The following is a 56,249-nucleotide window of genomic DNA, read 5'->3' as shown; positions in this document are numbered from 1 at the left end:
AGACCGCGGTGGTGCTCTCGCTCGGCAAAACCCAGCACAAGAACACCAAAGCCATGAAGAAATACCTGCGGGTGCGCGACGAAACCTGCCGGTTCCCGGGCTGCTCCCGACCCGCGGTGACCAGCGACGTCGACCACACCGACCCCTGGGCCGGCGGCGGCAACACCGACAGTGACAACCTCGCCCACCTCTGCGAACCCCACCACCGACTCAAACACCTCAGCCAGTGGCGGGTCACGCAGGAACCAGGTGGGATCCTGCACTGGACCTCACCGGGCAAACGCAGCTACCGCACCGACCCGGCCAATCCATTCGGACCACCCCGACCCCGACCACCGGTCGTGGGGCCGAAGACCCGGAGGCGGCCCGCCGACGAGACCTACCTGATGCCCCGGCAGCGGCCGACCCTGAAGCCGACCCCACCGGTGCCCGAGAACCCACCGTTCTAAGCGGTCACCGAGTGGCCCAAGGCTGGTATCCCTAGACTCGGATCCATGTCCTTGATCAACGCAGATTACGAGATCCGTCGGTTTGAGCCGGCAGCCCCAGGCGAGCCCGGATACCCCGAAGCGACAGCCTGGGACAGCGCAGTCTCGTTCGGGTTCCATGAGGAGCGCAGCAGCGACGAGCGGGTTCAGGAGTCCATCGCCAGGAGCCGTGTGGACGGCGCCGTCTACACGGGCGCCTACCAAACCGGCCAGCCGGCCCCGCATTCGCTGGGCAGCGACGTGCCGGTGGCCACGTTCGGCACCCAGCCGAGCACGCTCAACATCGGGTTCGGCAGGTTGCTGGATGCGCATCTGATCACCGGCGTGACAGTGCGCACCTCCCACCGTCGTCGCGGGCTGCTCCGCCGCATGATGACCGAAGACCTCACCCTGGCCAAGGGCAACGGCATCGCGATCGCCGCCCTCACCGCGTCTGAGGCGTCGATCTATGGCCGTTTCGGTTTCGGTGTGGCCACTTCGGAGCAGAGCATCACGGTGGATACCAGCGCCAAGTTCCGGCTCGACCACCTGCCAGTGGGCTCTGTGGAGGTCGCCGACCCCAAGGTCCTTCTCGAGCTGGCACCACAGGTCTTCGCCCGACTGCACGGCGAACAACCGGGGTCCATCGGCCGTCAGGAGTTCTACCGCCAGCTGGCCGCCGGGGCGTCGAGCCGCGAGGGCGGCCCCGATGCCAAGGTGAAGGCGGCCCTGCACTACGCGCCCGACAGTTCGGTCGACGGCTATGTCTCGTACAGATTCGGCGGCTGGGACAAGACGCCCGCGACGATGGAGATTGTGGACCTGGTGGCCGCCACCCCGGCGGCCTACCTGGAGCTCTGGCAGTATCTGGCGGCCATCGATCTGGTGGAGCGCGTCACCTGGAACGAGGCGCCGGCGGACAACCCGCTCACTTGGGCCTTGACTGATCCGCGATGTGTGTCCGCGACGAACCCGCGGGACCTGCTCTGGTTGCGCATCCTCGATGTGCGCCAGGCACTCGAAGCGCGCCAATTCGCCACCGACGGCGCCGTGGTGCTGAGAGTCACCGACGGGCTGAGTCTCACGGCGGGCACCTTCTCACTGAAGGTGCAGGGCGGCACGGCGCAGGTCACCGAATCAACCTCGGCGCCCGACCTGGACCTGGACATCGCCGCGCTCTCCTCGATCTACCTGGGCGCGGTGAACCCCGTGTCGCTGGCGGCGGCGAACAAGGTGCGCGAACACACGTCGGGTGCAGCGTTCCTGGCCGCCAGGCTCTTCGCCGTCGAGCGGCCCGCCCACTGCCTGACGCACTTCTAGCGGGTCAAGCCTGCCGGTCAAGCAGCACGTAGGTATAGGCCGCGATGGTCGCCGCATCCACGATGTCGCCCGCGCGGATCATGCGCCGGAAGTCGTCTTCGCTGAACCAGCGGTGCACCATGTCCTGCTCGGTGATCTCCCGCTCCGGCGGGCCGGGCGTCAGCTCGGTGGCCAGATACAGGTCGCAGCCCTGGCTGCTGTGCCCGTAGGCGCTGTAGAAGTGCGCCAGGTGTCGCACCTCGCCGGCGCGCATCCCGGTCTCCTCCTGCAGCTCGGCGCGAGCCAGGTCCTCCTGGCTGCCGTCGTTCTCACCCGGCCAGGAGCCTTGCGGGAACTCCCAGGCCCGCCGCCCGACGGTGTACCGGAACTGCTCGACCAGCCAGAACCCGCCGTCGACATACGGCACCACGATGGCAAAATCGGGCTTGTCGATGACGCCATAAATGCCCTGCGACCCGTCCGGGCGGCGCACGATGTCTTCGCGCACGGTCATCCAGGCGTTGCGGTACACCTCACGGGTTGAAACGGCTTCAGTCATGGGGCCATTCTCGCGGGTTCCCCGCACGACCCACAACGAGGCAGAGGAGGCGCCCCGACGTATCGGGGCACCTCCTCGACGATCTGGCCGCGGGGCGACCGGTGCGGCTCAGGCCCGCTGACGGCGGTGGATGAGCAGAGTGCCGGCTCCGGCAGCCAGGAGCGCGAGTGCGCCGCCGATCATGGGGGCCAGCGAGCTGACCCCGGTGTTGGCCAGGGCCGCGGTGGCGCTCTTGGCCGCCACCACGGTGAAGGCGATCTCGGCGGTCTCTCCGTTTGCGGCCGTCACGACGATGCGGTGCACGCCCGCTTCGGTGTTGGCCGGGATGGTGACAGTTCTGCTGAAGGCGCCCGCAGCATCCGCCGTGACAGCACCGAGTCGCACCGGTGCCGAGTGCAGCACGACGTTGAGCTCGGCGTTCGCGGCGAAGTCGCGACCGGAGACGCCAACGGTGCTGCCCGCGGCCACCCGCAGGTCGGCGTCTGCGAGAGCGACGGATGGCTTGCGTGTGGTGGTGCCGGTCGGAGTCGGGGTCGGTGTCGCCGTCGCCGTCGCCGTCGGAACCGGGGTGGCGGTGGGCGTCGGTGTTGGCGTGACGAGGCCGAAGACCTCGGTCGCGGTTCCGAGGTTGAGGAAGACCGTTTCGCCGGTGGCGTCCTTGAGGCCGTCGTTGTCGGTGACCGCGTATACGTTGCCGTCGGCGCCGATGGTGAGGCCCTCGAGCTTCTCCTGGGTCCAGCCGTTGGTGGCCGCAAGGTCAGGCAGCACGTCGTGGGCGAGCGTTTTGGGCAGAACAGGCAGCGTACCTGCGGCCGGGTCTGCCTCTGGAACGGTCACGGTGTAGATGCGCTTCACCGCGGCGGCAGGGCCGTTGAGCTTGTCTCGCTCGATGACGGCAAGGGTGCTCTCGTCGACCGCGACGATCTCGGACAGGCCCATCCAGTCGCCGCCGCCGGCGGCTGCCTCCAGCTGGTAGCCGAACCAGGTCCAGCTCTGCTCGGTTACGTCGTAACGACCGATCCGGGTGACGCCCTCGCCGTCCACGGTCGTGGTGGGCTCGGCCGGGTCTGCCCAGAGCGGACGCTGCACGGCAACGTAGAGCTGTTCGTTTCCGGCCGCGTCGGTGGTCGCGGTCACGCCCTCGAAGCCCCATTTGGAGATGTGGTCGGAGATCTCCGTGGGCAGCGACACCTTCTCCTGCACCCCACCCGCGGCATCCGTTCGGTACAGCGCATTGCCATCGCCGGTGGCACCCTCGGCGGCGAGCCAGAAACCACCCTGTTCACGCGCGTGCAGGCCCTCGATGTCGAGCACGGCCGGCTTGCCGTTCTCGGTGACCACCAGGCTGTCGTCGATGCGCGCGGGCGCGGCGGTCACGTCGACCGTGAAGATCGTGCTCGGCGAGACGGCGGAGTCACTCGCCGTGTAGATGTGGGCGGTGTCGCCGGGCTTGGCGCTGAGCGCGCCGAGCGCCTGCCAGCCGATCGGCAGGCCGTCGACGTCGTCGGAGACGATGCTCGGCTGGCCCGCCGAAGCGTTACCGAGCGTGCCATCCCCGAGCTGGTACAGGGCCACCGAGGCGCGCACGCCGACGCTGGCGTCGTCGGTCTCGCTCGAGGCGACGAGCAGGTTGCGGCTGGGCACGGCCAGCAGGCCCTCTGGCCCGTTGGTGGCGAACACCATCTGCTGATAGACCGGCTTCACAGGGTCGGAGAGGTCGTAGACAGCCACGAAGTTGCTGCGCTCGGAGGCGACGAAGCCGTACCTGGTGCCGTCGATGGTGGAGACCATCAGTCCCTCGGGCTCGCTGCCCTTCTTGTCGGCGCGGCTGTCGGCGTACACGCCATTGGCCACAGCGAGGTGCTCGAACGAGTTTCCGGCGTCCCAGGAAACGTCGCCCGTGCTGGCGTCGAAGATCGTCCAGCCGCGAGTGCCGCCCTTCCAATCACCCTCGTTGGCGGTGGCCAGGTGGGTGTCGTCGACCCAGGCGATCGAGTCGGGCTCGCGCGGGACATTCGTGATCTGACCGGTGAGGTTGATCACCTTGTCTTTTTTCGTGTCGATGCCGGTGACAGTGGCGGTGCCGGCGCTGAAGACCTTGGTGATCGCCCTGGTCGGCAGGTCGATGAGCGCGATGCCGTTGTTCTCCTGCAGGGTGACCGCCAGCTGGTTGGCGCTGTTGATGGTCACATATTCGGGCTCGGGGTCGGTGGGCGAGTCCAGGCCCGCGGCCACGAACGAGGGCAGGGCGGCGCCGTCGGCGGCAACCAACGGCACCGGGGTGGTCACCCAGCTGGTGGGGTCGGCGTTCAGGTCGATCACCTGAACGAACCCCGCGGGCAGCTGGGGCAGGTCGCCCTTCTTACCGGCTGTGGGAGTGAAATCCTCGTCGCGCTGGTTCTCGATCGCGATGGCCGCGTATTTTTTGTCGGCGCCGATGGCGATGGAGTCGGGCTGGCCGCCCAGGTCGATGCTGGTGACCAGGCTGCGGTCGCTGATGCGGATCACGTCGAGCCGGCCGGAGGGCGAGACGAAGTCTCCGCCGCTCTCGTCGACGACAACGAGCACGTAGTCGCCGTACACGGCAACGGAGGTGGGCTGGTCATCAGCGTGGCCGAGGTCGGCCAGGGAGATGCTGCCGGCGCCGACGGGGTTGTTCACGTCGGTGATGTCGAGGAAGCCGATGCGCTTGCCCGGGGCATCCGTGTAGATCACGGTCTTGCCGTCATCGGTGACGCCGGAGATCTCCGCGGCGGTGGTGTCGGCCGCGTCGGCTCCCGCGGGTGCGTTGAGGTAGACCGGGTAGGTGGCGGTGCGGTGAAACGCCGAGGAAGTCGGGGCCGGCGTCGCGGCGAGCGCCGGGGCGACGACCACGCAGCTGGCCATCAGTGTGGCCCCCACGATCAGGGTGGCGCGGCGGGCGGTTTTCGAGAGTGGCATGGCTTCCCCTGGATCACGAACGTGGTCTGTACGTCTTCACATGTACCCACCGAGCGTGACGGCGGCGGGCGACCTGGGGATGACCCGCGGGAGTCTCGCAGGCGACGGCACGGTGTACGTCAGGCAAACCGGTCGCGGCGCGGCGGTGCGGGTTCGAGCAAGCGGATGAGGACCCGGGCAGCCGCGCCCGGGTCCGCATTCAGCCCGAGGGGGGGCTACCAGGCGACGGGTCCCTGAACGTCAATGAACGTGCCGGTGGGGCCATCCGCATCGATCGTGGCCATGCGCACGGCCGATCGTGCGCCCTCGGCCGGGGTGAGTACGCCGCGGTGGTTGTTCAGGTCGGTCGCGACGAAGCCGGGGCAGACGGCGTTGACCAGGATGCGCTCGGCGACGAGGGCCCGGGCATACATCATGGTTACGGCGGTCAGTGCGGTCTTCGAGGGTACGTAGCCGAGGGCGATCGGGTCGGTGTTCGCGAAGTCGGAGATCGCCGCCAGTGAGCCCGCGCTGCTGGATACGTTTACGATTCGCGGGGCCGCCGACCGGCGCAACATCGGCAGGAACGCACTGGTGACGGTGATTACCCCGAACACGTTCGTCTCGAAGACGTAGCGCACGTGGTCGACATCGGCGGTTTGGGGCATCTGGCCAGCGAAATCAGTGCCGGGCCGGTGGCTGATGCCGGCGTTGTTGATCAGGGCGTCGAGGCGCCCGAACCTGGTCTGGATGGTCTCGGCTGCCGCCTGCACCGATGTCGGGTCGGTGACGTCGAGGCCAACCGCGGTGACATCGCCGCCGGTTGCACGCAGCTGGGCAGCGGTCGCTTCGCCTCGCTCGAGGCTCCGTGCGCCGATGACCACGGTGTGGCCGAGGTGGGCGAGCTGGGCGGCGATTTCGCGCCCGATTCCTTTGTTGCCGCCGGTGACGAGGGTGATCATGGGGTTGGTCATGGGGGTGGTCATAGGTACTCCTTCAGTGCCGAAACGATTTGTGCGGCACAGCTCAGCCTGACGACCGTGGTCGGGATTCGGAATAACGCAATGTCCGTTTTAATTGCCCTATAGTTCGGATATGGCGACCGACCGGCTCTCAGACATCCTCGATCTCATCGAGGTGAGAAGTGTGGTGTCGGGTGGCTCGGCCGTGCGCGGTCGCTGGCAGACCCGCAACAACATCGACGACGACCTCAAGTTCATCGCGGTGGTGCGGGGCCAGGCCCGGATGACGACCAACGGCCTGCTCGAGCCGCTCGAACTGAACGCGGGCGATGTCGTGATCCTGAACGGGCGATCGTGGCTGGCGCTCGAGGGCGGGGTCGGCGACGGCGAACCCATCCAGGTGCGACCGCCGTCGGCGGGCTCCGTGATCTCTGCCGAAGACGCGAATGCGGATGGTGCGGACGTGCTCATCGGTGGGCGGGTGGATCTGAACCCCACCGGCCGGGAGTTGCTCCTGCGCACGTTGCCGCCGGTTGTGCACATCGGTCTGGCGAGCCCGGTCGGCGCTGCGCTGCGCGGCCACATCCAACGATTGTTCGAAGAGATCGTGGCCGACCGCGTCGGGTCTGACTTCGCAATCCGCCAATACGGCCAACTGCTCGTGCTCGATGTCATCCGTGGATACCTGCACGACCCCGATATGCCGGCCGGCTGGTTGAAGGTGCTCACCGACGAACGTCTGCGGCCGGCTCTCGCGCTCATTCACGAGCAACCCGCCAAGGGCTGGAGCCTGGAGGACCTGGCCCGGGCCGCCTCCATGTCTCGCACCACTTTCGCAGGGCGGTTCCGCGACGCTGCGGGCACGCCACCCCTGTCGTACCTGATCAACTGGCGGATGCTGCTCGCTCAGCGTGAACTCCGCACCTCGGACACGCAGATTCGGGCGCTCGCTCTTCAGCTCGGCTATTCATCCGAAAGCGCGTTCAGCACCGCCTTCAAGCGTCGGGTCGGTGAATCCCCGTTGAGTTATCGTTCTCGCGCCCGCATCGAGCACGGCTCCGTGGCAACGTAGTGGGCGTCAGGTTCGGGTCTAGGCGCACTCGCCACCAGGTCCGGGCCGATCTCCTCCGAGGCCGCGCGGGAGGTCACGGCATCCGCCGGTTCAAGCCGGCAGCCCCCGGCGAGCTCGGTTATCCGGAAGCAGCAGCCTGGGACAGGCCAAACCGGCCAGCCGGCCACAGGGCAAGGGCATCACGATCGCCACCCTCAGAGTGTCGGAGGCGTCGATCTACGGTCGATTCGGTTCCAGCACTTAGGTATACGCAGAGGGTCACGGCTTCAGTCATGGCGCCGGCTCGCGCTTGGTGATCGAACGTCGCTCACATCCGCAGCACACGCGGAGGCGCCCCCGCAGCCAGTTGGGGAGCTGGCTGCGGGGGCGCTTCTGTGTCGTCAGATTAGGTGTGCTTGCGACGCACCATGAACATGGCGGCGGCACCGACAAGTATGGTCAACAGGCTGAAGAGTGCAGCCCCGCGCAGAAGGTCGGAGTCCACCCCGGTGTGCGCGAGTGCACCCACCGACTTCAGGGTCACTCTCACGTCGTCACGGTCGGTGATCTCCGGCCCCGTGGGAGGCGTCGCGGTGACGCTCGCCTTGTTGCTCACGAAGCCCGCCGACTTGTCCGCATCCGTAACGGCGTAGGTAGCGGTCGCCGTCACGGACGCACCCGGAGCAAGCTCACCCTGGGCGTTCGGCCACGCACCGTATGTGATCGCCGACAGGCCGCGCAGTTCATCAGCGATCGAGACGGATGTCAGCGACACGTTGCCCGTATTGGTCACGACGAAGGTGAAGGTGATCGTGTCACCGTGAACCACACCGGTCTTCACCAACGAGATCGCCGGGCCGTCGACGAGCGGCAGCTCGAACGTGTCCTTGTCGGAGACCACCGGCCCATGCGGCGGCGTTCCCGTCACAGTGGCCGTGTTGGACACGAGGCCAGCGTCAAGGTCTGCCTGCGTCAGGGTGTAGCTGGCCGTGGCCGTCACCGACTGCCCTGGTGCAAGCACACCGGCGCCAGCCGGCCAGGCGCCGTACGACACATCCGACAGCCCGTCGAGGGCGTCTTCGATGGATACCGAGCTCAGGGTGACGGTGCCCGAGTTCGTCGCGACAAACGTGTAGGCAATCGTGTTTCCACTCAGCACACCAGTCTTGACCAGTGACACCGACGGAGTCCCGCCGAGGGGCTGGTCGAACTCGTCCTCGTCGGTGACGATGCCGCCACCGGGCGGGGTTCCCGTGGTCGTCGCCGTGTTGTGCACGGTGCCGGCATCACGATCCGCCTGAGTCACCGCATACGTCGCCGTTGCGGTAACCGACTGGCCCGGGGCAAGTACGCCCGTCACGGCCGGCCACTCACCGTACTGAAGCTCCGACAGGCCCTTGAGCTCGTCAGCGATCGACACCGCCGTCAGCGTCACGTCGCCCGTGTTCGTCGCAGTGAACGAGTAGGCGATCGTGTTTCCATCCAGCACACCGGTCTTCACCAGATTCAGCGCAGGTGTGCCGTCCAGGGGCTGGTCGAAGTCGTCCTCATCAGAAACCGGCGGGCCGCTCGGCGGTGTTCCCGTCGTCGTCGCGGTGTTGGCCACGGTGCCCGCATCACGGTCAGCCTGGGTGATCGCATACGAAGCAGTTGCGGTCACCGACTGGCCCGGGGCAAGAACGCCCTTCGCGGCCGGCCACGTCCCATACGAGATCTCCGAGAGTCCCTCGAGCTCATCAGCAATTGTCACCGAGGACAGCGTCACGCTGCCGGTGTTCGTCGCAGTGAACGAGTAGGCGATCGTGTTTCCATCCAGCACACCGGTCTTCACCAGATTCAGCGCAGGTGTGCCGTCCAGAGGCTGGTCGAAATCGTCCTCATCAGAAACCGGCGGACCGCTCGGCGGTGTTCCCGTCGTCGTCGCGGTGTTGTCCACGGTGCCCGCATCACGGTCGGCTTGGGTCACCAGGTATGAAGCAGTTGCGGTCACCGACTGGCCCGGGGCAAGAACGCCCGTCGCGGCCGGCCACGTGCCATACGAGATCTCCGAGAGTCCATCGAGCTCATCCGCAATTGTCACCGCCGACAACGTCACATTGCCGGTATTCGTCGCAGTGAACGAGTAGGCGATCGTGTCGCCAGCGAGCACACCGGTCTTCACCAGATTCAGCGCAGGTGCACCAGCCAGAGGCTGGTCGAAGTCGTCCTCGTCAGAAACGGGCGGACCGCTCGGCGGCGTTCCCGTGGTGGTGGCGGTGTTGGCCACGGTGCCCGCATCACGGTCGGCCTGAGTGATCGCATACGAAGCAGTTGCGGTCACCGACTGGCCCGGGGCAAGAACACCCGTCGCGGCCGGCCACGCGCCGTAAGAAATCTCCGACACGCCCTCGAGCTCGTCGGCGATCGACACCGCAGTCAACGTCACGTTGCCGGTGTTCGTCGCAGTGAACGAGTAGGCGATCGTGTCGCCAGCCAGCACACCAGTCTTCTCCAGGGAGATTCCCGGAGTGAGTTCAGGCAAAGTGACGAGGGCCGGAGCCTCATCGGTCACGGCCGTTCCGGCCGGTGGGATGCCCGAGGTCGTCGCAGTATTCGACACTTCTCCGGCCGTGACATCGGCTTCTGTAAGGGTGTAACTCGCGGTCGCGGTCACCGATTGTGTCGGTTCAAGAACGCCCGGAGCGCCGGGCCAGATACCGAACTCGATGGAAGACAGGCCCGGCTTCGGGTCGGCGAGCGTGACGTCGGTGAGGGCAACGGTCCCCGTATTGGTGACGGTGAACTCATAGTCCACGACGTCGCCGGCCGTTCCGGTCGCGCCGTCCGCGAGGGTTCCGGTCTTCTCCAGATCGATCGACGCACAGTTCGTGTTCACGATGCCGATGAGAGTGCTCGCCAGCGCAGCGAATCCGGCAAGGTGGTAGTCGTCGCCCTCGGCCGGTCCGGAGATCTGAGTAATGTGCTCACGGAACATCGCCAGCTGACCGCCCGCGATGTTGTCGTTCACACCGATTGGAACGATCCGGGTGCCCTCGCCCTTGACCACGTTTGCGCTGCTGACAGCAGCGTCGATGGTCGCCTGATTGGTGCTGTTTCCCGGGCCCTGGACAGGGTCGGCATACTGGGTGGGATTGCCGTCGGTGAGGAAGAAGAGCGCGTCGTAGTTCTCGGTCGACCCGGCAATGGCTGCGAGACCGCGGTCCCAGTTCGTGCCGCCCTGGGCGGGAACCGGACGCTGCAGGCCGTTGACGTACGACACGATCGCGTCGACGCCGGCGGCGTCGGCCACCGACGTCAACGGCAGCGGCGCGTTGGCTCCACCGTTGGTGGCCGGCGCGTTCGACGCGAAGTTGCTGACCGCAAAGCGAACCGGGTAGCCCTCGAGCGCGTTCGCGAGCTCGGCGAGCTCTTCTCGTGCCTGCTGAAGCTGCGGGTCGGTTACCGAGTTGGACAGGTCCAGGCTGATGGCGAAATCCACTTCGCACTGTGCCGCCATGGCCGGGTTCGGGGCCGCAGGCACTGCGGACTGTACTGCGAATGCTGCCGAGGCACCGCTGATCGCCAGCACCGAGGCGAGGGTTGCCGCCACCGCCCCGCGCGCGACATGTCGCGTATTTCTGTGTCGTGCGGATGAATCAGGACGTAGTCGTCTCACGTGATCGGGTCTCCATGGTCGATCGGATGGCACAGCACATACGGAGAACGGCCATGCCCGGCAGCTGGGTTACTGCCGCCCAATGCTCGCCTCTCCCACGCCCGCACCAGCTCGGATTCTGCGAATTTCACCCGCCACTTCACCCTTTTCCCGGCAGGCGATCTGTGGCGCGCGTCGCGGCCGGACACCCTCCCCTTGGGGGACAGGAATCTGCAATCTGGCTGATGAGGCGGCAATTATCGCATCCCAGGCCAGAACAGGTGCCGACAGGCGGCAAAGCGGCCATTGCGAACCGGGCGGGGTGGCCTTCATCGACTCGTCGCCCCAGCGGCTGAGCTCGGAATCATGGCGCTGTCGATGCCCAAAACCGAGAGATTCGGCTTGGCTGCGCTTGCCTTCCTCGGCGCGGTTGACGGTTTGTGGTCAGGCGAGCAGGTGAGGTGCCGACGTAGCGACTCGAATGGCACCGTCTCGGTCGTTCACTTCGAGTTTTCGATAGATCGACTTCAATTGGGACTTGATCGTGTTGGGTGACAGGTGCTCCGCGGCAGCGATCGCCGCGACGCTTCGCCGTTGCACAAGGTGGCGGAACACGACTCGTTCGCGTTCGCTGAGTTGCACGGTCGGGGGTGCGGTTACCGCGCTTGTACGAGCGTGGAGTTCGCGGAGCATGCGCGGTTCGAGCGCCGCCCGGTGATTGGAAAGCAGTGTCGCTTGTTCGGAAGCGGTCAGGCGCAGCAGCACGATGCCGAGTTTCTCAGAGGCCACGAGGTCGATTGCCGCCGCGAAGTGCCCCCGTGCCTCCTCGATCTGGCCGAGCTCGAGCTTCGCCGCGGCGACGAGCACCAACAGTTCGACGGTGACGCGAGGACTGATCAGAGTCTGGGACAGTCCCGGAGTTGCGAGCACGAGAGCCCCCCGGGCGTCTCCCCGCCGGAGAGCAGCCCACGCACGAACGAGGCGCACCGGATCGACCGCGGCGGGAAGGGTGACACCGTCGAGTTGCGCGATCGTCTGAGTCGCCGAGCCGACATCGCCAAGCGCCAATTGCAACTCAGCGACCGCCATCGTGGACAGCCACCCGTTCAGGCCGCTCGAACGCAGGCGCTCTGGCTGAGTTGACAGTGTCGCGCCGACGCGGGCGAGCTGCTGCTGAGTTTGACCGGAGGCTCTGGCCAATGCGGATTCGACAAAGAGCCTGAACGCCCAAGACTCCCGGTCGATGTCGGCCGATGGCGCGGCATCCAGTGCCTCTTGCGCATCTTCGAAACGCAGATCATTTACGGCCAGAAGGGCGCGCGCGAGTGCCCCCGCCGTCAATACAGTGTCAACGGCCGACGCTTCCGCTGGACCATCTTGAGTCTCGCGCCCGGCTCCCGGCTGGCGACTCAACCACTGTTCAGCGACACCTCGGTTGCCGGAGAGCGCGTAGTTGAGCGCCAACGAACCCGCCGCCTCCGTGACGATCCGCTCGTTGTCGAAGGTCAACGCTTCATCGAAGGTGCGTTCGTAGGCACGGTTCGCATCGATCAGCTCGCCTCCCAGTTCGAGAGTGATCGCCCATTGCAGCCGAATGTCAGGGAGCACCGGTCGGATGGATGCGATCGCTTCGTCGGAGACGTCGGCGATCATCCCGTGCGCCTCGCGCACCAAAGCCACCGCTTCGGCCATGTTGCCCTGGAACCGTGCGGACACGCTCCGGCTCGTGAGGTCGACGAGGATGTCGAGCAGGCCACGGGGAACGGGTGCTACCCGATGCTGGAACCGAAGCGGGCGGCGATCGCCGCTCACCGGCAGGTAATTCACGTAGGTCTTCGCCGCAACGAGCCGCGGGTTATCGGCAAGAACCTCGGCCGGGAGCGCATTAATCACTTCCAAGAGGAGGGCCTGATTCGTCTGTGTGAGAGCTACCCAGTGCGTCTCGACTGAGTCGATTGCGGCGGACCACGCCTGCTCGCTCAGCGCAGCACGCAGCTCTTCTTCAAACGACGAATCCCCCATAGCGAATCATTGTACGAGGGTTTTTCCTTCGCCTGGGCCCCCAGAAGCCGGGGGCTGCGGCGTCGGTGCCGCGATCTACATCGGCCAAATGCTGGACGAAACAGCCTCAGTCATGCGGAGGAGGTTAGGCCTGCCGGTCGAGCAGTACGTAGGTGTAGGCGGCGAGTGTCGCCGCATCCACGATGTCGCCATCGCGGATCATGCGCCGAAAGTCGTCTTCGCTGAACCACTGGTGCACCATGTCCTGCTCGGTGAGCTCTCGCTCCGGCGGCCCTGGCGTCAGATCGGTAGCCAAATAGAGATCGCAGCCCTGGCTGTTGTGGCCGTACGCGGTGTAAAAGTACGCCAGGTGGCGAACGCCGCCGGCGTGCATCCCGGTCTCCTCCACAAGCTCAGCGCGGGCAAGGTCCTCCTGGCCGCCGCTTTTCTCGGCGCCCCAGGAACCCTGCGGAAACTCCCACGCCCGCCGACCGGCGGGGTAGCGGAACTGTTCAACCAGCCAAAAGCCGCCGTCGGCGTACGGCACGATGATCGCAGAGTCGGGCTGGTCCACCACGCCGTAGAGGCCCGTCGACCCGTCCTCCCGGCGCACCACGTCCTCACGCACGGTCATCCAGGCGTTGCGGTAGACCTCACGGGTCGAGACGGCTTCAATCATCGGCCCATTCTCGTTGATGCGCGACGGCTCGCCTCTCATCGACTCGGCATGCGTACCGCGGAAAAATATCCCTCCTATTGAATTCGCAATGCTCCCGGTAAGCACCCGCATCGCCGGCAACTTGTAGTCGAGTGCGGTCGATATGGTGAGGACATGGCAGACAAACATGTGTTCCTTTCATACCTGCGCGAAGACAAAGAACACGTTGATGCACTACAAGCGGCTCTCGAGTCCGCCGACTTCACAGTGTGGCGAGACACGAAGGATCTCTGGCCGGGAGATAACTGGGAAATTAAGATTCGGGAAGCTATAAACAACGGATCTCTCACGTTTCTTGCATGCTTCTCAACGGCGTTAGGTAAGCGAGAAGTTTCATATCAGTACGCCGAGCTCATGCTCGCCGCCGAGGAGTATCGATTGCGGCCCATGGACACGAGCTGGCTCATGACGGCACGTTTCGACGAGTGTGAAATTCCTCCGGTCGATCTCGGTGGCGGTCGACATCTGAACAAGACAATCCACCGGGTGGACCTATTTGGTGCTCAGTACGTCCCACAACTCACGAGACTAATTACGGCCATTCATCGGGTAAGTGATGCGTCGCCCGGCGTTCCCTCGCCCGCTGTGCTTGAGTCTGTGGCTGGTGCGCGCCGCGCCGAGGGAAACGACGTCGAAGGGCTGAGGGCCCTGATTCGGAACCCTTCGCTCACCATGGACTACGACGAACACATCAGCGTTCTCGGCAGAAACCTGGTTGGACAGATGCAGGATCGGGAGCGGTTTCCGATCGCCGACGCGGGAAACGTCGAGGACGGCAAGCCGCTGATACGCGCGTGGGTTGCAAGGATGACGGAATACGAGGTAGCAGTCGCCCCTGCCCTTGAACAGATCAAGTTACTTGCTATGTACGCCCAAAGATCTCACGCACAGGGATTGGCTCAATTGATGAAGGTAGTAGGACAAGAGGGGATACAAACCTCCGGAATAAACCTCTACCGTCATTCTCACCAGTACCCCGCCCTTATCCTCACCTACGCTGCCGGCCTTGGCGCCCTGGTTAAGAATGACTTCGACAACTTTCGAGCAGCGACGATAGACGCCGTCATCACTATTCAAGGGGTGCGACTTCCGTTCATCGCGCAGAGCGGAGGGTTCGCGGTCGTGGACGAAAACTGGATTGGGAGTCTCTTTGTCCGAGCCTCGGACGGCACCGAGGCATCTGATGACCTAATTGACGGGCTCAAGAGTCGAAGAATTGGCTCGCTCCACACGCCTATATCCGATCGGATCTACACGCTGCTAGCACCGGTATTCCAAAGCAGCTTCGTAAACGACGACGACTATGCTCAAGCGTTCGACCGCGTTGAAGTGCTCTTCGACGCGATCGCTGAAGACGCCCGACTGACAATCGATCGTTTCCACGGAGGCCAACGCGGGTACGGGCGGTACACCTGGCGTCATCAGTACGGAACCACTCCGCCCGAGCAAGTTCTGCTGGCAGAGCTAACAGGTGCCACCAAGGGGTGGACGCCCCTTCTCGCTGGCATGTTCGGAGGGGACCTCGAACGAGCGAAGGCCGCGCTCGAGACCGTGTGCGAGAACGCGAAATACTTACGCAGCAGAAGGTATTAGCTACCGCTGCCACAGAAACGGTCAGCTTGGTGCTCAGGTGGCAGCACCGCCACAGGCCGGTGGCACCACCAGGAAGGCTTTACCCCAAGGACTTGGCACCCGCAAGGCGGGTAGAAGGCGACGTCAGCGACTGTCTCCTTCGTTGAAATCCCTCGACTCCGGCACAGTTGCGGTAGAAACCGCGGGACGATTAAGCTTCACTCATGTCCGCTTGAACGCCGTCACCGTTCTCTGAGCCCGTGCCAACTTCCCACCGGTTTCAATCTACGCGGCCGGTGTGACTACCCGTTGTGCGCCGTCACCCGCCAGTTCCAAGCCAAGTGGGCGAGCGGGTCTCCCTACGTCGTAGACATCAACGTCCGAGACCTGCTCGCCACTTCGACTGCAGTTCTTGAGGTAGGACTTCCTTACGAAACGATCTCGCCGAAAATCGGGGACAGCAGCTTCCTGAGCTCTTCTTCAACTGCGTCTGCGGCCGCGCCGTGCCGTGCACGATACGCCGCCAGCGATGGCGTTTCCGAACAGAACGTCACCGCTCCTCGAACCTTGTCCCCCACGCCATGTTCTCCTCCGTAGTATGACTCCGGTCGCCTCGACGCAAGACGTGCACCTGCTGTGCTCGCAGGCCTTCAAGCACAGTGTCGAGGTGCTTGTCGATGCTGGAATCGCCACTTTGAAGTGCAAGAAGCTTTTCACCCCCGCGCGGCCACTCGAACAATCCGGTCATTCTTTCTTCTACAACGGCTGCAGTTTCCGCACTGGGGCAAGCGCTCCACGCGTTGAAAGCAACTTGCGCGTCCTGCCACAAACCGCGTACGTCGCCTCGGCTCACCACGTCGCGTAGTTTCCTTCCGGGGATGCTCGTAGGCACCAGACGCCGACTTACCTGTGCCATCAGCTCATCACGCTGGGACTTGAGGTTCGCGTCCTCAGACAGATTCTTGAATCCCTCTACAAGAGCATCAAGATCAGCGATGGCATGCACATCAATGTCGAAGTGACCAAAAAAATCTCGGTACCGGCCAATGCTGGTCTTTCCGCCCGTTCGAATAAAGACGATGTTTTGTTCTACGTTGTCCCAAGCGGAATCAAGGAGTTTAGCAAGATGCGGGAACACTACGACATCGCTATCACCCTCAACGAGGACAACAGTGCGTGCAAATAGAGCTGCCTCGTTGTTCTCATGACACACAAGTTGAAACGCGTCCCTGGCGGAAAGTTGGCCTCTGAAATCGACAGGGAATGGTCGCACACTTGCTGGACCGTCCGAGGTGCTTGGCGTCTTCTGCAGCTTTATGAACGTAGAAGTAGACTCGGCACTGAAAAACACGGGTGAGTGAGTGGTTACCATCACGGGGTGGTCCACAGCGAAGAGTGCAAGCGCGTCGAACAGCTGCCTTTGAGCACGCGGGTGAAGATAAAGTTCAGGCTCTTCGAAAAGCAACAAGTAGCATTGGCGGGGCCTGGCTGATTGCTTCCCCGACGTGAGGCCACCTTCGCGAAGCGAGGTATATGCCCGCAATATTGCGAAGGCAACAGTCCTTTTTAGTCCATCGCCCTTGCTTCCGATGGGCCCCAAATGACCATCATCAATCTGCAATTCAGCGCTGCCCAGAATAGTGCGTAGCTCGGGGGCGGGAACATCCATTCTCAGCTTGACTCCCGGAAAGCTCTCTTGGACAAACCGTTCGATGGTCGATTCGATTAACTTCACTTCTTCCAACCGGAGGTCACTGATTTCGCCATCCGGAGTGTGGAATCTACTTAGCTTGCGTTGGACCTCGGCAAACGCCTGTTCAATATCTCCGAACTGGTCAGCCACTTCGTCGAGCAGGATCTTGAGCAGCTTGCCGAAAGTGGCTGAATCCGATGTCTTCATCTCGCTCGCGGCGTCCTTGACTGCTTCAATGTAGATGACCTCCGGCAGGAAGGACCGCATGGCGGCCTCGATCCCAGTTGGTGGTGGCCCCTCGCGGAGTTCCATATCTTCCTCAGGCAGAGCACTTATGAGTCTTTCGCGTTCTTCCCGGATCGAACCCTGAGTCGGCTTCTCGGCGAGCAAAAAATCAAGTTCAGGGATGAGCGCAACGGCCGTCGCGCGCAGGTCGCTGCCCGACTTTCCCTTCATAGCGGCATTCAAATCGACCAGCGACCAGCCCATGGCCTTCGGCACTTGCTGCATAACGTGCATGATCGGTTTGGCCCCCAGTGCAGCTGTCCGGGCGAAGGTCAGCCGCCCGTCCTTCACTACGTTCGCGACACTCGCACGATTGCCTTCGTCGGATATCCGAGCGAGGTCATCGGCACCGATGTCCCGAAGGGTCACCTCGACGCGGATCGGCGTCTTGATGTCATTGAAGTCAGCGACATCAAGCTTGCTTGGCGGAGCTCCTTTGAGCGCAAAATGCAGAGCGTGGAGAACCGATGATTTCCCCGCATTATTTTCTCCGATTAGACAGCCAAAATCCGAAAGTGGCAGTCTTGTGTCTGAGTGTGCGCGAAAGTTTTGGATATGTAGTTGTTCGAATTTCAATTGCCTATCCCCCATTGATGGTCTCAATAATCATCTACGCATCGAGGACCATTGAGGCAGCCCCTCTTCGGGTAAAGCCAGCTCACAACCTGGTTTAGGCCGATATGACATGCAGGAATGCCACGAGGTTGCGACAAGGTCGACCGACGTGACTGCTAACGAACCACGAATGGAGCGATGGTGCGACGCATGAATACTTGACATCCACAAAAACGTTTATGTAAGCTCTCACCCACATCAACAAAAACGTTTTTGGGAATGGGTTCAACGATGAGCAAGCGTGTGGGTATTCGAGAGGTCGCAGCCGCGGCCGGCGTCTCCGTGACGACCGTGTCGCACTCGCTCAGCGGCGGCGGACAACTCAGCGACGCGACCCGGGAACGCGTGAAGTCGGTGGCCGAGGGCCTCAACTACGCACCCAACCGGCTCGCCAGCGGACTCCGCAGCAAGCGCTCGCAGATCATCGGCTTCGTCAACGACGAGATCTCCACCACGCCGTACGCCGGCAACGTTCTGCTCGGCGCTCAGGAGGCCGCCGCCGCCAACGACCAGGTGCTGATGGTCGTCAACTCCAACCGCAACTCCAAGGTCGAAGACCTCGGCATCGAAGCACTGCTGCAGCACCGCGTCGACGGCATCATCTACGCCCGCATGTACCACCAGGCAGTGGAGCTGCCGGCGGCACTGAGCGGGATTCCCACCGTGCTCCTCGACGCATCCAGCGACCGCACCGACCTGTCCTCGGTGGTGCCCGACGAGGAAGGCGCCGCCCGCACCGCCATGGAGCACCTCATCGAGGCCGGGCACCGTCGCATCGGCTACCTGGGCAACGTCGACGACATCCCCGCCACCCGCGGCCGCCTGGCCGGGTACCGGGCCGCCCTGACCGAACACGGCATCGCCTTCGACGAGTCCCTCGTCACCGTGAGCGAGTCGATGACCGCACCGGGCCGCGACGCCGCCAGCCGGATGCTCGCCCATCCCAACCGGCCCACCGCGTTGTTCTGCTTCAACGACCGCATCGCCATGGGCGCGTACCAGGCGGCGCAACTGGCCGGCCTGGCGATCCCAGACGACCTGAGCATCGTGAGCATCGACAACTTCGAGGTCCTGGCCGACGCGCTGCTGCCCGGACTGACCTCCATCGCGCTGCCGCACTACGAGATGGGCCGCTGGGCCATCGAGCGGCTCGCTGCCGAACTGGCCGGCGACGCCGAGTCGGCACCGCAGCAGATTCGCATGCACTGCCCACTGGTTCAGCGGCAGTCAGTCGGCCCGCCCCCGCGATAACGCGGCGACGAGCCGACCTCCTCTACTTCGCGACCGCTGGAACGGCCGCGACGATCGGCGCCTCCGCCGAAACACCCCCAACCCAACCGATAAGAAGGAATGAAGATGCGACACGCAAAGAAGCGCCTGATCGTAGCGAGTTTAGTCGCCACGAGTCTCGTTGCCACGATGGCCGGTTGCGCCAGCGGCGCCGCCGGCGGCGGCTCCGATGGCAACAACGGTGAACTGACCGTCTGGACCCACAACGGCGGCAACGTCGAAGAGCTCGCCGCGGTGCAGGCCATCGTCGACGGCTACAACGAGAGCCAGGACAAGACCACGGTGAAGCTGCAGGCGTTCCCGCAGGCCTCCTACAACGACTCGGTCATCGCGGCCGCGGCATCCGGCAAGCTGCCCTGCATCGTCGACATCGACGGCCCCAACGTGCCCAACTGGGCCTGGGCCAAGTACCTCACACCGCTGGACCTGAGCGTGGATCTGGACGAGAACCTGCCCAGCACCCTGGGCATCTGGAACGGCGAGACCTACTCGGTGGGCTACTACGACGTGGCGCTGGCGATGTTCGCCCGCAAGTCGGTGCTCGCCGAGAACGGCATCCGCCAGGCCACCATCGACCAGCCGTGGACCCAGGCCGAGTTCGGTGACGCTCTGGAGAAGCTCAAGGCCACCGGCACCTGGACCAACCCGCTCGACATCGGCACCGGCGATGTGGGCGAGTGGTACCCCTACGCGTTCTCCCCGCTGCTGCAGTCCTTCGGCGGCGACCTCATCGAACGTGACGAGTACCAGTCGGCCGAGGGCGTGCTCAACGGCCCCGAAGCCCTCGAGTGGGCCGAGTGGATCCAGTCCCTCGCCACCGACGGCTACATCGCTACCAAGAGCGGCGCCGACTCCGCCCTGGACTTCCAGAACAACGTCACCGCCATCCAGTACGGCGGCAGCTGGGCGGCCGCCAACAACGCCGCCGCTGTCGGCGACGACCTGGCCGTGATGCCCTCCGTCGACCTCGGCGAAGGCACCAAGATCGGCGGCGGCTCCTGGCAGTGGGGTGTGACCACCGGTTGCGCCGACACCGAGGCGGCCATGGACTACCTCTCCTACTCGCTCTCCCCCGAGAACATCGCCGCGGTCGCGGTGGCCACCGCCACCATCCCCGCCACGGATGCCGCCGCCGCCCTGGTGCCCGGCTTCGAAGAGGGCGGCAACCTCGCCATCTTCCGTGAGTTCTCCGCCCAGAGCGCGGTGCTCCGCCCCGAGACCCCGGCGTACCCGTTCATCGCGACGGAGTTCACCAAGGCCACCCAGGACATCATCAACGGCGGCGACCCGCAAGACACCCTCGACGCGGCGGTCACGGCCATCGACGCCAACATCAAGTCCAACGGCGGTTACACGCAGAAGTAGTCGACCGCGGGGGCGCGGCTGACGCTGCGCCCCCGCCCTCGCTCAGGGAGACTCTCATGACCAGCACGATCGAACGACCCCCGGCGGCCCCCGCCGCCGGCCGCCCGGCCCGGCCCAGCCGGCCCAAGCGGGACCGCACCAGCAAGACCGAAAACCTCGCCGGACTGGCCATGCTCACGCCTGCGGTGCTGCTGCTGGCCCTGTTCATCTTCGTCCCCGCGATCCTCGCTTTCGGGCTCGCCTTCACCAACGCCCGGCTCATCTCGCCCTACCCGGCCACCTTCGTAGGCCTCGACAACTTCGTCCGGCTGTTCGCGGATGCCGCGTTCTTCCGCGCGCTGATCAACGTCGGCTACTTCGCCCTGGTCGTCGTTCCGCTGCAGGCCGGCCTCGCCCTGGTGATGGCGATCCTGGTGAACAAGAAGGTGCGCGGCACCACGTTCTTCCGTACCGTGTACTTCCTGCCGGTGGTCACCTCCATGGTCGTCGTGTCACTGCTCTGGCTGTTCATGTACCGCCAGGACGGCCTGATCAACGTGATCATCGACCGGGTCACCTTCGGCCTGGTCACCGGGCCCGACTGGCTCAACGACACCACCACCTCGATGCCGGCAATCATCCTGATGTCGGTCTGGCAGGGCGTGGGCTTCCACATGATCATCTGGCTCTCCGGGCTGCAGACCATCCCCGCCGACCTCTACGAAGCGGCCGACCTCGACGGCGTCTCACCGTGGCAGCGGTTCAGGTACATCACCTGGCCGGGCCTGTCCGCCACCCGCAGCCTGATCCTGGTGACCATCACCATCCAGGCGCTTAGCCTGTTCACCCAGATCAGCGTGATGACCCAGGGCGGCCCGCTCAACTCCACCACCACGGTGGTCTACGAAGCCGTCGAATCCGGCTTCGCCCAGCAGGAGACCGGCTACGCCTCGGCGATCTCCCTCGTGTTCTTCGTCATCGTGCTGCTGATCTCCGTCGTGCAGCGCTTCCTCAGCAGAGAGAAGGCCTGATCATGGCGATTCCCCACATCTCTACAGCACCAGCGGCCATCGCAGACGTCGCGCCGGCATCCGCCCCGCACGTGGTGCTCGGCCAGAAGACGGCCCGCAAGAAGCGCGTGGTCGGCCTCGGCGGTTGGATCCTCCGGATCGGGCTGGCCGTCTTGTTCCTCTTCCCGATCCTGTTCATGTTCGTCTCGTCGCTGAAGCCCGACCAGCAGATCTTCGGCGACCTCTCGTCGATCGCCGCGTTCCTGCCCATCGGCAACATCTCGATGGACAATTACGCCGCCGTCTTCGACCGGGTGCCCGCCGCCCGGTTCCTGGTCAACTCGATCGGCATCTCGGCGATCACCGTGGTCGCCGGCATCCTGGTGAACAGCCTGGCCGCATTCGCGCTGAGCCGGATGCGGGTACGCGGCAAGACCGTCATCCTCACCCTGATCATCGCCACCCTGATCGTGCCGTTCGAGACCCTCGCGCTGCCGCTGGTGTGGTGGGTGAACCAGCTGCCCTCGTTCGAGCTGACCGAGCTGGGCTTCATGTTCAGCAAGGGCTGGATCGACACCTACCAGGTGCAGATCATCCCGTTCGTGGCCAACGCCTTCTCGATCTACTTGTTCCACCAGTACTTCGAATCGATCCCCAAGGAACTCGACGAGGCCGCCCGCATGGACGGCGCCGGTTGGTTCCGCATCTACCGGCAGGTGGTGATGCCGCTCTCCGGCCCCGCGATCGCCACCGTCGCCATCCTCACCTTCCTGCCCGCCTGGAACTCCTACCTCTGGCCGCTGATGGTGGTGCAAACCGAGGAGCTGCGCCCGGTGATGGTGGGCGTGCAGTACTTCTTCCAGCTCAACGTCTCCTGGGGCGAGGTGATGGCGTACTCCACGCTGATCACGCTTCCCGTGGTGGCCCTGTTCATCGCTTTCCAACGCTCATTCGTCAACAGCATCGCGTCCAGCGGTGTGAAAGGTTAGGCCGGTTTTCATGTCGCTCCAACTGCCCGATAAGTGGATCTGGGACTCCTGGTACGTTCAGGTCGACGGTGTCACGCACGCCTACTATCTGCACGCCAGCAAGGCCCTGGGAGACCCCGAACGCCGGCACCGGCACCCGATCGTGGGCCACGCCGTCAGCACCGACCTCACCAATTGGACCGTGGTGCAGGACGCCCTGATCATCTCGGATGCTCCCGCGTTCGACGACGCCACCACCTGGACCGGCTCCGTGGTGCAGGCCGACGACGGCCTCTGGTGGATGTTCTACACCGGCACCTCCCGCGCCGAGAACACCATGGTGCAGCGCGTCGGCGCCGCCACCTCCCCCGATCTGCTCACCTGGACCAAGGTGTCGACCGAGCCGCTCGTGGAGGCCGACCCGGCGTTCTACGAGACGCTCGACCTGTCGGTCTGGCACGACCAGGCCTGGCGCGACCCGTGGGTGTTCCGCTACCCCGGCGAGAGCACCTGGCAGATGCTGATCACCGCCCGTGCCGCATCCGGCGACCCGCGGGTGCGCGGCGTGCTCGGCCACGCCACCAGCTCCGACCTGCTCCATTGGACGGTGCAGCCGCCACTCAGCCAGCCCGGCCAGGGCTTCGGCCAGCTCGAGGTGTTCCAGTTCGAGATCGTCGACGGGGTGCCGATCCTGCTGTTCTGCTGCGGTGTCTCCGAGCTCTCCCCCGAGCGTCAAGCGGCCGGCGAGGTGGGCGGCGTCTACAGCGTGGCTGTGGATGCGCGGCTGGAGCAGGTGGACTTCACAGGCTCGGTGCTGTTCGACCGCACCGATCTCTACGCCGCCCGGCTGCTGCAGGATGCCGACGGGGGCTGGGTGCTGCTCGGCTTCATCAACATCGTCGACGGCGAGTTCGTCGGCACGCTCAGCGACCCGATCCCGGTCACGGCCGATCCGGTGCGGGGGCTTGTGCACCGGCCGGTTCTGGACTCGGCCGAGGCGCCGGCCTTCGCCGCCGCGGTGTTGTGAGCGGCGGTGCTGTGACCGGCACCGCGGTAACCGGCACCTACCGGGCCGAGCGCCGAGTGCTGGTGGTCGGCGAGGCACTGATCGACCTGGTGCAACGGGCAGACGGCTCCCGGGACGAGGCGCCCGGCGGCAGCCCCGCCAACGTGGCGCTGACGCTGGGGCGGCTGGGCCGGCATCCGCAGCTGCTCACCAGCCTGGGCGAGGACGACCGCGGCCACGCGGTGCGGACCTGGCTGGAGGACTCGGGGGTACAGGTGTCTGCGGGGAGCGCGACAGGGGCGCACACCTCCACCGCGACGGCACTGCTCGATGACGCGGGGGCGGCCACCTACGAGTTCGACCTGGCCTGGGCCGTGGATGTGGCGCTGGCGGGCCCGGCTGATGTGCTGCACATCGGGTCGATCGCCACGGTGCTCGAGCCGGGCGCATCCGACGTGGCGCGCCTGGTGGAGGCCCGCCGCGCGACGGCGACCATCACGTTCGATCCGAACATCCGTCCGGCGCTGATCGACGATGCCGCGGCCGCCCGGTCGCGGGTGGAGCAGCTTGTGGGCCTCGCCGACGTCGTGAAGGTCAGCGACGAAGACCTGCTCTGGCTGCACCCCGACCGCGAACTCGCCGACGTTGCCGCCTCCTGGCTCGCCGCCGGGCCCGCCGTGGTGGTGGTCACCCAGGGCGGGCAGGGCGCGTTCGCGCTCACCGCTCAGGGTCGGGTGTGGACGTCGGCGCCCCGGGTGACGGTGGTCGACACCGTCGGTGCTGGCGACACCTTCATGGGCGCTCTCATCGACGGACTGATCGACGCGGACCTGATCGGGGCCGACCGTCGCCAGGCGCTCCGCGACGTGCCGCCGGGGCTACTGGACGGCATTATGCGGCGAAGCGCCGCGGCGGCCGCCGTCACGGTGTCCCGCCCCGGGGCCGACCCGCCCACCCGCGCCGAGCTCGCCGCGGTGAAGTTCGCCGCGGGGTAGATCACGGCGGCGAAAGCCCGAGCAGCGCGCTCACTGCACCTCGTATGGCCCATTGCGCCCGCTACAGGGGGCGCGGTGGGCCATACCTGGTGCAACGACGAGGAAGGAACCCGGCGCGGTAGGTCGGAAGGCCCTACGCCGGCGGCAGCAGGGGTGCGGGTCGAGAGGATGATTCGGGAAGGCAGCTCTCGCAGGAGAGCGGCCACGCCACATGTTCGGTGTGGCGTTCTCTACGCAGTACGAGGAGTTCCCATGTCCGCACGATCCTGGCTCACCGCTTCAGCTCTCACGGTGGCCGCCGTCACCCTTATCGGCTGCGCACAGGCCGCTCCGGCCGAGACTGCGCCGACCGAGAGGCCAGTGGCCGAGCCGGCCCACTGGTCGTACGACGGAGACAGCGGCCCGGAGTCCTGGGCCGGCTTGGACGACGCTTTCCAGGCCTGCGAGGCCGGCACGGATCAGTCCCCGATCGACCTGCCGGCGGCCGTTCCGGCACCGAGCACCAGCATCGAGCTGAGCGCCGAAGAAGCGGAGGGGGACGTCTTCGACAGCGGCCATGCCGTGGAGATCGAGACCGACGGGCAGGGCGAGACGCTCACGTTCGCCGACGATGACTACAGCCTGCAGCAACTGCACGCGCATGTGCCGTCGGAGCACACCGTGGCGGGACAGCCCGCCGCGGCCGAGCTGCACCTGGTGCATGCGGATGCGGACGGAAACCTGCTGGTGCTCGGGGTCCTGGTGACCGAGGGGGCGGCATCCGACGCGTTGACGCCGTTCATCGAGGCGGCCAGCCACCTGGCCGACGACGAGGAGGTGACGCTGGATCTCTCCGCCGTGCTGCCGGCGTCGCTGGAGAACTACGAGTACTCGGGCAGCCTGACCACCCCGCCGTGCACCGAGGACGTGCAGTGGGTGGTGATGGGTACACCGATTTCGATGTCGGCGGAGCAGATCGGCACGCTCGCGGGCGCGCATGACCACAACGCCCGGCCGACCCAGCCGCTTGGGGACCGCACCGTGGTGGGCGGGGCCGGGAAGGTCGAGATCACGGGGTAGAGGCTGCGCGTTAGAGACTGTGGGTTCAAGGTGCGGGGCCGCAGGTCGCGGCACTGGCGGGTCGGGCACGACGTACGCTGGCCTGATGACGGATGTTGCACTGATCGGCCCGGTGGCCGCACCCGAGCTGCACGTCATGACCTTCAACATCCGCCGGCGGTTCGCCCATCTGTTGCCCGGCAATCCTGACCGCTGGGAGAGCCGCAAGCCGCTCGTGCGGCGCATCCTGGTCGCCGAGCAGCCCACGTTGCTCGGCGTGCAGGAGGCTCTGGCAGACCAGGTGGAATGGCTGGCCGGCGCCCTCGGGCCGCATTACCGCGGCGTCGGTCGGGGGCGCAACGCCGACGGAGGAGACGAACGCTGCACCATCTTCTACGACTCCCGCCGCCTCGAACTCACCGACTGGAGCCAGCGCGCGCTGTCCGACACGCCGGACGTGCCCGGCTCCCGGTCCTGGGGCAATCGGGTGCGCAGGGTGCTGGTGTCGGCCGAGTTCACCGATCTCGCTACCAATGGCCGGGTGCTCGCGTTCAACACCCACTTGGACCACCACTCCTGGCGCTCCCGGCTGCGCGCCGCAGACGCCCTGTTGGGGCTGGTGCGCGCGGCGCAGAGTGCGGAGCCGGCCGCCGCGATCGTGGTCACCGGCGACTTCAACGCCGACGCGGACTCGGCGCTGCACCGGCGGCTGACCCTCGATGGCACCCTGCGCGACGCCTGGCTCGCGGCGGCCGATCGGCTCACCCCGCAGTGGGGCACCTTCGGCCACTACAAACGACCGACACCCGGCGGCAAGCGCATCGACTTCATCCTGGCCGGGCCCGCTGTGACCGTGCTGCGCACCGGCATCAACGCGGTGCGGTTCAACGGCCTGGCGGCCTCCGACCACGAGCCTGTGCAGGCGGTGTTGCGCGCCGGCACCTCGCCGGCTCAGCCGTGAGGGCATCGCCCGGAGTCGGCAGCCTGCCCCATACTTGGATATGGGCACCCGCCCGCCACGATCCACGGAGATGAGACCGGTGTCAGACCCCAGCCTTCGCCTGCCGAACACGCAGTTCTGCGCGGTGCTCAACCTCGGCGTTCTGCCCCTGGTGGCGCCCCCTCTGCCGACGCGATTCGCCCTGCCGGTGCTGGATGCGCAGTGGCTCGAGGACGGGGCCGCGATCTACATCGGCTTCGAGGAGGGCGAGCTGCACTTTGACGTGTCGGAACGGGGCATTGCGCACCACTTCCACAACGTCGACGGCGTCGACAGCGACATCAGCCCGTGGCCGGCTGCCGATACCGCGCAGCTGCTGGCCTGGGCCGGCCCGTTCGTGCGTCACGTCAGCGAGCTGCTCGAGGAACTGACCATGGATGCCGCTGAAGCTGCCGAGTGGAGCGCGCTGGGCCTCACCGTCTACGCCACCAGCCCGCCGGAACCGACACAGCTGGAGGTCGTCGACCTCGAACTCGAGGGCGAACAGATGATGCTGCCCTGGCTGGGCGCCGGCCACGTGGGCCACGACCACATCGACGGGCCCAACCACCCGATCGCGCTGCTCTGGAACGCGCAGCACGAGGAGCCCGACCTGCCCCTGGCCACCGCCTGGACCGACCCGGCCAGCGGCCAGCCGGCCGTCTCGGCCCGCCCCCGGGTGGACTGGGACGCTGTGGGCCTGCCCGAAGCAGAGGTGCTCGAGTGGCTGGAAGGGCTCTACCTCAACCACCACCTGCTCGCCGACCCCGAAGAACTCATCCTGCGCGCCGGCCTGGAGCGGATCGCCGGGATTCGCTAGCCCGGAACCGGGCCATGACGTATCGACAAGGAGCACGCATGACCAGCACACCCGCATCCACCGGCCGTACCGCTGGCAGGATCGCGCTCGGCGCGATCCTGGTCCTGGCCGGCACCGGCCACCTCACCTTTGCGCGGGACGACTTTCGGGCACAGGTGCCGGAGTTCGTGCCGCTCCCCGAGGACACCACGGTGCTGCTCTCGGGAGTGGCCGAGATCTCGCTCGGCAGCGCGCTGCTGTTCGCCCCGGCCGGCCTGCGCGGCAAGGTCGGGCTGCTGGCCGCCGCCTTCTTCACCGCGATCTTCCCCGGCAACATCGCCCAGGCCGTGCATCACAAGGATGCCTTCGGGCTGGACACCGACGCCAAGCGGATCGGTCGCCTCTTCGGACAGCCGCTGCTGATCGCCTGGGCGCTCTGGTCGACGGCCGCGTTGGTGCGCCGCGCAAAGTAGTTGCGGCAGCGAGGCGGCTAGGGCGTGTCCGTGCCCTGGCGGGTGCGGCTCCAGGTGACCAGCGGATGCAGCAGCGAGATCAGCTGCCGGCCGGACGTCGTCAGGCTGTAGCTGATCGACACCGGCGTCGTGGGCTGCACGTCACGCTCGATCAGGCCCTCCTGTTCGAGCTCCTTGAGCCGGGCGGCGAGCACCCGGTCTGAGATGCCTTCGACGAGGGCACGGTACTCGGAGAAGCGGCGAGCGCCCCGGGCGCCGGCCATCAGTATCGCGGCGCTCCACTTGCGGCCCGCCAACTCCACCGAGATCTGGAACCGACGGCACTCTTCCTCGTCGAGGGCGAAGGTCGATTCGCTGACGTCTTGTTTCACTGGCTGCGCTTCCTTACTGACCGACTCACTAACTATTGATTAGCAGCTTACCTCCGGATGGCGAATGGTGACGGAGTTTGGCATCGTGGGATGTCGGCGCGAATTCGGGCGCCGCGAACACCCGCAGAAAGGCCCTCAATGGTTACCACGATCGGCATCCTCGGGGCGGGCCGCGTCGGCTCCGCCATCGCCCGCACCGCGCTCAAGGCCGGTTACGCGGTCACCATCGCCGGATCCGGGGCCGCGGCCGACATCCAGCTCATCGTTGACATCGTCATCCCCGGTGCCTCAGCGATGTCGGCGGCGGAGGTGGCCGCATCCGCCGACCTCGTGGTGCTCGCCGTGCCGATGCACAAGTTTCGCTCGGTCGACCCGGCCACCCTGGCCGGCGCCATCGTGATCGACACCATGAACTACTGGCAGCCCATCGACGGCGAACTCCCCGAGGTCGCCACCGACCCCCGCGGCAGCAGCGAGATCGTCGCCGACCACTTCGCCACGGCCCGGCTGGTGAAGACCCTCAACCACATCGGCTACCACGACCTGGAGACCGACGCCCGGCCCGCCGGGCATCCCGACCGGCACGCCCTGGCCATCGCGGGCGAGCCGCAGGCCGCATCCGTCGTGGCCGAGGTCATCGAGCGGTTCGGCTTCGACGCCGTCTACGCCGGCCCGCTCGCGGCCGGGGCGGCGTTCGAGCCGGGCTCGGCAGTGTTCGGCGGCCGGCACACCGCGGCCGAGCTGACGGCCGAGCTGCAGTTCGCCGCCGCAGCGGACGACGCCACCGCGGCCTAACTGTTTCCCGTGCGGACATCTGCATCCGGCACACCGGGCGCAGATGTCCGTTTCGGGCACAGTTCCGCAGGCTCCCGTTCCACCACCCCGCGCCCCACCAGCCACCCCGCCCCACCAGACATCGGACAGACCCATGCAAATCGGCGCATACAGCTTCGGCGACACCCCACTGAACCCCGACGGCAGCTTCCGCAACACCGCGGAGGGCATCCGCACCCTCTTCGACGCCATCGTCCTGGCCGACCGGGTGGGGCTGGACTACTTCGGCATCGGCGAACACCACACCGTGAGCATGCCCGCATCCTCCCCCGGTGCTCTCATCGCCGCCGCTGCCGCCGCGACCGACCAGATCATCCTTGGCAGCGCGGCGAGCATCATCAGCACGGATGACCCGGTGCGGGTGTTCCAGCAGCTCGCCACCGCCGACGCCGTCTCCGGCGGCGGCCGGGTGGAGATCACCGCGGGGCGAGGATCCTCCGTCGAGACCTTCCCGCTGTTCGGACACGACCTGGCCGACTACGACAGGCTCTACGCCGAGAAGCTCGACCTGCTGATGACCATCAACAACAGCCCCACCGAGACGGTGAGCTGGTCGGGCAGCGTACGCCCGGCGATCGACGCCCTGGCCGTGGTGCCCCGCCCGGTGAACGGCCGGCTGCCGATCTGGCTGGCCACCGGAGGCAACGCGGCGTCATCAGCCCGGGCCGGACGGCTGGGCCTGCCCGTCTCCTACGGCATCATCGGCGGCGAACCGCACCGGTTCGCACCGCTGACGGAGCTCTACCGCCGATCGGCCGCGCAGGCGGGGCACACCGAGAACGTGAAGGTTTCGGTGGCCACGTTCGGTCTGGTCGCCCCCTCGAAGGCGGAAGCCCTGGAGCGGTTCTACCCTGGTTGGCACAGCCTCAACGTGGAGATGGGCCGACTGCGCGGTTGGGGCGCCCCCGACCGCCGACAGTTCGACACCCAGGTCGCGGCGCCCGGCGCCTACTACGTGGGCGATCCCGATGACGTCGCCGAGCGCATCGTGCACCTGCACGGCTACCTGGGCCACATGCGGCACTTCCTGCAGGGCGACTTCGGCGGTCTGCCGCCGGAGCACCTACACGAGTCGCTCACCCTGCTGGCCACCGAGGTGAAGCCCCGCGTGGCCCGGCTGCTGGCCGCCAAATAGCAGCCAAATGGCCGCGAGATAACCACCGGACAGCCACCTCTTCTGGCGCACTTTCCCCACCGCGCGGGTACCGTGGGCCCCATGACGGATGCGGCGCTGATCGGTGCGGTGAGTGCGCCCGACCTGCACGTGATGACCTACAACATCCGTCGCCGGGTGCCCACCCTGCGGCGAGGCAGCGCCGACCGGTGGGACACCCGCAAGCTGTTGTTGAAGCGCCTGCTTGTCGCCGAGCAGCCGACACTGCTCGGCGCGCAGGAGGCGCTGGTGGACCAGGTGCATTTTGTGGCCACCGCCCTCGGCCCGCACTACCGCTGGGTGGGCCGCGGTCGGCACGCCACCGGGCGCGACGAGCACAACCCGATCTTCTACGACAGCCGGCGCCTGCAGCTCACCGCCTGGCAGCAACGGGCGCTGTCGGCCACGCCGCACGTGCACGGGTCGCGCTCCTGGGGCAATCTCACCAGCAGGGTGGTGGTGTCCGCCGATTTCACCGACCTCGCCACCGGCGCCCGACTGCTGGCCTTCAACACCCACTTCGACCATCTCTCCTGGCGGTCCCGGCTCACCTCGGCGGGGTTCATCATCACCCTGGTGAATTCCGCCCACGCCGCGGAACCCGACGCCGTAATCGTGGTCACCGGCGACCTCAACGCCACCGTGGATTCCGCCGTCTACCGCCGGCTGACCGGCGAGGGTGCGCTCCGGGATTCCTGGCTGGCGGCCGCCGAACGGTTGAGCCCGCAGTGGGGCACCTTCTCGGGCTATCGGCGCCTGCGCCGGGGCGGGGCGCGCATCGACTTCGTCCTGGTGGGGCCGGGCGTCGAGGTGGCGAGCACGGGCATCAACGCGGCACGGTTCGACGGTCGGTCCGGCTCCGACCACGAGCCCGTGCAGGCAGTTCTGCGCCCGGCAGGCTCTACTGCCGTCGGCCGATCCGGCTAGTGTGCTGGCCATGATCCACACATTGCTGCGGCGACCGTCCGGCCTCGCGGAGGCGACCGCCGACGCGCTGCGGGCGTTGGCACTGGTCGGCATCGTGGTCGCCGGCGTCGGCTGGGGCCCGCTGTCCGGGATCAGCCTGGCGCTCGTGGCCGGCGGGATGCTGCTCCCCCGGCTGCTGGGACTGCGACCGAGCGTCGACATCGCGTTCGGCGTGGTGGTGCTCGTGGCGGTCTGGAGCAGCGTGCTGGGGATCTACCTCACCACCCGTTGGTGGGACCTGCCAGTGCACTTCCTCACCAACGGACTCTGCGCCGCGCTGCTCTACATCGTGCTCGTGCAGTTCAGGGTGTTGGCCGACGCCGACACCCTGCCCCGGCCGATGCTCTCGGCAGCCGTGGTGACGACGACGCTGGGGCTGGCGCTGGGCGTGCTCTGGGAGGTCTTCGAGTGGTTCGGGCACACCTACCTCGATCCGGAGATCTTCGTCGGCTACAACGACTCGATAGGCGACCTGGTCTGGGGAGGCGCCGGCGCGCTGCTCGCGGGCTGCGGCATGAGCTACCTCACCGACTCGCCCACGAGCCTCGCGGAACCCACGGCCGACGCCGACCCGGCACCCTTGTAGGCCCGGCACCCGTTTATGTCGCGCTACCGCGCAACGGCATCCGCGAACCAGGTGGTGATGGTCGTCGGATGCGTGATGGCGGTGCCGACGACGACCGCGAACGCGCCGGCATCGATGCAGACATCGGCCGCCGGCGGCGACGAGTCCCGCCGTGATTTTGGTGCCGCCGAGGTCGACGCCGAGTGAGGAGGTCATCGCACCACAAGGCCCGTGCGGTCGACGATCGCCTGGATGCGTTCGACGGTCTGGCCGGCAAGGGCGGGCACCGGCGGCGACATCCGGTTGGTCGAGATGATGTCCAGGTGCGCCAGGGCGGTCTTGAACGAGACGAGGCCGGAGGCCTGGAAGACGATCTCGAACAGTTCGGACAGTTCGGCCTGGATGCGGCGCGCTGACGACTGGTCCACCGTCTTCGGCGTCGGGCCCGGACCGCCATTCGCTGGTTGAGCCTGTCGAAACCCGGTGACACGTCCGCGGGTCCAGGCGTCAGCCCAGCTCCACCGCGGTGATGCGGGCGCGGAAGAACTCACCCTCACCCTGCCGAGCGGTGCCCCACCACCACCCGGCGGTGAACGTAGCCGGCAGCGTCAGACCCGCGTACTCCTGCTCGCTGTGCACGGTGCAGCCGAAGGGATATCGTCCGAAAGGCTCCCCGCCCGGGTTCCCCCAGCGCCACAGGGACACGGACTGCACCTCACCGCGCGGCCCGATGCACAGTTCGGCGGATTCCGCTTCGCCGTCGACCTGCCACGTTCCGATGACGTGATCTGCCGAACGGCCGGCCGTCCAGACCGCCGTGCGGAAGCCGACGGGGGCGAGCACGATCTCGCTGGCCAGTCGCCCGGCGGCGCTGCGGGCCACGTCGGCGCCGACGGCGGTGACCACGGGAAAGAGCCCGAGCATCCGCCAGCGCATCTCCCCGGCGCCGGTGGTGAACCGGTCGAAGCCGCGCACGGGCAGCCCGGCCACCCAGGCCGTGGCCGCCCAGATGTAGCCGATGCCGGGAGCGAGGATCTGACGGGCGGAGAACCTCCGCCAGACGCCGAGCCTGATCTCGCCGCGCATGGTCAGCTGCACCGAGCTGGAGAGGGGCGTTCCCGTGGGGATGGCGTGAGTGAGCCAGCGCCGTGCGGGCTCGGGCAGCTGCGCCACGAGCTCAGGCGCGAAGGCCTCGGTCGGGGCGGAGCGGGCGGCCAGCTGGCGCCACGCCTCGCTCACCTGCCGGGCTTCGCTCGGCACGTGGTTGGCCGTCACGGCGTGGCCCCGGTGTTCGCGGTGCGGAACGGGTGCCGGGGCGCGCCGAGGGCCGGCGCCATCCCGTAGCGGGCAAGTACAAGCTGAACGGCTAGCCGTGGCGCATCGGGGTTCGCGGGTGCCCCGGTGATGAGCGCCCGCACGTACAGCGGGCCGGCCAGCGCGTCGAGCACGAACTCGACATCGGTGTCCGGCAGTAGTTCAGCGGTGGCTATGCCGCGCTGCACGGCATCCCGCCACAGCCGTCGGGTGGGCTCGATGATCAGGGTGCGATAGCTCGTTGCGAGCTGAGGGTCGGTCGCCATCTCGGCGACGAGTCCGGGCAGCACCCGACCGAGCGGCGTGTGTGTGAGCGTCACCGACAGCCGGGTGGCGTAATCGAGCAGCTGTTCGGCGACGCTGCCGACGCGCACGCCGGTCTCCCCCGGCATCTGCGTGGCCATCGCCTCGACGACGAGCTGGGACTTGTGCGGCCATCGTCGGTAAACGGTCGGCTTGCCCACCCCGGCCCGCCTGGCTACCCCGGCGATGGTGAAGCCGGCGTAGCCGACCTCACCGAGCAGATCGAGGGCCGCGGCGATGATGGCCGCGTCGACATCGGGATGCCGCGGACGCCCGCGCTCCCGCGCCGACCCTCGTTGCGGTCGTGCAGCCAGGTCGCCCGGTGCCATCGTCACTCCCCCAATATTGTTGCGCCCAATATCGTTACTGTTCGTAACGTTATGGCAAGTCTAGCGATTGAGGACCGAAAGCTGGCTTTCGGCTCGTCTATCTGATAAATATATCTAGAAGATATAAGGAGTTTATTGATGGCTACGACAGACCAGACCCGGATGGCCGTCCTCGGCGGCCTGAGCATCGCGCCGATGACCGGGTACGCCCTGCGTGAGCAGATCCGGGATGCCCTCGGGCATTTCTGGGCGGAGAGCTTCGGGCAGATCTACCCCGCGCTCAGCGCACTCGAGCGCGACGGGCTCATCGAGCGCCAGGCGGCCCTCCGCGCCGGCTCGTCCACGTTCGCCCTCACCCCGCTGGGCACTGAGCGCCTGCGCGAGTTGCTCGCCGAGGCCCCTCAGCCGGTGAAGCCGCGAAACGGTGTGCTGCTGCGGCTGTTCTTCGGGCGCCAACTCGGTCAGGAGGCCTGCCGGAAACTGGTGGCGGACACTCGGGCCACCGCCGACGCCGAACTCGCCGAGATGTGCCGCATCCGCGAGGAGTTGGAGGCCGACACCGGACCGGATGCGCCGTATATTCTCCTCACCGTGCTGGCCGGCGAGCATGCCGCGCGTGCCTCGCTCGCCTGGGCGGATGAGGCGCTGGGTGTTCTCGACGGCTTGGCGTCGGCGGCCCCGCCCGCTGCCAACTCCGCCGCCACCCCCGCCCGGGAGCACTCATGAGCGCCGGTTCGACCGTCTCGCGCCGTCTTTTCCCACGGCGGCGAACCGCGATTGCCGTCGCACTCGGGTTCCTCGTTGTCGTGATCTTCCAGATCAGCCTGCTGCTCGGTGCACCGTTCGGCGCGGCCGCGCTCGGTGGCGCGAATGCGGGCACCCTGCCGGCCGAGCTGCGGATGGTCAGCGCCGTGAGCGCGGTGATCTGGGTTGTCGCCGCGGTCATCGTGCTCGCTCGGGGTGGGGTCGGGATGCGCGTGCCACCCGCGCTGAGCCGTTGGGGCACCTGGGTGCTGGTGGGGTATCTCGCGCTGGGCGTGCTCATGAACCTGGCCTCATCCAGCCCCTGGGAACGGTTCGGCTGGGCCCCGTTCACGGCCGTGCTATTCGGTCTGACGCTGCTTCTGGCGCTCAGTGAGCGAGAAGGCCCACCGGCCGGGCCGACGGGGGTGCCCCGGTGAGCGGGGTGGTGACCGGCGCGGCCGTGCTGTTCTGTGTGCTCATGGCCGGTCTGATTGTCTTCCAGGCCGCACTCATCGCCGGGGCGCCACTGGGGCAGTTCGCCTGGGGCGGGCAGGACCGGGTGCTGCCCATCCGGAAGCGCCTGGGCAGTGCCACGTCGATCGGTCTCTACCTGATCTTCGGGGTGCTCGTTGTGCAGCGCGCCGGACTGGCCGACATCATCCCGTGGCCCGGGTTCGTCATCGTTGCGACCTGGGTCCTGGCCGGCTACTTCCTGCTCGGCATCGTGCTCAATGCCGCCTCACGGTCGCGGCCGGAGCGGTGGACCATGGCGCCCCTCTGCGCGGTGCTGGCCGGCCTCACGGTGCTCGTCGCGCTGGGCTGACCTGGCCCGCTCGGGCGGCCCGGCCCGGCCCGCGCTCGTCCCCGCGGCACGCGCTCGTCCCCGCGGCACGCGCTCGTCCCCGCGGCACGCGCTGTAGCGGGTGCCGCCGGGCATAAACCGTGCCGCCGGGCATGAACCCTGCCGCCGGGCATGGACCGTGCCGCCGGGCATGAATCGTGCCGCGAACAGCCGCGGCGGAGCGATCACTACGCCGTCGAGGTGGCCTGGGTGTCTCCAGCCACAGCCCGCGTGCGGCATCGCCGCGTACGGCATCGGTGCAGGCTCTGTCGGAGCAGGTACTCTCGGGTCCTGCCAGCGACCTCGGGCCACGGGCCACAACCTGCAGTACGGTGAACGCACATGCAATCGGGGACCGCGTTGGCGTGTTCTCCCGAACGACCACACTCGAGAGGTGAACGGATGGCCGGTTCCGCCGTAGTCATCCCGGTCGCGCCCCGTCTGCAGCGGGACCGGTTCCTGGTGCCGGATGTGGCACGCGGCGTGGCCATCATGGCCATGCTCATCGCCCATGCCGGCCCCATCATGGTCGACCAGCCCGAGGCAACGGCCTTCCTGCAGGGCCAGCTGAACGATGTGGCCTCCCCGCTGTTCGCCACGACCATGGGCGCTGCCGCGGCGATCGTGCTGGCCAAGGCGGGCACCGCATCCGCCCAACGAACGGTGATCCTGCAGAACGTCATCCGGGGCGCCATCCTGGTGCTGCTCGGGTTGTTGTTGTCCACCTGGGGCAGCTGGATCGCGATAGTGCTCTCTTTCCTGGGCATCGTGCTCGCAATCGGCACCCCGCTGGTGCTGCTGGGCACCCGGGCGCTGGTCGCCGTGTTGGCGGCGGTGCTGGTGCTCGGCGCCCCGCTCAATGAGCTGATGCTGGCCGCCACCGGTTCGCTGCTCACCGTGGGTGAGCGCACCCCGGCGAGCTTCCTCCTCGAGTGGCTCTTCCTCAGCCCGCACTACCGGGTGACCAATCTGCTGCCCTGGTTCCTGTTCGGAGCCCTGCTGTTCCGCATCCGTTTCGGTGGCCGCCGGGCGGGCTGGATTCTGATGGCGATCGCCGTGCCCGCCTGGTGGCTCGGGCCGCTCTGGCGCGGCGCGACCGGGGCGGAGTTCAGCCCGTCGGGCAGCTACCTCGACACCCTGCACGATGCCGGGCTGGTGCTCGGGGTGCTGGGCGTGATCATGCTGCTCGCGTCGCTGCGGGGGCGGCGAACCGCGGCCGTGGTGCGTGCGGTGTTCCTGCCGTTCGAGGCGATCGGCTCGATCTCGCTGTCGCTGTATGTGTTCCAGGTGGCCGTGGTGGGGTGGATGGCCGGCAACGGGATCAGCTACGGCAGCACCGACCCGGTCGCCTGGCTCGTGCTCGTGATCGGCGTGCCGATCGTGGGGATCCTTTGGTGGCGGTTTGTGGGCAAAGGCCCGATCGAGTGGCTGATCGGCGTGCTCTCGGGCCGGTACCGGCTCCGCCGCTCGAGCACCGTCGGTGCCGGCTCAGCGAGGTAGCGCTGCCGGTTCGCGCGCCACCCCGAGTTGCTTCACATTCCCCGTTCGGGACGCCCGACGAGGTGTTTTCGGCAACTGGCGAAGATTCCGCTCGGCGACTTCGGGCGAAGCGCCCCTTGGACGCTTGCCATGCGGCACTGTGCGACCACTCGGCGTCGACGCGGCACCGGGAGGCCGGACTAGGCTGCCGCCTGATGCAACGGCTCGAGCGCGGAGTCGAGGGCCGCTTCCAGCGGCCAGGCCGAGCGCATCGGCTGGCTGAGCACGAGGCCACCCTGGATCGCGGCGAGGATCACCACGGCGATGCGCTGGGGGTCGACCGCCTGGTCGATCAGCCCGCCGGCCTGCATTTTCGTCACGCCCGCTGCCAGGGTGTCCCGCCACTGGGCCATGCTGGCGCTGAAGAAGGCTTCGAGGTCGGGGTCGGTCATCGCGGCCTGCGTCGCCAACGACCCGATCGGGCACGCCCACCGGCCGAGGCCGAGGTAGTAATCCACCAGCGCGGCGCGCCACGCGTTCCAAGACTCCCAGGTGCTCAGGTCGTGGATGTAGGGCTCCTGCGCCGCGAGCAACTGCCGGCCTTCCCAGGTCGCGACCTCGCGCACCAGTTCGGTCTTGCCGCCGGGAAAGTAGTGGAAGAGCTGGCTCTTGCTGGTGAGGGTGGCGGCGCGAACGGTGTCCAGGGTGGTGCCGCCGATGCCCGCGGCGAGGATCTGCTCTCCGGTGGCCTCGATGATCCGCTGGCGGGTGGCCCGGCCCCGCGCGGTGATCTTCGTCTCCTCCATGCGTCGATCGTAACGTACTGGACCGCACGGTCCAGGGTGTGGTACGAATGGACCGTGAAGTCCAATAGTGAACTCCAGCCCCTGCCCCAGCCCCTGTCCCCCGATTCCCGATCGCCCTTCGGGGCCGAATCGACCGCACTCGACGTGGTGCGCGGCCTCGACCTGGGCGGACGCTCCGCCCTGGTGACCGGGGCCAGTTCCGGCATCGGGGTGGAGACAGCGCGGGCGTTGGCCGCTGCCGGCGCGAGCGTCACCCTCGCGGTGCGGGATCTGGCGGCCGGCGCCCGCACCGCGGAGGAGATCCGCTCGAGCACCGGCAACAGTGCCGTGCGGGTGGCCCACCTCGACCTGGCCGACCTGGGCACGGTGCGGGCGTTGGCGGCGGGGTGGTCGGGCCCGTTGCACATCCTGGTCAACAACGCCGGCATCATGCACACCCCGGAATTGCGGACGCTCTCCGGGTGGGAGATGCAGTTCGCGGTGAACCACCTGGGCCACTTCGCTCTCGCGACGGCGCTGCACCCGGCGCTGGCCGCCGCCGACGGGGCCCGGATCGTGGCGGTGAGCTCCAGCGGGCACGGCTCGAGCGGCATCCGGTTCGACGACCTGTTCTTTGAGCGGGATGCCTACGACTCATCGCTGGCGTACGGGCAGTCGAAGACCGCGAACGTGCTGTTCGCCCTCGAGGCCACCCGGCGGTGGGCGGATGACGGCATCGCCGCAGCCGCCCTGATGCCGGGCGGCATCTGGACGAACCTGCAGCGGCACTGGGACCCCGAGGTGCTGGCGGGGATGAAGAGCCGGTATCCGGGCAAGAGCCCTGCGCAGGGAGCCGCGACCTCGGTGTTCGTGGCCACCCGGGCGACGCTCGGCGCGGGAACGCCGGGCTACTACGAGGACTGCCACCCGGCGGCCGTGGTGCCCGCCATCGTCGACGGCATCCATGGGGTGCTCCCCCACGCGCTCGACCCGGACACCGCCCGCCGGCTGTGGGACGTGTCCGCCGGGCTGGTCGCGTCCGCCTGACCGCCCACAGGCGACGTATCCGGGGTCGCGACCAGTCCGTTGGTGGAGTTTGCCGAGACCTGGCGGCTAGGCGACCGACCAGCCGCCGTCGCTGGCCAGCACCTGGCCGTTCACGTTCACGCCATCGTCGCTGAGCAGGAAGGTGATCGACGCGGCGAGCGCATCCGCCTCGACGGCGTCGGTCAGCACCGCCATGCCGGCGCGCACCCGCTGGGCACCGAGCTCAGACGCGAACTTCGCCTCGATGTTGGTGATGACGGGGCCGGGGGCCACCGCGTTCACCCGGATGCCGCTGGGTCCGTACATGTACGCGCTGCTCTTGGTCAGCCCCACGACGGCGTGCTTGGACGCCGTGTAGGCCACGCCGGCCGCGGAGCCGCGGAGTGCCGCCTCTGAGGCCACGTTGACGATGGAGCCGTACTGGCGCTCGAGCATTCCGGGCACCACGGCGCGCATGAGCTTCATGCTGCCGTCCACGTTGATCGCGAACACCCGCTGCCAGACGGCGTCGGTCACCTCGTGCACCGGGGTCATGTCGTCCATGATGCCGGCGACGTTGGCGAGGGCGTCGATCTGGCCGCCGGCGGCTTCGACGATCGCGGCGATGGCGGTGTCGTCGGTGATGTTCGCCACCACCGGAACGATGTCGGCGCCGGCGAGCTCGGCCACGAAATCGTCGAGGCGTTCCTCCGAGATGTCGACGGCGATCACCCGGCCGCCCTCCCGGGCGACCCTGGCGGCGGTGGCCCGGCCGATGCCGGAACCGGCTCCGGTGACGATGACGGTCTTGCCGGTGAACCGGCCCGCGTCGATGCGTTCGACCCACTCGGGGCGTTCGACGGCGGCGGGGCCGGCGGCTGCCGGGGCGGCGGGCGGAGCATCCGTTGCCGCGGCGGAGGCCGGCATGTCACCGGCCGCGACCCGGCGCACCAGGTCGTCGATCAGCTCGGGCGGGAACTGACCCTTGCTGAGCTTGACCAGACGCTTGATCGCGAGCTTGCGCACCGGGCGCAGCGCGTCGGCGCTCTGGCCGCCCTGGGCGAGAAGGTCGCGCAGGATGGGTCCGCCGATCGGGTCGTCGAGCCAGGAGCCTACGGAGGAATCGGCGGTGAGGATGCTCTGGGTCATGCGAGTGGTTCCTTTTCTTTCGGGATGACCGTCTCCGCGGGGTTGACGGAGACGGAAGTTGCGGCCGCGTGCAGGGCGGCGAGGTAGCCGAACACCATCGCGGGGGCGATTGTGGAGCCGGGACCCGGGTAGGTGTGGCCCATCACGGAGGCCGTGGTGTTGCCGGCGGCGTAGAGTCCCGGGATCGGGGTGCCGGCCTCGGTGAGCACCTGGCCGTTCTCGTCGGTGAGCAGGCCGCCCTTGGTGCCGAGGTCACCCGGCACCACCTTGACCGCCGTGAACGGGCCTTTTTCGAGCGGGCCGAGGTTGGGGTTGGGTTTGACGCTCGGGTCGCCGTAGTAGTTGTCGTAGACGGTTCGGCCGCGGCCGAAGTCCAGGTCCACCCCGCTTCGGGCGAAGCCGTTGAACCTCTCGACGGTGGTCCGCAATGCTCCCGGGTCGATGTTCAGCCGGTCGGCGAGTTCCTCGAGGGTGTCCGCGGTGACGACGATGCCGTTGGCCCGCAGGGCCTTGCCGCCCATCAGCAGCGGCGAGAACAGGTACCGGCGGCGGTGCCGCACGTCCACGATCAACCAGGACGGGATCGTCGGCGTCTGCCGGTGGTGCTCGATCATGTCGTGGCCGAAGTCGATGTAGCTCTGGGACTCGTTGGTGTACCGGGAGCCGGCCTGGTCGACGATGATGCCGAACGGCATCGACCGCTCGGAGAGCATGAACTGGGCCGTGCCGTCGACCATCGGCACGGCGGAGCCCCACCAGGCGTCGTCCATCATTGCCAGCGCACCGCCGGCCTTGACTCCCACGTCGATGGCGGTGCCCTGGTCGCCGGCGGCCGCCGAGCTGTTGCCGGGCATGCCGTGGTACTTCTGGCGCCACTCCTGGTTCTGGGCGAAGCCGCCGGCGCCGAGAACCACGCCGGCCCGGACCCGGATGCGCACAGATCCGGCCCAGGTGGTGACGATCGCGCCGACCACGCGGCCGTCCTCGAGCACCAGCTCGGTGACCGGGGAGTCCAGGAGCACCTCGGTGCCCTGCCTGCGCACGATCTCCATCAGCGACATCACCAGGGCGCCGCCGAGCCCGTGCAGGCGCTTGCCGGTGACGATGCCGCCGAGAGTGCGGAAGACGAAGCGGGCGCCGCGCACGAAGCCGGTCGGCGTGGACCAGGCCCTGGACAGCAGCCAGACGTCGTCGGTCTTCAACGGTGCCGGGATGCCCTCGTCGGCGCGGGAGGACTTCACCCAGTCACCCAGGCGCTTGGCATCGAAGGGTTGCACCTCGATGCCACGGCCGACCCTGCCGCCGGGCCGGGTCGGGTAGTAGTCGGGGTAGTCCTTCGCCGCGCACCAGCGCACACCGAGGCCGGCGAGCAGGCCGAACACGCGCGGCACAGCATCCACGAAGGCCTCTCGACGCTCGATGGAACTGGCCGGGCCGGCGTCACCGATTGCCGCTGCCATGTAGGCGAGGGCGTCGGCGCGGGAGTCCTGGATGCCGAGCTTCTTCATCAACGGGTTGTTCGGCATCCACAGGCCGCCACCGCTGAGCATGGTCGTGCCGCCCCAGCGGCCGGTGCTCTCGACGATGAGGGCGGTGAGTCCAGCGTCGGCGGCGGTGATGGCGGCGGTCAATCCCGCGGCGCCCGATCCTGCTACAAGTACGTCAACTTCGCGATCCCAGTGGGCGGTCATGACTCCTCCTCGATCCGGACAACACTGTCCGGATGTAACCTACCTCGGTGGGCACAAATTCCAAAGCGAATCGGGGGCCGAGTGCCGGACCCGAAAACCGCCGGGCGCTCCTCGCCGCCGCGCGGGAGGTCTTTGCCGCCGACGGCTTCTCCGCGCCGCTGAGCGCAGTGGCCCGCCGGGCCGGCGTGGGCCAGGGCAGTCTCTACAGGCATTTCCCCGATCGCACCGCCCTGGCGATCGCCATCTTCGACGAGAACCTCGCGGCGCTCGAGACCTTCGTGGACCGGCCGGAGAGCACGCTCGACGACCTGCTGGACCGGGTGATCGAACAGACGCTGGCCTCGACGGCGCTCATCGACCTGGTGATGGCAAATGCCCACGATCCCCGCGCGGTGCATCTGGCCGACCGGCTCGACATCGTCGTGGCGCGTCTCCTCGTGCGCGAGCAGGCGGCCGGCCGGATCGGCGAACACGTCGGTACCGCCGATGTGATCCTCGCGGTGTCGATGCTGGCCGGGGTGCTGGCCCGCAGCGACGCCGCCGACCGCCCGGATGTGGCCCGGCGGGCTTGGGGTCTCTTCCACGCGGCGTTCGCCCCGCGCTGAGCGGCCAGACGGACGGCAACATGGTGGGGCGGGGCTGCTCGTCCGCGGGTGGGCAACCCGGTGCCGCGGCGGCATACTGACGGCAACATCCGTCTGTGACACCTGCGGAAGGTACCCCGTGAGCTTCTGGATCTGTGCCACCTGTGGCGTCGAGCACGCCGAGAACACCGGCGTCTGCGCCATCTGCGCCGATGAACGGCAGTGGGTGCCGGCCGACGGCCAGCGGTGGACCACGCTGGCCGACCTGTACGAGGCGGGCTACCGGGCCGAGCTCCTCGAGCTCGAACCCGACCTGTTCGGCATCGAGAGCACCCCGACCGTGGGCATCGGCCAGCAGACCAAGTTGCTCTGCACCCCCACGGGCAGCGTGCTCTGGGACCCGATCGGCTTCGTGGACGACGACATCGCCGGCCGGGTGCTCGAACGCGGGCCGGTGCGCGCGATCGTGGCCAGCCATCCGCACATGTTCGGCCTGCAGGTGGAGTGGAGTAGGGCGCTCGACGGTGTGCCCGTGCTGGTGGCCGAGGCCGACCTGGCCTGGGTGGCCCGACCCGACCCGGTGATCCGGGCATGGTCGGGCGAGGTGCGCCTGTTGCCCGGCGTCACGCTGATGCAGGTGGGCGGCCACTTCCCCGGCAGCGGGGTACTGCACTGGGCGGCCGGCGCGGCTGGGCGCGGCGTGCTGCTCAGCGGCGACACAGTGTTCGCCAACCCCGACCGCACCTCGGTGAGCTTCATGCGCAGCTACCCCAACCGGCTGCCGCTGTCAGGTCCGGTGGTGGAGCGGATCGCCCGAACCCTCGAGCGGTTGACCTTCGACCGGCTGTACGGCAACTTCGACACCGTGATCGCGGCGGATGCCCGCGCCATGGTGCGCCGATCGGCCGACCGGCACTGGGGCTGGGTGCGCGGCGACTTCGACGACCTCACCTGACGCGCGTGGGTCACTCGGCTCGCGGGGTCCGCTCTGGCGGTTCGGGGAGGATGCGCAGGCCGGCCGGGGTGTTCGCCACCTGCACGAGTTCATCGATCCAGGTGCGGTTGAGCGTGGGCTCCCGCTTGCCGGAGAACTCGAAATCGAGGGGTACCGCGGGGTTCAGCCAGATGGAGCTGTGGCCACTGCCCGAGTCCTTGGACCGTTCCCAGGAGAATGCGAAACTCTCGCCCCGGCGCAGCTTGGCCACGATCACGACCTTGAGGTGCGCGAGTGTGCGGTCGTCGATCTCTACCGAGATCGCCGGCGTCCCGTAGATGAACTTGCCCATCACATTCCTCGTTTTGCACATTCCTCGTTGTGACCGGAGGGCCCGCACGATGCGAGGACCGGCGCGGACTGGTGTCTCACGACGGAGTGTAGGCCGAGGTGGCTTCGCTGGCTATGACACTCGGCGCCCGCCGGTCGTCACCGGTCGAACAACCCGTCGCTGCCCTGGTCGATTTCCTCGACCGCCCTGTTGAAGTCCGCGGCGTGCTCCTCGGCCTCCGCCTCGGTCTCGGCCGATGGCTCCTTCACCGCGAGGATGTGGCTGGGCGGGAAGACCGGCAGGGGAAAGAGCGCGATCTCACCCGCGAGCGAGTCCTCCGCGACATCGGCCACGTTCAGTTCGGTGGCCGGGCCGAGCACGAGAGTGTGCGTGCGGGTACTGCCGTCGGGCTCGAGCACCTGGATCTCCACCGCAATGCTCTCCTCACCCTGGGAGTGCGCGGTGACGTAGTCGAGTAAGGCTTCCGCGACGTCGTCGCCGGTGAGGATGGTGCCACCGGCGTAGGTGATGAGCTTCATGCCACCGACGATAACCGCGCGGCGGCGTCTTGGGAATGACCTCGGCCGGGCAGCTGCTACCCGACGAGCGCCTGCACGGCGGCCGATCCTTCGGGCAGCACCAGGTCGATCCGCGCCGCGCCCAGGCGGACGGTGACGACGGATGCGTCCAGGTAGGTCGGGTGCGGCGCCAGCACGATCTCATCGATCGCGGCCAACGGGATGCTCGTGTGCGAGCGCGACAGATCGGGGGTGCTTCCGCGCACCAGCCAGCCCTTGCGGCCGACGATGTGCAGCTCACGGTCGGTGCGGCACAGCACCGCTCCGTGCAGGGTCATCGGGTAGAGGGTGTGCACGGCCCGATTGACCAGGCCGCCGCGGGGCGGCAAGACTATCCGGCCGTGGGCGGCGAGCAGGATCGCCCCGAGCTCGTGGCGCATCACGTCGAAGTATGAGGTGACCAGGCCCACATCTTCCTTGCCCAGGTCGAGCAGATCGAGGTCGGCGAGCGGGGCATCCGCTTCGGGGATCGTCACGGCGGGCGTGGGCCGCAGCGCCGCCAGCGTGAGTTCGCTCAGCACGTCGATGAGGCGGGTGATCACCTGTTGCGACGACCCGTTGTACGGCACGGTGAGGATCTCGCCCGTGCGGGCCAGGATGTCGAGGCGGCCGTCCACCATGTCGATGGTTTCGGTGACCGCAGCGACGTCGCCGTAGCCGAGGGTCCTCTCGGTGTAGCCGCGGGGGCTCCCGCTGGTGTCGGCGTTCGCACGGCTCAGCACGACGAGCGCCTCCGGGGCCGCGATGATCAGGTGGTCGTAGAGGTCCATCGTGGGCAGCGCATCCCGCCGGCTGATGTTGCGGGGCACCTTGAGCACAAGCCGGCTGGTGACAAAATCCACCGGGTAGTCCCGGTACAGGCCGGGGACCTCTGTGGCGTCGTGCACCCGGTCCACCCAGGGGCCGAAGGCATCGAATTCCGCCGATCGTGTCATATCCGTCGAACTCACTGGCCGCTTTCCGGGGCCTCCGCGCCGGTGCGTGCCCCCCGCGGCCACAGTGCCGCTGAGGATCAGGCTAGACCTTCCACGCCTCCGGCCGTGACCACGGAATTCCGGGCGGCCCCCGAACCGCGCGCAGACGAATCCGCTTTCGAGAGTGCTAGCACGCGGGAGGCGTGTGGCGGACTTCGCCGCGCCGGACCGTTTCAGAGAAGTGCACAGCTCTCTCCCCAGCTTTTCCACAGCCCAATCCACAGCCTCAGCGCGGTGATTCCGGGGTTTTCCACACCCTGTCCACAGGGTCATCCACAGGTCGGAATGGGGAAGTACTTTCGAACAATCTCGTACTCCCAGTATTCGGGTCCGGTGCCGAGCCCTAGGAGCGCGATGCGGCCGGAGCTACACTCACCGCATGGAAACGCAGCATTTCTCAATTGTGGTGAATGCACCGGCCGCCATCGTCTGGCAGACGATGTTCGACGATTCCACCTACCGGCAGTGGACGAGCGTGTTCAACCCGGACTCCTACTTCGAGGGTGACTGGTTGCCCGGCAGCGAGATCCGGTTTCTCGGCAGCAATCCCGGCGGTGAACTGAACGGCCTGAACGGCATGTACGGGGTGATCACCGAACATCGTCCGTACGAGTTCGTGCTGATCGAGTACCAGGGCCAGATCGTGAACGACGTCGATGACACCACCAGCCGGGAGGCCAGGCAACTGATCGGCGCGCGCGAGGCCTACTCTTTCAGCGAGGTCGACGGGGTGACGACGGTGACGATCGACGTGGACACCGCGGACACCTACGCCGAACTGTTCGGTGAGCTGTGGCCAAAGGGGCTGGCCAAGCTCAAGGGTCTGGCCGAGGCAGCCTGGGCGCAGCGGGCAGCTGAACCGGCTGCGCGGACGCGAGACCGGAGCTACACTCCCGCCATGGAAACCATGCATTTCTCAACCCAGATCAATGCCCCGGCCGAAATCGTCTGGGAGACGATGCTCGACGACGCCACCTACCGGCAGTGGACCAGCGTGTTCAACCCGGGGTCATATTTCCTCGGCAGCTGGTTGCCCGGCAGCGAGATCCGGTTTTTCGGCAGCGACGAGGGCGGGGACGAGGGCGGCATGGTCGGGGTGATCGTCGAGCACCGCCCGCACGAGTTCCTCTCCATCGAGTACCGCGGGCAGATCGTGAACGGCATCGAGGACACCACCAGTGACGCCGCCAAACGGTTGATCGGCACCCACGAGAACTACACCTTCACCGAGGCCGACGGGGTCACCACCCTGACGGTGGATGTGGACGTGGACGATGAATGGGCCGGTATGTTCGGCGAACAGTGGCCCCTGAGCCTCGAGAAGCTCACCCAGCTCGCCGAGGCCGAGGTGGCCACGCGCGGTCAGCATCCGGCCGACTAGTCGGACCTCGCCACCGTGCGGGACACCGGGTTCGCGCAGGCCTGGAAGATGCCGGCCAGTGCCGCCCACTGCAGCAGGATGACTGTCTTGCCGTCGACGATGCGGCCGTCGGCCACCATGGCCAGGGCGTCGTCAATGGGCACCTCGAGCACCTCGATGTCTTCGCCCTCCTCGGCGAGACCGCCCCCGGAGTCGACCCGGTCGGCCGGCCCGTACCAGGCCAGATAGAAATGCACCAGCTCGGTGACCGAGCCCGGGCTCATGTACAGGTCGAAGAGGTGCCGCACCGCGCCGACCCTCACGCCGAGCTCCTCGCCGGCCTCCCGGCGGATCGCCACCTCGGAGGCGTCGTCGTCGAGCAGCCCGGCCGCGGTTTCGATGAGCATGCCGTCGGCGTGGCCGTTGACGTAGGCGGCGTAGCGGAACTGCCGGGTGAGCAGCACGGTGCGCCGGTCCGGGTCACAGAGCAGGATGGTGGCGCCGTTGCCGCGGTCGTACGTTTCCCGCTGCTCGGTGACGACCTGGCCATTGCGCCGCCGGTAGCCGAAGGTGGTGCGCCGCAGCACATGCCATCCGTCGGAGGTCACCTCCACCCGCTCGACCGTGACGGCCGGGTTGCCGTGCAGGCCGGTGCCGGCCTGGTCCAGGCCGGTACGCCCCCGACCGTCCGGCAGGTCGACGCCGAGCCGCCCGAGTGCGACCGGGGTCACCGGTGCGTCGATGCTTCGGCGAGGCCCGGGATCTCAGTGATGCTGGTGTACACCGGGATGCCCCGGCGCCGGGCGATGGCGATGTCCTGGTCGGCGCCGCGGGAGTCGCCGGGCAGCCTCAGTACGCCGTCGCACCTCTCGAGCAGGCGCTCGGCCGTTGGATACATCACGTCGGCGGCCAGCGGATGGGCCACATCCGTCACCCCGGCGCTGGCGAGAACCGGCAGCGCCACCCACTCGCCGATCATCGGCAGGTGGCCCGCCTGGAAGATCGGCCAGGCCGCCTCCTCGAGGCGGGCGAGGTTCTGGCGAAGGAGCACGGGGTCGTCGCCGGTGCCCGAACGGTAGGGGCCGGCGATCAGGATCATCAGGGAGCTGGTCATGTCCGCTACAGTAATACAACGTGCAGAAACATGCACAACTCGGAAGGAACGCGAAATGCTCGCTGCGGAACGCCAGGCCCTCCTGCTCGACCGCCTCGCCAGGGACGGCAAGGTCGTGGCCAAGGAGATCGCCGCGGAATTGGGCCTCTCCGACGACAGCGTGCGCCGCGACCTGCGCGAACTCGCCGCCGCGGGCTTATGCCAGCGGGTCTACGGCGGTGCCCTGCCGGTGTCGCCCGCTCTGGCGCAGTATGCCGAGCGCAGGCTCGTGGAACCCGACAGCAAGGACCGGGTCGCCGCGCGTGCGGCCCGGCTGATCATGCCGGGCAGCACCGTGATCCTCGACGGCGGCACGACAACCCTCGCGGTGGTGCAGGCGCTGCCTTCGACCCTGACCTGCACGATCATCACCCATAGCCCCACCATCGCCGCCGCGCTGGTGCCGCACGACGGCGTCGAGGTCTTCCTGCTCGGCGGCCGGCTGTTCAAGCACTCCGCGGTGACCTGTGGCGCCGCCGCTGTCGAGGCCGCCCAGGCGATCACCGCCGACCTGTTCCTGCTCGGCGTCACCGGGGTGCATCCCACCGCCGGCCTGACCACCGGCGATGTGGAGGAGGCCGCGATGAAGCGGGCGCTGGCGGGCCGGGCGGCCGACACCTTCGTGCTGGCGAGTGCCGAGAAGGTCGGGGTGGCGTCGCCCTTCCGGGTGCTGCCGTTCGACGAGATCGCGGGCCTCGTCACCGACACCGCGGCCGACGATCCGACTCTGGCCGGCCTGCGCGACGCCGGCGTCAGCATCCTGGGCATCGGCGACTGACCGTCGACCTCCCCGCTGCTGCCGCCCGTCCGCCGACCTCCCGCCGACCTCGGTGGCAACTGTTGCCGAATCGGACATTTGCACCCGGCGTACCGGGTGCAAATGTCCGCAACGGGAACAGTTAAGGCTGGCTTGGAGCGGGGTCGGCAGGCACAGCAGCATCGGTGCCGGCAGCCTGGGCGGGCGCGGCATCGGCCGTGGGCACGCCGACGGTGAGCCGGCGGACGCTGCGGACGGAGAGCGCCGCGAGGCTCGCGACCACGATCACCGCGGCGCAGCCGAGCAGCACAGGCGTGGTGCCCCAGGCATGCGCGAGCGGTCCCACCAGGATCTCCCCCACCGGGATGGCGATGAACGAGCCGACCGCGTCGTAGGAGTACACCCGGGCGAGCTTGTCTTGCGGAATGTTCTGCTGCAGCGACTGGTCCCAGGCCACCCCGAACTGCTCGATGGCCATCCCGCCGATGAGGAAGGCGATGACGAGCAGCGGCACCAACGGCACCAGCGCGAGTCCCACGATGGGCAAGGCCGTCACCGCGACCAGACCCACCCCGATGCCCAGGGCGTGCCGGGGTCGCCAGCGCAGCGCGAGCATCCCGCCGAGAGCGAGGCCCACGGTTTCGGCGGCGATGATCAGGCCCCAGGCAGCGCGGCCGAAGCTCTCGTCGGCCACGAGCGGGCCGAGCACCGCGATCGCTCCCACAAACGCGGCGTTCACGAGGGCGAACTGGGCCACGACCACCCACACCCAGGTGCGGCTGGAGAACTCCTGCCAGCCCTCCCGCAGCTCCCGGAAGACGCTGGCCGGGGGCGCGGCGGCGCCGGTAGCGACGGTGCGCTGCGCGTTGGGCGTGCGAACGAACGCGAAGACGATGCCGGCCAGGGCGAAGGATGCGGCATTCAGCGCGAGTCCCCAGCCGGGCCCGACCGCCGCGATCAGGATCGCACCGAGGCTGGCACCGAGGATCGCGCCGCCGTTGAGGCTCAGCCGCAGCAGAGCGTTGGCCGGGCGCAACTCGGTGACCGGCACGGTCTGCGGCACGATCGCGGCCGAGGCCGGAAAGCTGACGGCGGCCACGGCCCCGTTGAGGATGCTGAGGACCACGAGCAACGGGATGGTGGCCGAGCCCGACAGGACGAGCACGGCCACCACGGCCTGGGTGGCCGCGGCCGCGAGGGAGGTGCCCACGAGCAGCAGGTGCTTGGGCAGCCGGTCGGCGATCACCCCGCCGAACAGCAGCACGGCCACGTTGGCTAGGGAGCGGCTGGCTACGACGATGCCGAGGTCCACCGCGGACCCGGTGAGGTCGAGCACCGCGAAGGCGAGGGCGATCGGGGCGGCGGCGTTGCCCAGGGTGGCGATGGTGCGGGCGGTGAGCAGCCAGCGGAACGGCGCGAAGGCGAACGGACCGGCACTGCGCGGGGCGCGGTCCTGCGCCGTGCGCCCCCGAGTAGCCATGCCGCAAGTCAACCACGCCGGCCCGGCCGGGCCCGTGCGCGTCATGTGTTGCTATTCGCTGAGGCCGAAGCGGGTGTGGATGGGGGCGGTCCAGCGCGGGGCCCACCAGAGGACTCGCTCGAGGGAGGTCATCACGGCGGGCACGAGCACGATCCGCACCAGCGTCGCATCCAGCAGCACCGCCACGGCCAGGGCCGTGCCGATCTGTTTCATCTGCATCAGCTCCCCGGTGGCGAAGCCCGCGAAGACCAGCACGATGATCAGCGCGGCCGAGGTGATGATACGGCCGGAGCTCTGCAGGCCGGTCTCGATGGACAAGCGGGTGCTCTCGCCGCGGTCGTGGTGCTCCTTGATCCGGGCGAGCAGGAACATCTCGTAGTCCATGGCGAGGCCGAACCCGAAGGTGAGCACCAGGGTGAGCACGAGGGCGTCGACGCCGGAGATGGTGACGGGGTCGAAGTTGAGCAGGCCGGACAGGTTGCCCTCCTGGAACCCCCAGACCAGGACGCCGGCGGCCGCGCCCAGCGAGATCGCGCTGATCACCAGGGCGGTGAGCGGGATGATCACCGATCCGGTCATCAGGAACAGCAGCACGAAGGTGGCGAGGGCGATGATCAGCACCGCCCAGGGCGCTCCCCCGGCCAGCGAGTCGAGGTAGTCGACGGCCTGCGCGTCGGCGCCGGCGACCCAGTTGTCGAAGGCCGGCCGGTCGGCGCGGATCAGGCGCACCACGTCGTCGCCCTGGTGGGTGTCGACCTCCACCCTGGACACCCAGTGGCCGTTCTGGTCGACCGGCGGCGCCACATAAGTCACCCCGGGCAGGGTGGCGACCTCGGTCGCCCAGGCGACCGCTGCGGCCTCGTCGGTGTTCGACACCAGCAGCACCCGCGGCGCGGTTGCCAGCGGGAACTCCTCGTTCAGGGTGGTGATGAAGTCGTATTGGGTGGACGAGGGCGGGATGGCGTCGTCGGCGCTGTTGGCGACCGTCATCGACAGCACGGGGCTGCTCAGCAGAAGGAGCACGGCGGTGCCGCCGAGCGCGACGAGCACCGGCGCCCGCTGCACGAGCCGGGCCAGCTTGGAGAAGACGCCTTCCTCCGGCGCGATGTCGCCGAAGCGGGTGAGCCACCGGCCGACTCCGGGGATGCGGGTGAGCACGCCGGGCTGCACCAGCCGTTCGCCGAGGTAGCCGAGCAGCGCCGGCACCATGACCAGCGCGGTGAGGATGGCGATGAGCACCACGCAGATGGCGCCAATGGCGATGGCCCGGATGATCGACGGTTCGAACACGAGCAGCCCCGCGGTGGCGATCGCGAAGGTCAGCCCGGAGTACAACACGGTGCGTCCGGCCGTGTTGACCGTGGCGCCAACGGCCTGGAGCATCAGTTCGTGACGACTGTGACGGTGGTGCGGGAGGGTGGCCAGCTCCCCGGTTTTCAGCGGCGGCAGGTCCGCGAACGGCTCGCCGTGCGGGCCCGGCGGAGCGCCGGGGCCGCCGCCGCCCACCCGGGCCCGGAACTCCTCCCGGAACCGGCTGACCATCAGCAGGCCGTAGTCGATGGACAGGCCGAGCCCGATCACGGTGATCACGTTCATCACCGTGATGCCGATGTCCGACACGTAGGTGAAGGCGTAGAGCATCCCGAGCGCCCCGATGATCGACGCGATCGCACCGACCAGCGGGATGCCGGCGGCGAGGATACCGCCGAAGATGATCAGCATCACCAGCAGCGCGAACGGCAGCGCGATCAGTTCGCCCTTCTGCAGGTCTGACTCGGCGACGGCGACGAGGGACTCCACGATCAGGGGCGCTCCGCCGACCTCCACCTGGGTGTTGGGGTCCAGTTGGCCGATCTCGTCGGCGGCCACCTGGAGGCGGCGCTGAACGTAGGTGAGCAGCGGGTCGCTGACGGTTCCGTCTGTGGTGTCCATGGCCACGGTCAGGAGCATCCCCGCGCCGTCGGCGGAGAGCAGTGGCGCGGCCGCCGGGTTGGGGCTTCCGTCGGGCAGCGGTGGGATGACGAGCGGATTGACCACCTGGGCCACCCCGTCGACCTGTTCGAGCCGCAGGGCGGCGGAGTCGAGGATCGCGGCGAGGTCGGGTGAGGCCAGGTCGGTGGGGTGCACAAGCAAGGAGAGTGATTCGGTCTGCTGGTCGGCCGGGCCCTCGATCAGGTCGGTGGCGGTTTGGGCCTCACCGTCCACCGACGGGCCTGCGCTGGACAGCCGTTGGAAGAGACTCTCCCCGGTGACCCCGAGCAGGGCCGTGGCCAGACAGGCGGCGAGCGCCACCGCCCAGCACAGCAGGGCGATGAGACGGTGGCGGGCGACGCTCACGCCCAGTTTTCGCAACATGGCGGGTCATTCCTCAGCTAGTGGATGCGCACCCGCTCTGCCCGGATGCGCCGGGCCGCCGGCCCTACCGCGGCCAAGCTACTCCCGTCGGGGCGCCCGTGGCGGGTCTGGGCGGGCAACTCACCCGGTTTCGACAGGCTCATCCAGCGGGTGCAGGTTCAACCAGCGGGTGCAAGCTCAACCAGAGGTGCGGGTGCTGGCGCAACCGGCGGTTCGGGTGCAACCGGGCGCAACCGGGCGGACGGGGCTACCCTGGCGCACATGACCGCACTGGCGAAGACCATCCCGCTCGAACAGTACTTCGCGGGCCGCGATCCGCTCGCGCGGACGCTCTTCGATGCGGTCTCTGCGGCCGTCCTGTCGATCGGTGACGCCGAGGTCCGCGTGACGACGAGCCAGATCGCATTCCGCCGGCAACGCTCCTTCGCGTGGACCTGGCTACCTGGCCAGTACCTCTCCGGCAGCGTGGCCCCGCTCGTGCTCACCGTCGACCTGGACCGGTTCGACACCTCGTCGCGGTGGAAGGAGGTGGTCGAGCCCACGCTCAACCACTTCATGCACCATCTCGAGCTGCACTCCGCGGACGATCTCGAACCCGGCGTGCTCACCTGCCTGCGCGAGGCCTGGGCTCAGGCCGGCTGAGCGCCGCCGCGTCAACTCCTCTCGCCATGCTCCCCCGTGGCTGCGTGGCTGACGACGACACCCGCCGCTAACCGAATTACCCGGTCGGCTCGGCGAATCACCGCAGGGTCATGGGTGGCGCAGACGACGGCGACGCCCCGGTCGGCCTCGGCGCGGATGGCCAGGTCGATGAGCAGCAGCGCGTCACCGTCGAGCCCGGCGGCAGGTTCGTCGAGCAACAGCACATCCGCCCGTTGGGCAAGCCCCTGGGCCACCAGGGCGCGCTGGCGCTGGCCGCCGGAGAGCTCCCCGAGCGAGCGCCGCTCGAGCCCGGTCAGGCCGAGGGCGCGGATACTGTCGGCGATGATGGCGCGATCCTCGCCGGACAGCGGCCGCCACAGGCCCCGGCGTGCCCACCTCCCCATGCTCACGGTCTCGAGCACGGTCAGCGGCAGCGTGTCGGGGGCCGTGCTCCGCTGCACCACCATCGCGATCCGGCCGGCGCCCACCGCGTGGCGCTCGCCTGCCTGCCAGGGTTGGATTCCGGCCAGGACCCCGAGCAGGCTGGACTTGCCCGACCCGTTCGCGCCGGCCAGAGCGGTCACCCAGCCGGGCTCGATAGCGGCCGACACGCCGTCGAGGGCAACGGTGTGCCCATGAGTCACCCGGATATTCCGGACGGTGATCCGCGGCGGATTCACGGGGATCTGAGGGGAGGTCCGGGTGGGTTGCATGCACCCATCGTATCAATAATGAGAACCATTATCAGTTAGAGTCGCTGTCATGACCTGGCTCACCGACCCGCTCTCGGCGGATTTCATGTTGCGCGCCCTCCTCGGTGGTGTGATCGTGGCCGCGATCTGCGCCGTCGTGGGCACCTGGGTGGTCGTGCGGGGCATGGCGTTCCTCGGTGAGGCGATGGCGCACGGCATGCTGCCCGGTGTGGCTCTCGCCTCGCTGCTGGGCCTGCCGGTGATCGCGGGCGCCGCCGTGAGTGCGCTGGTGATGAGCCTGGGTGTCGGCCTGATCACCCGCCGCGGGCGGCTCTCCTCCGACACCAGCATCGGCCTGCTCTTCGTGGGGATGCTCGCCCTCGGTGTGATCATCGTGTCGCATTCGCGCAGTTTCGCGGTGGACCTCACCGCGATCCTGTTCGGCGACGTGCTCGCCATCCAGGCCGGCGACCTGGCCGGGCTGGCCATCGCCCTCGCCGTCACCGTGGTCCTGGCCGCTCTGTTCCACCGTGCCTTCGTGGCGCTGGCCTTCGACCCGCGCCTCGCCCGCACCCTGGGCCTCCGACCGCGGCTGGCCCAGCTGGTGCTGGTCGGCCTGGTCACCCTGGCCGTGGTCGCCTCCTATGGCGCCGTCGGCTCCCTGCTCGTAGTGGGCCTGCTGCTCGCGCCCGCCGTTGCCGCCGGACATTGGCTGCGCCGCATCCCCGCGATCATGCTGCTCGCCACCCTGCTCGGCGCGGCAGCCGTGGTCGTCGGGCTCCTCGTCTCCTGGCATGCCGGCACCGCAGCCGGCGCCACGATCGCCGCCGCATCCGTGGGCCTCGTCGCCGTCTCGGCAGCCGGGCGTCGGCTCGTCAGCCTCGTCCGTGCGCACTCCGCCTTCCCTACGGCCGCACGGCCGGCCATCGCCCCCTCCATGCCCGACCAGAAAGTCGCCAGTGCCTCCCAGTAGTTCCCTGACAACCGCTCCCCTGACCACCCGAACCGTCGCATCCGTGCTCGGCGCCGCCGCTTTGCTGGGCATCACCGCCTGCTCCAACCCAGCCGCGAGCCCAGCACCCGCGCCAACTGCAAGCACCGCTCCGCACGGATACGTGGCCGGCGCCGCCGAAATGGCCGAACCGCAGCTGCACCTCGCCACGGTCAACTCCGCCGGCCGCCTCGACCTGCTCGATCTGCTCGACGGCACCTCCACCTCCGTCACCACCCTCGACCAGGTGAGCGGCGTCTCCACCGACGGTCGCTTCGTGTTCGCCGCGGCCGCCGAGCAGGGCGCCGTCACGATCGTCGACAGCGGCGCCTGGACCGTGGACCACGAAGACCACCAGCACTACTACCGGGCCGATCCTGCCGTGGTCGGCACCGTCACCGGCAGCGGCGCCGGCGTCACCTCCGGCGGCGGCACCCTCACCACGGTGCGCTTCGCCGACACCGGCACCGCCGTGATCCTTGACACCGGCGACCTCGGCGACGGCACGATCACCGAGCTCGCCCGAATCGACGTCGAGCCAGGCCCCGGCATGCTGGCGCCGGTGGGCGACCGAGTGATCGCCGGGCGTACGGATGCGCCGGGCAGCGCCACGAACGGCATCGACGCCGTGCAGGTGCTCACTTCGTCCGGCGTCCCGATCGCCGGGGCGACCGCGGACTGCGCCGAGCTCTCCGGAACGATCAGCACTGCCGTCGGGGTGGTGTTCGGTTGTTCCGACGGAGCCCTGCTAGCCACGGCGGACACCGCCAGCGCAGGCGAAGGGGCGGCAGAGTCCACGATCACCTTCGAACGCATCCCGTACCCCGCCGGCGTCGCCGCCACCGACCGGGCCCTCGAGTTCGCCAACCGCGCCGGCCGGCCCACCGTGGCCGCCGTCGCCGGCGACACCGGCGCCTGGCTGCTCGACACCCGGGAGCGCCGCTGGTCGCCATTGGTGACCGACACCCCGTTGCTGCAGGTGTCGGCGGTCGACGACTCCGCCGAACACGTCGTGGCCCTCGCCGAGGACGGCCGGGTGCTCGTTCTCGAGGCCGCGACCGGCAGCACCCTTGCCGCGACCCAGCCGCTGCTGCCGGCTACCCTCGCCGCCACCGGTGCCGAGGCGCTGCTCGCCGGCGTCGAACTCACCGTGGACGCCGGCCGGGCCTACCTGAACGCCCCCGCCGACGGGCTGGTCTACGAGATCGACTACGCCGACGGCGCGCGTATCGCCCGCACCTTCCCCATCGACGGCGAACCACGCTTCCTCGCCGAGACGGGCCGGTAGACCGATGCGCTCCATCCGCTCCCTCTCCCTGGCCCTCGCCGTCGCCGTCGGCCTCGGCGCCCTCTCCGGCTGCGCCGCCCCGGCCGGCGACCGGCCGCTCATCGTGGTGACCACCAACATCCTCGGCGACGTCGTCGGGAACATCGTCGGCGACCAGGCCGAGGTTCTCACCCTGATGCGCCCCAACTCCGACCCGCACTCGTTCGAGATCTCCGCACAGGAGGCCGCGCGCATCCTGCGCGCCGACCTCGTGGTGTCCAACGGTCTCGGACTCGAGGAGGGCCTGCAACAGCAGCTCGACACGGCGGACACGGCGGGGGTGGCGATGCTTGCCGCGGGCACCGTGATCGACCCGCTGCCCTACGCCAGCGGCACCGGCAGCGACACGGCCGACCCGCACTTCTGGACCGATCCGGCCCGCATGGTCGAGGTCGTCGAGGCCGTCACCGCGGCCGTGCGGACCGACGTGGCGGGCGTCGATGCCGCCCTGATCGAGGCGCAGGCCGCGGCCTACACGACCGAGCTGCAGGCCCTCGACGCCGAGATGACCACGGCCTTCGCCGCCATCGGGTCCGAGCGCCGCAACCTGGTCACCAACCACCACGTCTTCGGCTACCTGGCCGACAGGTTCGATTTCACCGTCGTGGGGGCCGTGATCCCGGGCGGCTCCACCCTCGCCGCACCGAGCGCCTCAGACCTGCGGAGCCTCGTCGACGCGATCGACACCGCCGGCGTCGCCACTATCTTCGCCGAGTCCTCCCAGCCCGACCGGCTCGTGCAAGTGCTCGCCGACGAGGCCGGCCTCAACGTGGCCGTGGTGGAACTGTTCACCGAATCGCTCAGCGAACCGGGCGCGGGCGCCGACAGCTACCTCACCATGATGCGCACCAACACCGAGCGCAT

The 56,249-nt window shown here is 68.1% G+C and carries 53 protein-coding genes and 1 pseudogene (2 of these 54 cut by a window edge); 31 read left to right on the top strand and 23 right to left on the bottom strand.

The annotated features are described in order from the left end of the window. Both E3O60_RS12620 and E3O60_RS12615 read left to right on the top strand, forming a co-directional pair. On the top strand, window positions 1–449 hold the 3' portion of the coding sequence (locus E3O60_RS12620) for an HNH endonuclease signature motif containing protein (protein WP_134498302.1). It extends 1,171 nt beyond the left edge of the window; only the last 449 of its 1,620 coding nucleotides appear in the window; the start codon falls outside the window, past its left edge; its stop codon occupies window positions 447–449. A gap of 45 nt (window positions 450–494) precedes the next feature. Continuing rightward, window positions 495–1,787 carry a GNAT family N-acetyltransferase gene (locus E3O60_RS12615; protein ID WP_134498300.1) on the top strand — a complete coding sequence of 431 codons (1,293 nt, stop codon included), beginning with the start codon at window positions 495–497 and terminating at the stop codon, window positions 1,785–1,787. 4 nt (window positions 1,788–1,791) lie between these two features. Here the strand turns inward: E3O60_RS12615 and E3O60_RS12610 are convergent, their stop codons facing one another. The 3 genes from E3O60_RS12610 to E3O60_RS12600 all read right to left on the bottom strand — a co-directional run bounded on the left by E3O60_RS12610 (window position 1,792) and on the right by E3O60_RS12600 (window position 6,230). After that, window positions 1,792–2,325, bottom strand: coding sequence for an NUDIX hydrolase (locus E3O60_RS12610; protein WP_088457651.1), 534 nt, complete (start codon window positions 2,323–2,325; stop codon window positions 1,792–1,794). Window positions 2,326–2,433: 108 nt separating this feature from the next. After that, window positions 2,434–5,265 (bottom strand): esterase-like activity of phytase family protein, encoded by a 2,832-nt coding sequence (locus tag E3O60_RS12605; protein ID WP_134498298.1) that lies wholly within the window; start codon window positions 5,263–5,265, stop codon window positions 2,434–2,436. Window positions 5,266–5,480: 215 nt separating this feature from the next. Further along, window positions 5,481–6,230 (bottom strand): SDR family oxidoreductase, encoded by a 750-nt coding sequence (locus E3O60_RS12600; protein ID WP_241993264.1) that lies wholly within the window; start codon window positions 6,228–6,230, stop codon window positions 5,481–5,483. Between the two features lie 109 nt (window positions 6,231–6,339). Between E3O60_RS12600 and E3O60_RS12595 the strand changes: the two genes are divergently transcribed. Continuing rightward, complete coding sequence (locus E3O60_RS12595) at window positions 6,340–7,278, top strand: AraC family transcriptional regulator (protein ID WP_134498296.1); 939 nt, start codon at window positions 6,340–6,342, stop codon at window positions 7,276–7,278. Between the two features lie 385 nt (window positions 7,279–7,663). On the opposite strand, the gene E3O60_RS12590 is transcribed toward E3O60_RS12595, so the two are convergent. The 3 genes from E3O60_RS12590 to E3O60_RS12580 form a co-directional block, all read right to left on the bottom strand. After that, window positions 7,664–10,735, bottom strand: coding sequence for a DUF11 domain-containing protein (locus E3O60_RS12590; protein ID WP_166788995.1), 3,072 nt, complete (start codon window positions 10,733–10,735; stop codon window positions 7,664–7,666). 600 nt (window positions 10,736–11,335) lie between these two features. Beyond that, window positions 11,336–12,913, bottom strand: coding sequence for a LuxR C-terminal-related transcriptional regulator (locus E3O60_RS12585; RefSeq protein WP_088457656.1), 1,578 nt, complete (start codon window positions 12,911–12,913; stop codon window positions 11,336–11,338). A gap of 124 nt (window positions 12,914–13,037) precedes the next feature. Further along, window positions 13,038–13,571 (bottom strand): NUDIX hydrolase, encoded by a 534-nt coding sequence (locus E3O60_RS12580; protein ID WP_198415720.1) that lies wholly within the window; start codon window positions 13,569–13,571, stop codon window positions 13,038–13,040. 153 nt (window positions 13,572–13,724) lie between these two features. Here E3O60_RS12580 and E3O60_RS12575 point away from each other — a divergent pair, with 153 nt between their 5' ends. Further along, window positions 13,725–15,203: a toll/interleukin-1 receptor domain-containing protein gene (locus E3O60_RS12575; protein WP_134498290.1), complete on the top strand. Its 1,479-nt coding sequence runs from the start codon at window positions 13,725–13,727 to the stop codon at window positions 15,201–15,203. A gap of 529 nt (window positions 15,204–15,732) precedes the next feature. On the opposite strand, the gene E3O60_RS12570 is transcribed toward E3O60_RS12575, so the two are convergent. Then, complete coding sequence (locus E3O60_RS12570; protein WP_166788994.1) at window positions 15,733–17,736, bottom strand: ATP-dependent endonuclease; 2,004 nt, start codon at window positions 17,734–17,736, stop codon at window positions 15,733–15,735. Between the two features lie 270 nt (window positions 17,737–18,006). On the opposite strand from E3O60_RS12570, the gene E3O60_RS12565 reads away from it, so the two are divergent. The 10 genes from E3O60_RS12565 (at window position 18,007) to E3O60_RS12520 (ending at window position 27,677) form a co-directional block, all read left to right on the top strand. Then, a complete protein-coding gene (locus E3O60_RS12565; RefSeq protein ID WP_134498286.1) occupies window positions 18,007–19,026 on the top strand; it encodes a LacI family DNA-binding transcriptional regulator in 1,020 nt (339 codons plus the stop codon). A gap of 105 nt (window positions 19,027–19,131) precedes the next feature. Beyond that, complete coding sequence (locus tag E3O60_RS12560) at window positions 19,132–20,430, top strand: extracellular solute-binding protein (RefSeq protein ID WP_370448649.1); 1,299 nt, start codon at window positions 19,132–19,134, stop codon at window positions 20,428–20,430. 56 nt (window positions 20,431–20,486) lie between these two features. After that, complete coding sequence (locus E3O60_RS12555) at window positions 20,487–21,440, top strand: carbohydrate ABC transporter permease (protein ID WP_103430874.1); 954 nt, start codon at window positions 20,487–20,489, stop codon at window positions 21,438–21,440. 176 nt (window positions 21,441–21,616) lie between these two features. Continuing rightward, window positions 21,617–22,408, top strand: coding sequence for a carbohydrate ABC transporter permease (locus tag E3O60_RS12550; RefSeq protein WP_241979923.1), 792 nt, complete (start codon window positions 21,617–21,619; stop codon window positions 22,406–22,408). A 10-nt stretch (window positions 22,409–22,418) separates the two neighbouring features. Then, window positions 22,419–23,414, top strand: coding sequence for a glycosyl hydrolase family 32 (locus E3O60_RS12545; RefSeq protein WP_134498280.1), 996 nt, complete (start codon window positions 22,419–22,421; stop codon window positions 23,412–23,414). 11 nt (window positions 23,415–23,425) lie between these two features. Next, the gene (locus E3O60_RS12540) at window positions 23,426–24,388 is read left to right on the top strand and encodes a carbohydrate kinase (protein ID WP_241993263.1); all 963 of its coding nucleotides are present in this window, start codon (window positions 23,426–23,428) and stop codon (window positions 24,386–24,388) included. 252 nt (window positions 24,389–24,640) lie between these two features. Then, entirely contained in the window at window positions 24,641–25,447 is an 807-nt protein-coding gene (locus tag E3O60_RS12535; RefSeq protein WP_166788993.1) for a carbonic anhydrase, read from the top strand. An 85-nt stretch (window positions 25,448–25,532) separates the two neighbouring features. Beyond that, window positions 25,533–26,387, top strand: a complete 855-nt coding sequence (locus E3O60_RS12530) for an endonuclease/exonuclease/phosphatase family protein (protein ID WP_134480420.1) — start codon at window positions 25,533–25,535, stop codon at window positions 26,385–26,387. Between the two features lie 79 nt (window positions 26,388–26,466). Continuing rightward, a complete protein-coding gene (locus E3O60_RS12525) occupies window positions 26,467–27,225 on the top strand; it encodes a hypothetical protein (protein WP_133163774.1) in 759 nt (252 codons plus the stop codon). A gap of 38 nt (window positions 27,226–27,263) precedes the next feature. Continuing rightward, a complete protein-coding gene (locus E3O60_RS12520) occupies window positions 27,264–27,677 on the top strand; it encodes a MauE/DoxX family redox-associated membrane protein (RefSeq protein ID WP_134498276.1) in 414 nt (137 codons plus the stop codon). Window positions 27,678–27,694: 17 nt separating this feature from the next. Here E3O60_RS12520 and E3O60_RS12515 read toward each other — a convergent pair whose 3' ends face one another. Next, complete coding sequence (locus E3O60_RS12515) at window positions 27,695–28,048, bottom strand: helix-turn-helix domain-containing protein (RefSeq protein WP_241979905.1); 354 nt, start codon at window positions 28,046–28,048, stop codon at window positions 27,695–27,697. A gap of 57 nt (window positions 28,049–28,105) precedes the next feature. Here E3O60_RS12515 and E3O60_RS12510 point away from each other — a divergent pair, with 57 nt between their 5' ends. From E3O60_RS12510 to E3O60_RS12495, 4 genes are all read left to right on the top strand, one after another. Continuing rightward, window positions 28,106–28,843 carry an NADPH-dependent F420 reductase gene (locus E3O60_RS12510; protein ID WP_370448648.1) on the top strand — a complete coding sequence of 246 codons (738 nt, stop codon included), beginning with the start codon at window positions 28,106–28,108 and terminating at the stop codon, window positions 28,841–28,843. A 133-nt stretch (window positions 28,844–28,976) separates the two neighbouring features. Further along, window positions 28,977–30,017, top strand: coding sequence for an LLM class flavin-dependent oxidoreductase (locus E3O60_RS12505; RefSeq protein ID WP_134498272.1), 1,041 nt, complete (start codon window positions 28,977–28,979; stop codon window positions 30,015–30,017). An 81-nt stretch (window positions 30,018–30,098) separates the two neighbouring features. Continuing rightward, window positions 30,099–30,962, top strand: coding sequence for an endonuclease/exonuclease/phosphatase family protein (locus E3O60_RS12500; protein ID WP_134498270.1), 864 nt, complete (start codon window positions 30,099–30,101; stop codon window positions 30,960–30,962). A gap of 10 nt (window positions 30,963–30,972) precedes the next feature. Continuing rightward, window positions 30,973–31,587 (top strand): hypothetical protein, encoded by a 615-nt coding sequence (locus E3O60_RS12495; RefSeq protein WP_134498268.1) that lies wholly within the window; start codon window positions 30,973–30,975, stop codon window positions 31,585–31,587. A gap of 23 nt (window positions 31,588–31,610) precedes the next feature. Here E3O60_RS12495 and E3O60_RS12490 read toward each other — a convergent pair. The 4 genes and pseudogenes from E3O60_RS12490 to E3O60_RS12475 form a co-directional block, all read right to left on the bottom strand. Then, window positions 31,611–31,700, bottom strand: a pseudogene (locus tag E3O60_RS12490) (N-acetylmannosamine-6-phosphate 2-epimerase); the annotation flags it as partial. Window positions 31,701–31,778: 78 nt separating this feature from the next. Next, a complete protein-coding gene (locus tag E3O60_RS12485) occupies window positions 31,779–31,994 on the bottom strand; it encodes a hypothetical protein (protein WP_088457673.1) in 216 nt (71 codons plus the stop codon). A 79-nt stretch (window positions 31,995–32,073) separates the two neighbouring features. Continuing rightward, complete coding sequence (locus tag E3O60_RS12480; protein WP_134407863.1) at window positions 32,074–32,841, bottom strand: DUF6544 family protein; 768 nt, start codon at window positions 32,839–32,841, stop codon at window positions 32,074–32,076. Further along, complete coding sequence (locus E3O60_RS12475; RefSeq protein ID WP_241993269.1) at window positions 32,838–33,512, bottom strand: TetR/AcrR family transcriptional regulator; 675 nt, start codon at window positions 33,510–33,512, stop codon at window positions 32,838–32,840. Before E3O60_RS12475 ends, E3O60_RS12480 begins: the two co-directional genes overlap by 4 nt. 138 nt (window positions 33,513–33,650) lie before the next feature. Here E3O60_RS12475 and E3O60_RS12470 point away from each other — a divergent pair, with 138 nt between their 5' ends. The 4 genes from E3O60_RS12470 (at window position 33,651) to E3O60_RS12455 (ending at window position 36,597) form a co-directional block, all read left to right on the top strand. Beyond that, entirely contained in the window at window positions 33,651–34,238 is a 588-nt protein-coding gene (locus tag E3O60_RS12470; RefSeq protein ID WP_088457676.1) for a PadR family transcriptional regulator, read from the top strand. After that, window positions 34,235–34,693, top strand: coding sequence for a hypothetical protein (locus E3O60_RS12465; protein ID WP_134498264.1), 459 nt, complete (start codon window positions 34,235–34,237; stop codon window positions 34,691–34,693). The genes E3O60_RS12470 and E3O60_RS12465 overlap by 4 nt, the downstream gene beginning before the upstream one ends. Further along, a complete protein-coding gene (locus E3O60_RS12460) occupies window positions 34,690–35,079 on the top strand; it encodes a hypothetical protein (protein ID WP_241993261.1) in 390 nt (129 codons plus the stop codon). Before E3O60_RS12465 ends, E3O60_RS12460 begins: the two co-directional genes overlap by 4 nt. A gap of 420 nt (window positions 35,080–35,499) precedes the next feature. Further along, window positions 35,500–36,597: a hypothetical protein gene (locus E3O60_RS12455; protein WP_134498262.1), complete on the top strand. Its 1,098-nt coding sequence runs from the start codon at window positions 35,500–35,502 to the stop codon at window positions 36,595–36,597. A gap of 179 nt (window positions 36,598–36,776) precedes the next feature. On the opposite strand, the gene E3O60_RS12450 is transcribed toward E3O60_RS12455, so the two are convergent. Then, entirely contained in the window at window positions 36,777–37,382 is a 606-nt protein-coding gene (locus tag E3O60_RS12450) for a TetR/AcrR family transcriptional regulator (protein WP_134498260.1), read from the bottom strand. A 54-nt stretch (window positions 37,383–37,436) separates the two neighbouring features. On the opposite strand from E3O60_RS12450, the gene E3O60_RS12445 reads away from it, so the two are divergent. Beyond that, window positions 37,437–38,408, top strand: coding sequence for an SDR family NAD(P)-dependent oxidoreductase (locus tag E3O60_RS12445; RefSeq protein WP_241979869.1), 972 nt, complete (start codon window positions 37,437–37,439; stop codon window positions 38,406–38,408). 66 nt (window positions 38,409–38,474) lie between these two features. On the opposite strand, the gene E3O60_RS12440 is transcribed toward E3O60_RS12445, so the two are convergent. Both E3O60_RS12440 and E3O60_RS12435 read right to left on the bottom strand, forming a co-directional pair. Further along, window positions 38,475–39,536 carry an SDR family NAD(P)-dependent oxidoreductase gene (locus tag E3O60_RS12440; protein ID WP_088457680.1) on the bottom strand — a complete coding sequence of 354 codons (1,062 nt, stop codon included), beginning with the start codon at window positions 39,534–39,536 and terminating at the stop codon, window positions 38,475–38,477. Continuing rightward, the gene (locus E3O60_RS12435) at window positions 39,533–41,227 is read right to left on the bottom strand and encodes an FAD-binding protein (RefSeq protein WP_134407756.1); all 1,695 of its coding nucleotides are present in this window, start codon (window positions 41,225–41,227) and stop codon (window positions 39,533–39,535) included. Before E3O60_RS12435 ends, E3O60_RS12440 begins: the two co-directional genes overlap by 4 nt. 47 nt (window positions 41,228–41,274) lie before the next feature. Here E3O60_RS12435 and E3O60_RS12430 point away from each other — a divergent pair, with 47 nt between their 5' ends. After that, a complete protein-coding gene (locus E3O60_RS12430; RefSeq protein WP_134480429.1) occupies window positions 41,275–41,832 on the top strand; it encodes a TetR/AcrR family transcriptional regulator in 558 nt (185 codons plus the stop codon). 118 nt (window positions 41,833–41,950) lie between these two features. Further along, window positions 41,951–42,766: an MBL fold metallo-hydrolase gene (locus E3O60_RS12425; protein WP_134498258.1), complete on the top strand. Its 816-nt coding sequence runs from the start codon at window positions 41,951–41,953 to the stop codon at window positions 42,764–42,766. Between the two features lie 10 nt (window positions 42,767–42,776). Here the strand turns inward: E3O60_RS12425 and E3O60_RS12420 are convergent, their stop codons facing one another. The 3 genes from E3O60_RS12420 to E3O60_RS12410 form a co-directional block, all read right to left on the bottom strand. Next, window positions 42,777–43,097, bottom strand: coding sequence for an ATP-dependent DNA ligase (locus tag E3O60_RS12420; RefSeq protein WP_088457684.1), 321 nt, complete (start codon window positions 43,095–43,097; stop codon window positions 42,777–42,779). A 137-nt stretch (window positions 43,098–43,234) separates the two neighbouring features. Further along, a complete protein-coding gene (locus E3O60_RS12415; RefSeq protein WP_088457685.1) occupies window positions 43,235–43,615 on the bottom strand; it encodes a hypothetical protein in 381 nt (126 codons plus the stop codon). A 56-nt stretch (window positions 43,616–43,671) separates the two neighbouring features. Next, complete coding sequence (locus E3O60_RS12410; RefSeq protein ID WP_134498256.1) at window positions 43,672–44,589, bottom strand: hypothetical protein; 918 nt, start codon at window positions 44,587–44,589, stop codon at window positions 43,672–43,674. 418 nt (window positions 44,590–45,007) lie between these two features. Between E3O60_RS12410 and E3O60_RS12405 the strand changes: the two genes are divergently transcribed. Beyond that, on the top strand, window positions 45,008–46,009 hold the full coding sequence (locus E3O60_RS12405; protein ID WP_088457687.1) for an SRPBCC family protein: 1,002 nt from the start codon (window positions 45,008–45,010) through the stop codon (window positions 46,007–46,009). Here the strand turns inward: E3O60_RS12405 and E3O60_RS12400 are convergent. Both E3O60_RS12400 and E3O60_RS12395 read right to left on the bottom strand, forming a co-directional pair. Then, complete coding sequence (locus E3O60_RS12400) at window positions 46,006–46,719, bottom strand: NUDIX domain-containing protein (RefSeq protein WP_134498254.1); 714 nt, start codon at window positions 46,717–46,719, stop codon at window positions 46,006–46,008. The two genes, E3O60_RS12405 and E3O60_RS12400, sit on opposite strands and share 4 nt — an antisense overlap. After that, entirely contained in the window at window positions 46,716–47,102 is a 387-nt protein-coding gene (locus E3O60_RS12395) for a DUF4406 domain-containing protein (RefSeq protein WP_241993260.1), read from the bottom strand. The genes E3O60_RS12400 and E3O60_RS12395 overlap by 4 nt, the downstream gene beginning before the upstream one ends. 55 nt (window positions 47,103–47,157) lie before the next feature. Between E3O60_RS12395 and E3O60_RS12390 the strand changes: the two genes are divergently transcribed. Next, window positions 47,158–47,919, top strand: a complete 762-nt coding sequence (locus E3O60_RS12390) for a DeoR/GlpR family DNA-binding transcription regulator (protein ID WP_134498252.1) — start codon at window positions 47,158–47,160, stop codon at window positions 47,917–47,919. Between the two features lie 121 nt (window positions 47,920–48,040). Here E3O60_RS12390 and E3O60_RS12385 read toward each other — a convergent pair whose 3' ends face one another. Then, window positions 48,041–49,378, bottom strand: a complete 1,338-nt coding sequence (locus E3O60_RS12385; protein WP_134498250.1) for an MFS transporter — start codon at window positions 49,376–49,378, stop codon at window positions 48,041–48,043. Window positions 49,379–49,429: 51 nt separating this feature from the next. After that, on the bottom strand, window positions 49,430–51,733 hold the full coding sequence (locus E3O60_RS12380) for an MMPL family transporter (RefSeq protein WP_134498248.1): 2,304 nt from the start codon (window positions 51,731–51,733) through the stop codon (window positions 49,430–49,432). A 261-nt stretch (window positions 51,734–51,994) separates the two neighbouring features. Here E3O60_RS12380 and E3O60_RS12375 point away from each other — a divergent pair, with 261 nt between their 5' ends. Further along, complete coding sequence (locus E3O60_RS12375) at window positions 51,995–52,375, top strand: DUF5655 domain-containing protein (RefSeq protein ID WP_134498246.1); 381 nt, start codon at window positions 51,995–51,997, stop codon at window positions 52,373–52,375. An 11-nt stretch (window positions 52,376–52,386) separates the two neighbouring features. Here E3O60_RS12375 and aztA read toward each other — a convergent pair whose 3' ends face one another. Continuing rightward, window positions 52,387–53,088, bottom strand: coding sequence for a zinc ABC transporter ATP-binding protein AztA (gene aztA / locus E3O60_RS12370; RefSeq protein ID WP_134498245.1), 702 nt, complete (start codon window positions 53,086–53,088; stop codon window positions 52,387–52,389). Window positions 53,089–53,137: 49 nt separating this feature from the next. On the opposite strand from aztA, the gene aztB reads away from it, so the two are divergent. The 3 genes in view from aztB to aztC are tightly spaced (at most 4 nt apart) and all read left to right on the top strand, a layout consistent with a single transcriptional unit that may run on beyond the window. Next, entirely contained in the window at window positions 53,138–54,040 is a 903-nt protein-coding gene (gene aztB / locus E3O60_RS12365; protein WP_134498243.1) for a zinc ABC transporter permease AztB, read from the top strand. After that, complete coding sequence (locus E3O60_RS12360) at window positions 54,027–55,346, top strand: ABC transporter (protein WP_134498241.1); 1,320 nt, start codon at window positions 54,027–54,029, stop codon at window positions 55,344–55,346. Before aztB ends, E3O60_RS12360 begins: the two co-directional genes overlap by 14 nt. A gap of 4 nt (window positions 55,347–55,350) precedes the next feature. Next, window positions 55,351–56,249, top strand: partial view of a zinc ABC transporter substrate-binding protein AztC gene (aztC, locus tag E3O60_RS12355; RefSeq protein ID WP_134498239.1) — the 5' portion only. The gene runs 22 nt beyond the window's last position; the window shows 899 of its 921 coding nt (coding positions 1–899); its start codon is at window positions 55,351–55,353; the stop codon falls past the right edge of the window.

The organism is Cryobacterium sp. TMB1-7, assembly GCF_004402435.1.
Classification (GTDB): domain Bacteria; phylum Actinomycetota; class Actinomycetes; order Actinomycetales; family Microbacteriaceae; genus Cryobacterium; species Cryobacterium zongtaii.
Note: the sequence above shows the minus strand (reverse complement) of the source record. Positions and strands in the feature narration are given on the sequence as shown.

What these genes read in the sequence shown, in the direction of transcription:
- E3O60_RS12615 (WP_134498300.1), top strand. Translation starts at nt 495, where the DNA reads ATGTCCTTGATCAACGCAGATTACGAGATCCGTCGGTTTGAGCCGGCA.
- E3O60_RS12610 (WP_088457651.1), bottom strand. Translation starts at nt 2,325, where the DNA reads ATGACTGAAGCCGTTTCAACCCGTGAGGTGTACCGCAACGCCTGGATG.
- E3O60_RS12605 (WP_134498298.1), bottom strand. Translation starts at nt 5,265, where the DNA reads ATGCCACTCTCGAAAACCGCCCGCCGCGCCACCCTGATCGTGGGGGCC.
- E3O60_RS12600 (WP_241993264.1), bottom strand. Translation starts at nt 6,230, where the DNA reads ATGACCACCCCCATGACCAACCCCATGATCACCCTCGTCACCGGCGGC.
- E3O60_RS12595 (WP_134498296.1), top strand. Translation starts at nt 6,340, where the DNA reads ATGGCGACCGACCGGCTCTCAGACATCCTCGATCTCATCGAGGTGAGA.
- E3O60_RS12585 (WP_088457656.1), bottom strand. Translation starts at nt 12,913, where the DNA reads ATGGGGGATTCGTCGTTTGAAGAAGAGCTGCGTGCTGCGCTGAGCGAG.
- E3O60_RS12580 (WP_198415720.1), bottom strand. Translation starts at nt 13,571, where the DNA reads ATGATTGAAGCCGTCTCGACCCGTGAGGTCTACCGCAACGCCTGGATG.
- E3O60_RS12575 (WP_134498290.1), top strand. Translation starts at nt 13,725, where the DNA reads ATGGCAGACAAACATGTGTTCCTTTCATACCTGCGCGAAGACAAAGAA.
- E3O60_RS12565 (WP_134498286.1), top strand. Translation starts at nt 18,007, where the DNA reads ATGAGCAAGCGTGTGGGTATTCGAGAGGTCGCAGCCGCGGCCGGCGTC.
- E3O60_RS12560 (WP_370448649.1), top strand. Translation starts at nt 19,132, where the DNA reads ATGCGACACGCAAAGAAGCGCCTGATCGTAGCGAGTTTAGTCGCCACG.
- E3O60_RS12555 (WP_103430874.1), top strand. Translation starts at nt 20,487, where the DNA reads ATGACCAGCACGATCGAACGACCCCCGGCGGCCCCCGCCGCCGGCCGC.
- E3O60_RS12550 (WP_241979923.1), top strand. Translation starts at nt 21,617, where the DNA reads ATGTTCGTCTCGTCGCTGAAGCCCGACCAGCAGATCTTCGGCGACCTC.
- E3O60_RS12545 (WP_134498280.1), top strand. Translation starts at nt 22,419, where the DNA reads ATGTCGCTCCAACTGCCCGATAAGTGGATCTGGGACTCCTGGTACGTT.
- E3O60_RS12535 (WP_166788993.1), top strand. Translation starts at nt 24,641, where the DNA reads ATGTCCGCACGATCCTGGCTCACCGCTTCAGCTCTCACGGTGGCCGCC.
- E3O60_RS12530 (WP_134480420.1), top strand. Translation starts at nt 25,533, where the DNA reads ATGACGGATGTTGCACTGATCGGCCCGGTGGCCGCACCCGAGCTGCAC.
- E3O60_RS12520 (WP_134498276.1), top strand. Translation starts at nt 27,264, where the DNA reads ATGACCAGCACACCCGCATCCACCGGCCGTACCGCTGGCAGGATCGCG.
- E3O60_RS12510 (WP_370448648.1), top strand. Translation starts at nt 28,106, where the DNA reads ATGGCGAATGGTGACGGAGTTTGGCATCGTGGGATGTCGGCGCGAATT.
- E3O60_RS12505 (WP_134498272.1), top strand. Translation starts at nt 28,977, where the DNA reads ATGCAAATCGGCGCATACAGCTTCGGCGACACCCCACTGAACCCCGAC.
- E3O60_RS12500 (WP_134498270.1), top strand. Translation starts at nt 30,099, where the DNA reads ATGACGGATGCGGCGCTGATCGGTGCGGTGAGTGCGCCCGACCTGCAC.
- E3O60_RS12495 (WP_134498268.1), top strand. Translation starts at nt 30,973, where the DNA reads ATGATCCACACATTGCTGCGGCGACCGTCCGGCCTCGCGGAGGCGACC.
- E3O60_RS12475 (WP_241993269.1), bottom strand. Translation starts at nt 33,512, where the DNA reads ATGGCACCGGGCGACCTGGCTGCACGACCGCAACGAGGGTCGGCGCGG.
- E3O60_RS12470 (WP_088457676.1), top strand. Translation starts at nt 33,651, where the DNA reads ATGGCTACGACAGACCAGACCCGGATGGCCGTCCTCGGCGGCCTGAGC.
- E3O60_RS12465 (WP_134498264.1), top strand. Translation starts at nt 34,235, where the DNA reads ATGAGCGCCGGTTCGACCGTCTCGCGCCGTCTTTTCCCACGGCGGCGA.
- E3O60_RS12455 (WP_134498262.1), top strand. Translation starts at nt 35,500, where the DNA reads ATGGCCGGTTCCGCCGTAGTCATCCCGGTCGCGCCCCGTCTGCAGCGG.
- E3O60_RS12450 (WP_134498260.1), bottom strand. Translation starts at nt 37,382, where the DNA reads ATGGAGGAGACGAAGATCACCGCGCGGGGCCGGGCCACCCGCCAGCGG.
- E3O60_RS12440 (WP_088457680.1), bottom strand. Translation starts at nt 39,536, where the DNA reads ATGACCCAGAGCATCCTCACCGCCGATTCCTCCGTAGGCTCCTGGCTC.
- E3O60_RS12435 (WP_134407756.1), bottom strand. Translation starts at nt 41,227, where the DNA reads ATGACCGCCCACTGGGATCGCGAAGTTGACGTACTTGTAGCAGGATCG.
- E3O60_RS12420 (WP_088457684.1), bottom strand. Translation starts at nt 43,097, where the DNA reads ATGGGCAAGTTCATCTACGGGACGCCGGCGATCTCGGTAGAGATCGAC.
- E3O60_RS12415 (WP_088457685.1), bottom strand. Translation starts at nt 43,615, where the DNA reads ATGAAGCTCATCACCTACGCCGGTGGCACCATCCTCACCGGCGACGAC.
- E3O60_RS12410 (WP_134498256.1), bottom strand. Translation starts at nt 44,589, where the DNA reads ATGACACGATCGGCGGAATTCGATGCCTTCGGCCCCTGGGTGGACCGG.
- E3O60_RS12405 (WP_088457687.1), top strand. Translation starts at nt 45,008, where the DNA reads ATGGAAACGCAGCATTTCTCAATTGTGGTGAATGCACCGGCCGCCATC.
- E3O60_RS12395 (WP_241993260.1), bottom strand. Translation starts at nt 47,102, where the DNA reads ATGACCAGCTCCCTGATGATCCTGATCGCCGGCCCCTACCGTTCGGGC.
- E3O60_RS12390 (WP_134498252.1), top strand. Translation starts at nt 47,158, where the DNA reads ATGCTCGCTGCGGAACGCCAGGCCCTCCTGCTCGACCGCCTCGCCAGG.
- E3O60_RS12385 (WP_134498250.1), bottom strand. Translation starts at nt 49,378, where the DNA reads ATGGCTACTCGGGGGCGCACGGCGCAGGACCGCGCCCCGCGCAGTGCC.
- E3O60_RS12380 (WP_134498248.1), bottom strand. Translation starts at nt 51,733, where the DNA reads ATGTTGCGAAAACTGGGCGTGAGCGTCGCCCGCCACCGTCTCATCGCC.
- E3O60_RS12375 (WP_134498246.1), top strand. Translation starts at nt 51,995, where the DNA reads ATGACCGCACTGGCGAAGACCATCCCGCTCGAACAGTACTTCGCGGGC.
- aztA (WP_134498245.1), bottom strand. Translation starts at nt 53,088, where the DNA reads ATGCAACCCACCCGGACCTCCCCTCAGATCCCCGTGAATCCGCCGCGG.
- aztB (WP_134498243.1), top strand. Translation starts at nt 53,138, where the DNA reads ATGACCTGGCTCACCGACCCGCTCTCGGCGGATTTCATGTTGCGCGCC.